The 56,784-nt window shown below is 63.8% G+C and carries 51 protein-coding genes and 1 riboswitch (2 of these 52 running past the window's edge); of the genes, 37 read left to right on the top strand and 14 right to left on the bottom strand.

All coding sequences use genetic code 11. The features are described from left to right. The 4 genes from HU766_RS01570 to HU766_RS01555 all read left to right on the top strand — a co-directional run. Positions 1-687 carry the final stretch of a PIG-L family deacetylase gene (locus tag HU766_RS01570; protein WP_186652953.1) on the top strand. 717 nt of this gene lie to the left of the window's left edge, so the window shows 687 of its 1,404 coding nt (coding positions 718-1,404); its start codon lies off the left edge, out of view; the stop codon is at positions 685-687. Positions 688-735: 48 nt separating this feature from the next. Next, positions 736-1,692, top strand: coding sequence for a glycosyltransferase (locus HU766_RS01565; RefSeq protein ID WP_186652798.1), 957 nt, complete (start codon positions 736-738; stop codon positions 1,690-1,692). A 65-nt stretch (positions 1,693-1,757) separates the two neighbouring features. Continuing rightward, the gene (locus HU766_RS01560) at positions 1,758-2,531 is read left to right on the top strand and encodes a hypothetical protein (protein WP_033701853.1); all 774 of its coding nucleotides are present in this window, start codon (positions 1,758-1,760) and stop codon (positions 2,529-2,531) included. 46 nt (positions 2,532-2,577) lie between these two features. Continuing rightward, positions 2,578-3,669 carry a glycosyltransferase gene (locus tag HU766_RS01555; RefSeq protein ID WP_186652796.1) on the top strand — a complete coding sequence of 364 codons (1,092 nt, stop codon included), beginning with the start codon at positions 2,578-2,580 and terminating at the stop codon, positions 3,667-3,669. A gap of 3 nt (positions 3,670-3,672) precedes the next feature. Here the strand turns inward: HU766_RS01555 and HU766_RS01550 are convergent, their stop codons facing one another. Continuing rightward, positions 3,673-4,278, bottom strand: coding sequence for a lipopolysaccharide kinase InaA family protein (locus tag HU766_RS01550; protein WP_033701851.1), 606 nt, complete (start codon positions 4,276-4,278; stop codon positions 3,673-3,675). 101 nt (positions 4,279-4,379) lie between these two features. On the opposite strand from HU766_RS01550, the gene HU766_RS01545 reads away from it, so the two are divergent. The 3 genes from HU766_RS01545 to hldE all read left to right on the top strand — a co-directional run bounded on the left by HU766_RS01545 (position 4,380) and on the right by hldE (position 8,931). Then, a complete protein-coding gene (locus tag HU766_RS01545) occupies positions 4,380-5,555 on the top strand; it encodes an O-antigen ligase family protein (RefSeq protein WP_033701850.1) in 1,176 nt (391 codons plus the stop codon). 15 nt (positions 5,556-5,570) lie between these two features. Then, positions 5,571-7,379, top strand: a complete 1,809-nt coding sequence (msbA, locus tag HU766_RS01540; protein WP_186652795.1) for a lipid A export permease/ATP-binding protein MsbA — start codon at positions 5,571-5,573, stop codon at positions 7,377-7,379. 130 nt (positions 7,380-7,509) lie between these two features. Beyond that, positions 7,510-8,931 carry a bifunctional D-glycero-beta-D-manno-heptose-7-phosphate kinase/D-glycero-beta-D-manno-heptose 1-phosphate adenylyltransferase HldE gene (hldE, locus tag HU766_RS01535; RefSeq protein WP_156311299.1) on the top strand — a complete coding sequence of 474 codons (1,422 nt, stop codon included), beginning with the start codon at positions 7,510-7,512 and terminating at the stop codon, positions 8,929-8,931. 30 nt (positions 8,932-8,961) lie between these two features. Here the strand turns inward: hldE and HU766_RS01530 are convergent, their stop codons facing one another. From HU766_RS01530 to HU766_RS01515, 4 genes are read right to left on the bottom strand one after another with little or no spacing between them, the layout of a single operon-like run. Then, positions 8,962-9,930, bottom strand: coding sequence for a hypothetical protein (locus HU766_RS01530; RefSeq protein ID WP_033701848.1), 969 nt, complete (start codon positions 9,928-9,930; stop codon positions 8,962-8,964). A gap of 37 nt (positions 9,931-9,967) precedes the next feature. Further along, positions 9,968-10,780 (bottom strand): aldo/keto reductase, encoded by an 813-nt coding sequence (locus HU766_RS01525; RefSeq protein ID WP_033701847.1) that lies wholly within the window; start codon positions 10,778-10,780, stop codon positions 9,968-9,970. Further along, positions 10,777-11,952, bottom strand: coding sequence for an FAD-dependent oxidoreductase (locus HU766_RS01520; protein ID WP_186652790.1), 1,176 nt, complete (start codon positions 11,950-11,952; stop codon positions 10,777-10,779). The genes HU766_RS01525 and HU766_RS01520 overlap by 4 nt, the downstream gene beginning before the upstream one ends. A 46-nt stretch (positions 11,953-11,998) precedes the next feature. After that, positions 11,999-12,331, bottom strand: a complete 333-nt coding sequence (locus HU766_RS01515; protein WP_033701845.1) for a multidrug efflux SMR transporter — start codon at positions 12,329-12,331, stop codon at positions 11,999-12,001. 85 nt (positions 12,332-12,416) lie between these two features. On the opposite strand from HU766_RS01515, the gene HU766_RS01510 reads away from it, so the two are divergent. Both HU766_RS01510 and waaA read left to right on the top strand, forming a co-directional pair. Beyond that, positions 12,417-13,307: a LysR family transcriptional regulator gene (locus tag HU766_RS01510; RefSeq protein WP_186652785.1), complete on the top strand. Its 891-nt coding sequence runs from the start codon at positions 12,417-12,419 to the stop codon at positions 13,305-13,307. 11 nt (positions 13,308-13,318) lie between these two features. After that, positions 13,319-14,590, top strand: a complete 1,272-nt coding sequence (gene waaA / locus HU766_RS01505) for a lipid IV(A) 3-deoxy-D-manno-octulosonic acid transferase (protein ID WP_186652783.1) — start codon at positions 13,319-13,321, stop codon at positions 14,588-14,590. Positions 14,591-14,641: 51 nt separating this feature from the next. Here the strand turns inward: waaA and HU766_RS01500 are convergent, their stop codons facing one another. Then, positions 14,642-16,075: a TolC family outer membrane protein gene (locus tag HU766_RS01500; RefSeq protein WP_186652780.1), complete on the bottom strand. Its 1,434-nt coding sequence runs from the start codon at positions 16,073-16,075 to the stop codon at positions 14,642-14,644. A 160-nt stretch (positions 16,076-16,235) separates the two neighbouring features. Further along, a riboswitch (TPP riboswitch) is annotated at positions 16,236-16,341 on the top strand. Positions 16,342-16,497: 156 nt separating this feature from the next. Here HU766_RS01500 and thiC point away from each other — a divergent pair. Both thiC and cytX read left to right on the top strand, forming a co-directional pair. After that, positions 16,498-18,378 (top strand): phosphomethylpyrimidine synthase ThiC, encoded by a 1,881-nt coding sequence (gene thiC, locus HU766_RS01495; RefSeq protein WP_186652778.1) that lies wholly within the window; start codon positions 16,498-16,500, stop codon positions 18,376-18,378. A gap of 176 nt (positions 18,379-18,554) precedes the next feature. Then, positions 18,555-19,838: a putative hydroxymethylpyrimidine transporter CytX gene (gene cytX, locus HU766_RS01490; protein WP_186652776.1), complete on the top strand. Its 1,284-nt coding sequence runs from the start codon at positions 18,555-18,557 to the stop codon at positions 19,836-19,838. On the opposite strand, the gene HU766_RS01485 is transcribed toward cytX, so the two are convergent. After that, entirely contained in the window at positions 19,807-20,553 is a 747-nt protein-coding gene (locus HU766_RS01485) for an RsiV family protein (protein WP_033701838.1), read from the bottom strand. The genes cytX and HU766_RS01485 overlap by 32 nt on opposite strands. 185 nt (positions 20,554-20,738) lie before the next feature. Between HU766_RS01485 and HU766_RS01480 the strand changes: the two genes are divergently transcribed. The 9 genes from HU766_RS01480 to HU766_RS01440 all read left to right on the top strand — a co-directional run bounded on the left by HU766_RS01480 (position 20,739) and on the right by HU766_RS01440 (position 30,055). Next, positions 20,739-21,356 (top strand): NUDIX domain-containing protein, encoded by a 618-nt coding sequence (locus HU766_RS01480; RefSeq protein WP_033701837.1) that lies wholly within the window; start codon positions 20,739-20,741, stop codon positions 21,354-21,356. Then, on the top strand, positions 21,347-21,799 hold the full coding sequence (locus tag HU766_RS01475) for a DUF1249 domain-containing protein (protein ID WP_027592506.1): 453 nt from the start codon (positions 21,347-21,349) through the stop codon (positions 21,797-21,799). The genes HU766_RS01480 and HU766_RS01475 overlap by 10 nt, the downstream gene beginning before the upstream one ends. 85 nt (positions 21,800-21,884) lie before the next feature. Continuing rightward, positions 21,885-22,691: a 3',5'-cyclic-AMP phosphodiesterase gene (cpdA, locus tag HU766_RS01470; protein ID WP_189673082.1), complete on the top strand. Its 807-nt coding sequence runs from the start codon at positions 21,885-21,887 to the stop codon at positions 22,689-22,691. 151 nt (positions 22,692-22,842) lie between these two features. Then, complete coding sequence (locus HU766_RS01465; RefSeq protein WP_186652774.1) at positions 22,843-23,451, top strand: YqiA/YcfP family alpha/beta fold hydrolase; 609 nt, start codon at positions 22,843-22,845, stop codon at positions 23,449-23,451. Between the two features lie 48 nt (positions 23,452-23,499). Beyond that, a complete protein-coding gene (parE, locus tag HU766_RS01460; RefSeq protein WP_033701834.1) occupies positions 23,500-25,404 on the top strand; it encodes a DNA topoisomerase IV subunit B in 1,905 nt (634 codons plus the stop codon). Then, positions 25,401-26,387, top strand: a complete 987-nt coding sequence (locus tag HU766_RS01455; protein ID WP_186652772.1) for an esterase-like activity of phytase family protein — start codon at positions 25,401-25,403, stop codon at positions 26,385-26,387. The genes parE and HU766_RS01455 overlap by 4 nt, the downstream gene beginning before the upstream one ends. Next, a complete protein-coding gene (locus tag HU766_RS01450; protein WP_186652769.1) occupies positions 26,384-26,902 on the top strand; it encodes a TIGR02281 family clan AA aspartic protease in 519 nt (172 codons plus the stop codon). Before HU766_RS01455 ends, HU766_RS01450 begins: the two co-directional genes overlap by 4 nt. 10 nt (positions 26,903-26,912) lie before the next feature. After that, positions 26,913-29,171 carry a DNA topoisomerase IV subunit A gene (gene parC, locus HU766_RS01445; RefSeq protein WP_033701831.1) on the top strand — a complete coding sequence of 753 codons (2,259 nt, stop codon included), beginning with the start codon at positions 26,913-26,915 and terminating at the stop codon, positions 29,169-29,171. A gap of 173 nt (positions 29,172-29,344) precedes the next feature. Further along, complete coding sequence (locus HU766_RS01440) at positions 29,345-30,055, top strand: ABC-type transport auxiliary lipoprotein family protein (RefSeq protein ID WP_033701830.1); 711 nt, start codon at positions 29,345-29,347, stop codon at positions 30,053-30,055. Between the two features lie 240 nt (positions 30,056-30,295). On the opposite strand, the gene HU766_RS01435 is transcribed toward HU766_RS01440, so the two are convergent. Continuing rightward, a complete protein-coding gene (locus HU766_RS01435; RefSeq protein ID WP_186652767.1) occupies positions 30,296-31,759 on the bottom strand; it encodes an AhpA/YtjB family protein in 1,464 nt (487 codons plus the stop codon). Between the two features lie 135 nt (positions 31,760-31,894). Between HU766_RS01435 and serB the strand changes: the two genes are divergently transcribed. Beyond that, positions 31,895-33,109: a phosphoserine phosphatase SerB gene (serB, locus tag HU766_RS01430; protein WP_033701828.1), complete on the top strand. Its 1,215-nt coding sequence runs from the start codon at positions 31,895-31,897 to the stop codon at positions 33,107-33,109. Between the two features lie 46 nt (positions 33,110-33,155). Here serB and asd read toward each other — a convergent pair whose 3' ends face one another. From asd to HU766_RS01415, 3 genes are read right to left on the bottom strand one after another with little or no spacing between them, the layout of a single operon-like run. Beyond that, positions 33,156-34,019, bottom strand: coding sequence for an archaetidylserine decarboxylase (gene asd, locus HU766_RS01425; RefSeq protein ID WP_186652765.1), 864 nt, complete (start codon positions 34,017-34,019; stop codon positions 33,156-33,158). Between the two features lie 9 nt (positions 34,020-34,028). After that, positions 34,029-34,838 carry a rhodanese-like domain-containing protein gene (locus HU766_RS01420; RefSeq protein ID WP_186652763.1) on the bottom strand — a complete coding sequence of 270 codons (810 nt, stop codon included), beginning with the start codon at positions 34,836-34,838 and terminating at the stop codon, positions 34,029-34,031. 44 nt (positions 34,839-34,882) lie between these two features. Further along, positions 34,883-36,418, bottom strand: coding sequence for an HDOD domain-containing protein (locus tag HU766_RS01415; RefSeq protein WP_186652761.1), 1,536 nt, complete (start codon positions 36,416-36,418; stop codon positions 34,883-34,885). Positions 36,419-36,548: 130 nt separating this feature from the next. On the opposite strand from HU766_RS01415, the gene motA reads away from it, so the two are divergent. Next, positions 36,549-37,400, top strand: coding sequence for a flagellar motor stator protein MotA (motA, locus tag HU766_RS01410; protein ID WP_033701822.1), 852 nt, complete (start codon positions 36,549-36,551; stop codon positions 37,398-37,400). 3 nt (positions 37,401-37,403) lie between these two features. Continuing rightward, positions 37,404-38,429, top strand: coding sequence for a flagellar motor protein MotB (motB, locus tag HU766_RS01405; RefSeq protein WP_186652759.1), 1,026 nt, complete (start codon positions 37,404-37,406; stop codon positions 38,427-38,429). A gap of 116 nt (positions 38,430-38,545) precedes the next feature. Here the strand turns inward: motB and HU766_RS01400 are convergent, their stop codons facing one another. Together HU766_RS01400 and rsgA are read right to left on the bottom strand one after the other, a co-directional pair. After that, complete coding sequence (locus HU766_RS01400; RefSeq protein WP_186652757.1) at positions 38,546-39,025, bottom strand: molecular chaperone Tir; 480 nt, start codon at positions 39,023-39,025, stop codon at positions 38,546-38,548. A 122-nt stretch (positions 39,026-39,147) separates the two neighbouring features. Next, positions 39,148-40,179, bottom strand: a complete 1,032-nt coding sequence (gene rsgA / locus HU766_RS01395) for a small ribosomal subunit biogenesis GTPase RsgA (protein WP_186652753.1) — start codon at positions 40,177-40,179, stop codon at positions 39,148-39,150. A gap of 141 nt (positions 40,180-40,320) precedes the next feature. Between rsgA and orn the strand changes: the two genes are divergently transcribed. Beyond that, complete coding sequence (gene orn / locus HU766_RS01390) at positions 40,321-40,863, top strand: oligoribonuclease (RefSeq protein WP_033701818.1); 543 nt, start codon at positions 40,321-40,323, stop codon at positions 40,861-40,863. 91 nt (positions 40,864-40,954) lie between these two features. After that, complete coding sequence (locus tag HU766_RS01385; protein WP_033701817.1) at positions 40,955-41,566, top strand: trimeric intracellular cation channel family protein; 612 nt, start codon at positions 40,955-40,957, stop codon at positions 41,564-41,566. Positions 41,567-41,590: 24 nt separating this feature from the next. Here the strand turns inward: HU766_RS01385 and queG are convergent, their stop codons facing one another. Then, complete coding sequence (queG, locus tag HU766_RS01380; protein WP_186652751.1) at positions 41,591-42,655, bottom strand: tRNA epoxyqueuosine(34) reductase QueG; 1,065 nt, start codon at positions 42,653-42,655, stop codon at positions 41,591-41,593. Between the two features lie 65 nt (positions 42,656-42,720). Here queG and HU766_RS01375 point away from each other — a divergent pair, with 65 nt between their 5' ends. From HU766_RS01375 to HU766_RS01320, 12 genes are all read left to right on the top strand, one after another. Beyond that, positions 42,721-43,581, top strand: coding sequence for an NAD(P)H-hydrate dehydratase (locus tag HU766_RS01375; RefSeq protein ID WP_186652748.1), 861 nt, complete (start codon positions 42,721-42,723; stop codon positions 43,579-43,581). After that, positions 43,569-44,033: a tRNA (adenosine(37)-N6)-threonylcarbamoyltransferase complex ATPase subunit type 1 TsaE gene (gene tsaE, locus HU766_RS01370; RefSeq protein WP_033701813.1), complete on the top strand. Its 465-nt coding sequence runs from the start codon at positions 43,569-43,571 to the stop codon at positions 44,031-44,033. The genes HU766_RS01375 and tsaE overlap by 13 nt, the downstream gene beginning before the upstream one ends. A 20-nt stretch (positions 44,034-44,053) precedes the next feature. Next, positions 44,054-45,487: an N-acetylmuramoyl-L-alanine amidase gene (locus HU766_RS01365; RefSeq protein ID WP_156311294.1), complete on the top strand. Its 1,434-nt coding sequence runs from the start codon at positions 44,054-44,056 to the stop codon at positions 45,485-45,487. After that, positions 45,484-47,382, top strand: a complete 1,899-nt coding sequence (mutL, locus tag HU766_RS01360; protein ID WP_186652746.1) for a DNA mismatch repair endonuclease MutL — start codon at positions 45,484-45,486, stop codon at positions 47,380-47,382. The genes HU766_RS01365 and mutL overlap by 4 nt, the downstream gene beginning before the upstream one ends. A gap of 1 nt (position 47,383) precedes the next feature. Further along, a complete protein-coding gene (miaA, locus tag HU766_RS01355; protein ID WP_186652744.1) occupies positions 47,384-48,355 on the top strand; it encodes a tRNA (adenosine(37)-N6)-dimethylallyltransferase MiaA in 972 nt (323 codons plus the stop codon). Between the two features lie 94 nt (positions 48,356-48,449). After that, positions 48,450-48,710, top strand: coding sequence for an RNA chaperone Hfq (gene hfq / locus HU766_RS01350; protein WP_003258160.1), 261 nt, complete (start codon positions 48,450-48,452; stop codon positions 48,708-48,710). A 12-nt stretch (positions 48,711-48,722) separates the two neighbouring features. Continuing rightward, complete coding sequence (hflX, locus tag HU766_RS01345; RefSeq protein ID WP_033701809.1) at positions 48,723-50,024, top strand: ribosome rescue GTPase HflX; 1,302 nt, start codon at positions 48,723-48,725, stop codon at positions 50,022-50,024. A 96-nt stretch (positions 50,025-50,120) separates the two neighbouring features. Then, positions 50,121-51,302, top strand: coding sequence for an FtsH protease activity modulator HflK (gene hflK, locus HU766_RS01340; RefSeq protein ID WP_186652742.1), 1,182 nt, complete (start codon positions 50,121-50,123; stop codon positions 51,300-51,302). Continuing rightward, positions 51,302-52,171 carry a protease modulator HflC gene (gene hflC, locus HU766_RS01335; protein ID WP_186652739.1) on the top strand — a complete coding sequence of 290 codons (870 nt, stop codon included), beginning with the start codon at positions 51,302-51,304 and terminating at the stop codon, positions 52,169-52,171. The genes hflK and hflC overlap by 1 nt, the downstream gene beginning before the upstream one ends. 301 nt (positions 52,172-52,472) lie before the next feature. Next, complete coding sequence (locus tag HU766_RS01330; RefSeq protein WP_033701805.1) at positions 52,473-53,660, top strand: ATP phosphoribosyltransferase regulatory subunit; 1,188 nt, start codon at positions 52,473-52,475, stop codon at positions 53,658-53,660. Positions 53,661-53,716: 56 nt separating this feature from the next. Beyond that, a complete protein-coding gene (locus tag HU766_RS01325) occupies positions 53,717-55,009 on the top strand; it encodes an adenylosuccinate synthase (protein WP_008095424.1) in 1,293 nt (430 codons plus the stop codon). A 179-nt stretch (positions 55,010-55,188) separates the two neighbouring features. Further along, positions 55,189-56,784, top strand: partial view of a methyl-accepting chemotaxis protein gene (locus HU766_RS01320; protein ID WP_186652738.1) — the 5' portion only. The gene runs 339 nt beyond the window's last position; 1,596 of the gene's 1,935 nt are visible here — the first part of the coding sequence; its start codon is at positions 55,189-55,191; its stop codon lies beyond the right edge, outside the window.

The raw sequence follows: 56,784 nt of genomic DNA, 5'->3' as shown, positions 1-56,784 counted from the left end.
TGGGACAGCATTGCCGTGCCGCGCTGGGCTGGCGTGCCGCAATCGCGCTGCGTGCAGTTGGGCTACTTCTGCCTGCAACTGCCCGCCATGCAGGCCGCGCCAGATGTACCGGCGGCTTCACGCGAAGCCGACATGGCTGATATCCGCCCGTTCCGCCAGTTCAATCCGTTCCCGCTGCCGGCCGACAATGACGGTGCGCCGACCTGGCACAACCTGCTGGCCGACCTGCGTGCGCTGTTGGCAATGGCCAAGCCCGAGGTGCTGGTCATGCCGCACCCGCAACTCGACCCGCACCCCGATCATGTCTGTGCCCAGGCGGCCGTGCTGGAAGCCCTGCAAGGCCTGGCGTGGCAGCCGCAAACGCTGCTGTGCTACGCCAACCACCTGCATGACAACGACCGCTGGCCGATGGGTGACAGCGGCGACGGTGTGGCCTTGCCACCACAACTGAGTGCCGAGCAGCCGTGGGCACCGTGCTCGCTGGTGCTGGACGTGCCGACCCAGCACGACAAAGCCATGGCCCTGGGCATGATGCACGACCTGCAGCCTCCCGCGCCGTTCAAACGCCGCCTGCGGCGGTTGTTGCAACGCTGGCTGGCCGGGCGCAGGCCGTCGCCCTATGGCGAAAACGAATTCTTCCGCAAGGCTGTGCGCCGGCATGAACTGTTCTGGCGCCGTGAGCTGTAAACAATGCCCATGGTTGACCGCGATGGCGCAGCGCGCCCAAGGAAAGCAATGAAAGTCTTATTTCTGGTGCAGAAGGAACAGCGGGCGATCCTCGACCGCCTGTACGATGGCGTCGCGGCCAACTGCGAATGTGACCTGCGCTGGCTGACCAGTGAAGACCAGCGTAACCTGCGCCGCTACTTCAAGCGTGAAGTGCAGTCGGAGCGTTACGACCGCATCGTGTTCTTCCTGCGCTTCAAGCAGGAAATCCGCCAAGTGGCGTTCATCCAGACGGTGCCAAACCTGGTCATCCTCGAACATGATGCCTACCAGAACTACATCCCCTGCAAGTACACCGGCAAGTTCAGCGCGCATTACCGCAAACTGCCGTGGGCGCGGGTGATCAGTTCGGGCTACATGGTCAGCGAGCGCCTGCGCCAGGAAGGCTTTGACGCGGTATTCGTGCCCAAGGGCTACGATGAGCAGCTGCTGACCGACCAGGGACGTGAGCGCGATATCGACCTGGCGTTCGTCGGCAGCACCAACAGCGTTGCCTACAGCGGGCGCAAGGCGCTGCTGGACGAGTTGGGGCGGGTCGAGAACCTGGTGGTGACCCGCACCAAGTCGGGCGAGGACTATTGCAACACGCTCAACCGTATTCGTTTCTTCGTCAGTGCCGATGTCGGCATGGGCGAGTACATGATCAAGAACTTCGAGGCCATGGCCTGTGGCTGTGTGTTGCTGGCGTTCGACCAGGGTGAGGAAGAAAACCGCGCCCTGGGCCTGCAGGACATGCACAACGTGGTGTTCTATGACAGCATCCCGACCCTCCAGGAAAAGCTGCGCAGTTTGCGCGCCGACCCTGCGCTGGCCCAGCGGATTGCTGAAAATGGCCGCCATCTGGCGGTTTCTCGTTTCAGTTTCGGTGAAGTTGGACGTAGCATCGTCGACCACATGCGCCCTGCGCTCAGGCCTCATCCGCCGTTGTCTGCCTGGCAGCGGCTACGTCTGAAACTGGGCATTTAATAAAGCACTTTCGTGCCTACGGAGCGGGTGCTGGAAGTCGATTGTCGCAATGCGGAGGGAGTCCGGTGCGCTTTTCAAATGAGAGTGATGTCACGCTGGTCGTGACCAGCTGTGGGCGGTTCGATCTGCTCAAAGACACCCTTGAGAGTTTCGATCGCTACAACACCGCGCCCATTCGCGAAGTCTTCATCACCGAAGATTCCGGTGACGATGCCGTGCATGGGGCAGTGCCAGAACACTGGAAACCGCATTGCAAGGTGTTCGTCAATCGGCCGAAGCTGGGCCAGCTGCCGTCGATCGACCTGGCTTACAGCCACGTCAAGACGCCTTACATCTTCCATTGCGAGGATGACTGGCATTTCTACCGGCAGGGCTTTGTCGAAGATTCCCGGGCGATCCTGGAGGTCAGCCCCAACCTGCTGCAGGTCTGGCTGCGCAGCCATGCCCATGACCTGTCCGTGCACAGCCCTTACATCCACCTGGGCGACCGTCAGGTGATCGCGGGCGTGCCTTGCTACCCACTGCTTTCCGAAAAAGCGGAGTGGCAAGCGTTTTCGCTCAACCCCGGCCTGCGTCGTTTGAGCGATTATCAGCGCTGTGCACCATTTGCCGCCTATGCTGGAGAAAAGGCGCTTTCCCGTCGTTATGCTGAGTTAAATCTGACAGCGGTCACCTTGGAGGGTGATGCAGTATTGCACACAGGATTTGGTAATCACGTGACCTTGCCCATAGAAGTGGAGCGCAAGGCCAAACGTCGTCAACGTGATCGGATAAAGCTGGCATTGACGCTGGTGGCAGGTGCCGTGATCGGCATGGGTATCACCATTTTTGTTCAATGAAGTCGCAGTCCCACCTGACTTTGAGCGGGAGAGGGGCGCTAACCCCATGAACATCGTCAATATGATGTGGGCAGGCGGTTCGCCGTACATGTCCATCCACAAGGTTCACCGACAGGTGCTGTCCCACGCCGGGCCCGATGCCAGGATCAGCAACTGGCTGCTGTTGGGCAGCGGGCTGTGCTGTGGGCTCGGCTCGACCCGGGAGTGGCACATGCCGCCGCGTGCGCTCAAGGGCCGGCACCTGTGGCGCCTGCTGCGGCCGTGGCTGCGCATGCGCCTGCGCAAGGCGCTGGCCGAGGCCCAGGCCGAGATCGTGCTGCTCGACGGTGTCGGCGTTGCAAGGCTGGTGCTGCCGCTGCTGCAGCAGATTCCCGAGGTGCGTGCCAAGGTACTGTTCCACGGCAAGACGCGCCTGACGGCGAGTGATATCCGCCTGTTGCGGGCATTGCCCGCCGAGCGCTTGAGCATCGCAGCGGTTTCGCACACGCTTGCCGAAGCCCTGGAGCATGACCTTGGGCGGCCGGTACAGACCCTGCGCATGGCGCTCGACCCTCGGGCCTTCGTCGAAACGCTGTTGAGCCGCGAGCAGGCCAGGCAGGCACTGGCGTTGCGGCCAGGCAACGGCCAGGTGCTCGGTGCGGTGGGGCGGCTGGTCGAAAGCAAGGGCTTTGAAATGCTGATCGAGGCGTTTGCCAAGGCCGTTGTCGACAAGCCCGATCTGCAGATGGCAATCATTGGTGAAGGCCCTCTGCATGCCGTGCTGCAAGCGCGCATCGACGAACTGGGCCTGGCCGGGCAGGTCCATCTGTGCGGCCATCGTGAAGACCTGCAGCGGCTGTACCGGGCATTTGACTGGCTACTGGTGCCTTCGCGTTCGGAGGGCCTGGGGCTGGTGGTGCAAGAGGCGGTGATGGCCGACGTGCCGGTGGTGTGCAGTGACCTGCTGGTGTTCCGTGAGCAGTTGCTGGACACCGGTGGCTACCTGCCCATTGCCGATGAGCATGCCTGGGCCGAGGCGATAGCGCGCTGCAGCCTGCCAGACGCCGCAGCCGTGGCCGCCCGACAACGCCAGGCACTGGCGCCGGAGCAGGCCTGGCAAGCCTTCCAGAATGGCTCGCAAAACCTGCTGCGAGGTTGACCCTCAGCGGGCCAGCAGGGCTGCCTCGAAGTCGGCGAGGGGGAACTGGTCACCCAGGTTCTCCCGCTCGATGTAGCGCACCATGTGCTGCACGTTGCGACGAATCATGCGGGCAGACAATGGCGGGCGCAGGAACCGCATGTCGGCCACATCAATCAACCCCAGGCGCTGATCGGGGGTGACCACGACATTGCCCAAGTGCAGTGAGCGGAAGTAGACACCCGCGCGGTGCAACTGGCGTATGAGTTCGATCAATCGCGGCAGATAGGTGTCCCAGCTGAAGTCGGCGTCGCGCGACATCTGCAGCAGGGTCCGCCCGGGCAGCGGGCGATACAGCACCGCGGTTCTGCCGGGCAAGTCGAGTTTGTGCTGGCTGATCACCTCGAGGGTGGGAATGCCCAATTGTGCCAGGCGCGCGGCGTTGTCGACGAAGCGCTGCGAGTAGGGGCGCAACAGGGCAGATGAAATCAATCGCTTACGGCGAAAAACCTTAAGGAAATTACCATCCTTGAGCAGGTAGACTTTGGCGCCATGGCTGTCTGCCTCTAGCACCTGTGCGCCTAGTGTCAGCTGATCGAAGTCGATCTGGGTGAGCCGGGAGCATTGCATGAATAGAGCCTTGTCGTCTGGCGAGCAAAATGACCGGCAATAATGCCGAAAATAATGCGGTAGCACCATGGATGGTGTCTTTGATTCATCGGGGGAAAAGGATGTTGTATGAAAAACGCTGGGCTCGGGCCTGGTTAGGTTTGGGTCTGGTCTGGTTCCTGGCGGCGATTGCATTGGCGCCCAGCAACAAGATCTACCAGCAAGGGCTGGTGTTGTTTTTGTGGTTACCGACGCTCGTGCTGGCGTGGTCTGCCCGGCAGGTGTTTGCCCAGGCCTGGCGGCGTCAGCCGGCATTGTGGGGCAGTATCTTGTTGCTGCTGGCCTGGAGCGGGTTGAGCCTGGCCTGGTCGCCGGCCGAAGAGCCGGGGCGTGAAATCAAGCGCCTGATCTACATTCTGGTCTTCCTGATGGCGTTCCCGTTGCTGGCCCAGCTGGGGCTGGCCCGGATCCGCCAGTTGTTGCTGCTGGGGAGTGGCCTTTTGGCCTTCGCCGCGCTGGTGTCGATCATCAACTTCTACGGGTTGCAGGGCAAATCGCTGCTGGCCCGGCTGGCAGGTATCGGTGAAATTTCACACCCCATCCTGGGTGCCTATGTGGTCGGGGCCGCCGCGCTGTTCCTGTTGTACGAGCCGCCGCAAAAGCGCGGCATGCAGTTGCTGTGGCTGGCGGCGCTGGCCTGCCTGGGCGCGTTTGCAGTGCTCAGCCAGAGCCGCGGGGCGATCCTGGCCCTGGTGATCACGGTGGTGATGGCGCCGCTGTGGTTCCGTGATCGTCACAGCCGGGTGTTCTCGATCCTGGCGGTCATCGCCACGGGCGCTGCGTTCTATGTGATGTACGACCTGATCGCCAAGCGCGGCTCGTCCTACCGGCCGGAGATTTTCCATGCGGTGGTGGACATGATTGCCGCCCATCCTTGGACAGGCCTGGGCCTGGGCGCTGGGTACGATGTGAGCGCAGTCGGCAAGCACTTCGACCATACCCACAACATGTTCACCCACGTTGCGGTGGAGATGGGCCTGCCCGGCATGCTGCTGTGGGTGACCGTGTGGCTGTACACCCTCGGTGAAATCGTCCGGGCCCGGGCCACACTGTTCGGCAAGGTACTCTTGTGCTTCTGGGTCTACTCGACCCTGGCCATGCAGTTCGATGCCGCCAGCCTGACCGGTACGCCGCGTGCGGAGTGGTTCATCAGCTGGTTGCCGGTCGGCCTGGCCATGTTGTTGCCCTGGGGGCGTGCCGAAAATGAAGCCTGTGGTAAAATTTCCGGTTCAACCTGAACAGCGAGCTCGATGATGGCCGAAACACCGCGAACCGCGGAGCACACCTCCAGCCTGAAGATCTACTTCCGGCTGTTGAGCTACGTGAAACCCTATGCCGGCATTTTCCTGTTGAGCATCGTCGGTTTCGTGATCTTCGCCTCGACCCAGCCAATGCTGGCCGGCATTCTCAAGTATTTCGTCGATGGCCTGAGCAATCCGCAAGCGGTGTTGTTCCCTACCGTGCCCTACCTGCGCGACCTGCAGTTGCTGCAGGCGGTGCCACTGCTGATCATCCTGATCGCGGCCTGGCAGGGGTTGGGCTCGTTCCTGGGCAACTACTTCCTGGCCAAGGTTTCGTTGTGCCTGGTGCATGACCTGCGGGTCGAGTTGTTCAACAAATTGCTGGTGCTGCCCAACCGCTACTTCGACAACCACAACTCGGGCCATCTGATCTCGCGCATCACCTTCAACGTGACCATGGTCACCGGTGCCGCGACCGATGCGATCAAGGTGGTGATCCGCGAGGGCCTGACGGTTGTCTTCCTGTTTGCCTACCTGCTGTGGATGAACTGGCACCTGACCCTGGTCATGGTTGCCATCCTGCCGGTGATCGCGGTGATGGTCAGCGTCGCCAGCAAGAAATTCCGCAAGCAGAGCAAGAAAATCCAGGTGGCCATGGGGGATGTGACCCACGTCGCCTCCGAGACCATCCAGGGTTATCGCGTGGTGCGCAGCTTTGGTGGCGAGGCCTACGAACAGCAGCGCTTTGGCCGCGCCAGCCAGAGCAACACCGACAAGCAGCTGCGCATGACCAAGACCGGCTCGCTGTACACGCCGATGCTGCAGCTGGTGATCTACAGCGCCATGGCCGCCTTGATGTTCCTGGTGCTGTACCTCCGTGGTGACTCCACCGCCGGTGACCTGGTGGCCTACATCACCGCAGCGGGCTTGTTGCCGAAACCGATTCGCCAGCTTTCCGAAGTCAGTTCGACCATCCAGAAAGGCCTGGCAGGCGCAGAAAGCATCTTCGAGCAGCTCGACGAAGAGCCTGAAGTGGACAGCGGCACCATCGAGAAGGCAAAGGTCGAAGGCCGTCTGGAAGTGCGTGATCTCAGCTTCACCTACCCAGGCACCGACCGTGAGGTGTTGAGCGACATCAGCTTCGTCGCCGAGCCGGGGCAGATGATCGCCCTGGTGGGCCGCTCTGGCAGTGGCAAGTCGACCCTGGCGGCATTGATTCCACGCTTCTATCACCACGACAAGGGGCAGATTCTGCTCGATGGCGTGGAGATCGAAAACTATCGCCTGCGCAACTTGCGTCGCCATGTTTCCCAGGTTACCCAGCACGTCACCTTGTTCAACGACACCGTCGCCAACAACATTGCCTACGGTGACCTGGCCGGTGCGCCGCGTGAACACATCGAGGCTGCTGCTGCAGATGCCTACGCCAAGGAGTTCGTCGACAAGCTGCCGAAGGGCTTCGACACCGAGGTCGGCGAGAACGGCGTGCTGCTCTCCGGCGGCCAGCGCCAACGCCTGGCCATTGCTCGGGCGCTGCTCAAGGACGCGCCGTTGTTGATTCTCGACGAGGCGACTTCGGCGCTGGATACCGAGTCCGAGCGGCACATCCAGGCGGCACTGGACCATGTGATGGAGGGCCGTACCACGTTGGTGATCGCCCACCGCCTGTCGACCATCGAAAAGGCCGACATGATCCTGGTCATGGACCAGGGCCGCCTGGTCGAGCGTGGCACCCATGCCGAGCTGCTTCAGGCTAATGGCCATTATGCCCGCCTGTATGCCATGGGCCTGGATGAGCCGGCCAAGGCCGATATCACCTGAACCTCTTTGATCGGGGCCGTGCCGGCCCCGATTGTCACCGGAATTTTCAAGGGCCCGATCTGGCCGTAAAGCCGTCGCTTGCCCTGTGCTAATATCCTGCCCCTGTTCATTATTTTCATATGGGTTGCCCATGAAGTTGTCCATGCCGCGTTTCGATCAAGCCCCGGTACTGGTGGTCGGCGATGTCATGCTCGACCGCTACTGGCATGGCGGTACTTCGCGTATCTCGCCTGAAGCGCCAGTCCCGGTGGTCAAGGTCGATCAGATCGAGGATCGCCCCGGCGGCGCGGCCAACGTTGCCTTGAACATCGCCGCCCTGGGTGCGCCGGCGTCGCTGATCGGTGTTACCGGCCAGGACGAGGCGGCCGACAGCCTGGCCAACAGCCTGCAAGCTGCGGGCGTGCGTTCGGTGTTCCAGCGCATCGCGCACCAGCCGACCATCGTCAAGCTGCGGGTCATGAGCCGCCACCAGCAGCTGTTGCGTATCGATTTCGAAGAACCGTTCGCCACCGACCCACTCTCTCTGGGTTCGGAGGTCGACAGCCTGCTCGATGGCGTCAAGGTGCTGGTGTTGTCCGACTATGGCAAAGGCGCGCTGAAGAACCACCAGAGCCTGATCCAGGCTGCACGCGCCAAGGGTATTCCGGTATTGGCCGACCCCAAGGGCAAGGATTTCTCCATTTACCGCGGCGCCAGCCTGATCACCCCGAACCTCAGCGAGTTCGAAACCATCGTTGGCCGTTGCGCCGATGAGGCAGAGCTGGTCGCCAAAGGCCTGCAGTTGCTGTTGGACCTGGACCTTGGCGCCTTGCTGGTGACCCGTGGCGAGCACGGCATGACCCTGTTGCGTACGGGCCACCCCGCACTGCACCTGCCGGCCCGCGCCCGCGAAGTGTTCGATGTCACCGGTGCCGGCGACACGGTGATCTCCACCCTCGCGGCAGCCATCGCGGCCGGTGAAGACCTGCCGCACGCGGTGGCCCTGGCCAATCTGGCGGCGGGTATCGTGGTCGGCAAGCTGGGTACCGCCGCCATCAGCGCCCCTGAGCTGCGCCGGGCGATCCAGCGCGAAGAGGGCTCCGAGCGCGGGGTGCTGGGCCTCGAGCAGTTGCTGCTGGCGATCGATGATGCGCGTGCGCACAACGAGAAGATCGTCTTCACCAACGGCTGCTTCGACATTCTGCATGCCGGCCATGTCACCTACCTGGAGCAGGCGCGTGCCCAGGGCGACCGGCTGATCGTCGCGGTCAACGACGATGCGTCGGTCAGCCGCCTCAAAGGCCCGGGCCGCCCGATCAACAGCGTCGACCGCCGCATGGCGGTGCTGGCAGGGCTGGGGGCGGTGGATTGGGTGATCAGCTTCCCCGAGGGTACGCCGGAAAACCTGCTGAGCCAGGTCAAGCCGGATGTGCTGGTCAAGGGCGGCGACTATGGCATCGACCAGGTGGTGGGTGCCGACATCGTCAAGGCCTATGGCGGCACCGTGAAGGTGCTGGGGCTCGTCGAGAACAGCTCGACCACGGCCATTGTCGAGAAGATCCGCAAAAACTGATGTAACTGGGGCCGCGTTGCGGCCCCAGTGTTACTTGTGCAACGAAGTCCGCGCCTTGGCCAGCAATGCCCGCGCCTTGTCGCCAAACCGCTGCAGATGTGAAGCCCGCCCAGGCTTGGCCTCCACCAACCCTTGCTGCTTCACCCAATCCCGCCAGCGAATCCGCTCATCCCTGACCACCCAACCTTCTTGCCGGGCAAAGCTCTCGGCCAGGTACAGCCCGCGTGTGCTCGCCGGCACCAGCTCGTCCTTTTTCAGCGTGTAGAGTTCGGCCAACGGTTGCCCGTCCTTCAAGGGCATCAGGTACAGGTCCGGCCGTTTGCGATTGAGCCGGGCCACCAACTGGTCGCCTTCCAGGCGCTCATCGACATGGAACAGGCTGAGCTTCTTGGCGTCCCTGGGCACCTGCAGGCGCATGTCATAGATGAGCTGCAACGAGGCGGTCGGCAAGTGCACATAGGCCCGTGGCCGTTCGAGCAGCATCAGGTTGGCGCAGTGCACCGGCCGTGCGGCACCAGACTCCGGCGTCAGCACAAACGGCAGCGCTTCGCGGTAGTGCAGAGCGGCGGCGTAGGGGGCCGGCAGCCAGGTGTCATTGAAACGCCCACCCAGCCAGCCTTCCGGGGTTTCCAGCAGGCATTCTTCGGCCACTTCCTGCACGGCGGTGTGCAGTGGCAAGTTGAGTTCTTGGGCGGGGACATAGCCAGAAATCAGCTTCAGCACCACGTCGCCGCGGTCCTGGCGCCGCTGACGCACCAATACCCAGTAGTCACGGTTTTGCCAGTGCAGGGTCAGGCGTACCGAGACACCCAGGTTGGCAAGCTCGGCCACGAAGCGCTGCGTGTCGGGCAGCTGGATGGCACGGCGCCGCTGTTGGGTCTGGGCGAAGTTCAGCGGCATGCCGATGCTTTGGTAAACCAGGCCTTCGGCGGTGGCCTCGACATGCAGCGGCAGTGTCTTGAAGTTGCTCGGGTTCTTGCGGATCAGCGTTCGCGGCACGAGGTTCCTCCTCCTGTCGGACGCCCGCGAGGGCGGCTCAATGCTGGCCCAGAATTCGGGCGACGGTGGCCACGTTATGGGCCAGGTGCAACGGATTGATGGTGCCGACGATAGCACTGCTGACGCCCGGGTGGGAAAACAGCAGCTCGAAGCTGGCCTGCACCGGGTCGACCCCAGGTGCCAGGCAGATGTGCCCGCTGGCCAGGGCCTTCTTCACCAGGATCGCCTTGCCGTGTTCGGCAGCGTAGTCCAGCACCGGGCGTTCTGCCTGCTCGTTCAGGTTATAGGTGACCATGGCGCAGTCGCCCTGTTCCAAGGCCTTGAGGCCACCTGCGACGGTCTTGCCCGACAGCCCGAAGCCAAGGATCTTGCCTTCTTGCTTAAGGGCCGCAAGTGTCTGGTAGACCTCCTGCTGCTCGAGGATCGCCAGGTCATTGCCGTCGGAATGCACCAGCACCAGCTCGATGTGGTCGGTTTCCAGGCGGCGCAGGCTGCGCTCCACAGAGCGGCGGGTGTGGGCGGCGCTGAAGTCGAAGTGCGAGCTGCCGTTGTCGAACTCTTCACCCACCTTGCTGACGATCACCCACGCATCACGCTGGCCGCGCAGCAGCGGGCCAAGGCGCTCTTCACTGCGGCCATAGGCCGGCGCGGTGTCGATCAGGTTGATGCCTAGTTCGCGGGCCTGGGCCAGCAGCATGCGGGCTTCGTCATCATCGGGGATGGTGAAGCCGGTGGGGTATTTCACGCCTTGGTCGCGGCCAAGCTTGACCGTGCCCAGGCCCAGGGGCGAGACCTTGAGGCCGGTACTGCCCAGGGGGCGATGGAAGTCGTGCAGGGTCGGCAGGCTCATGGCAGCAGTCGCTCCCAGGCAGGCACGCCCAGCGCAGGGCGCGGCAGGCCACTGAGGTCGGGCTGGGCGCCTGGGCGGATGCCGTCGCGTTCAAACATGGCGATTACCCGGTCGCTGAAGTCCGGTGCCAGCGCCAGCTTGGTCGGCCAGCCCACCAGCAGGCGTTGCTGGTCGGCGATAAAGGCGTTGTCCGGGCGCACCAGGCCCGACTGCGCGGGCTCGGCGCGATCCACGCGAAGGGTTGCCCAGCGGACCTGACCTTGGTCGACCCAGGGCAGCAGGTTGGCGATTTCCTTTTGCGCCGCGGCAATCTGCGCGGCCGGCTCGCGGGCCACGCCATCGGCCTCGGCCAGGTCGCCGCCGAGGTACCAGACCCACTGGCCATCGGCCGCCGGGTGGGTGGTAATGGTGACCCGTGGCTTGGGCCCGCCGCCCAGGCAGTGCGCATACAGCGGCTTGAGGTTCGGCCCCTTGGCCATGACCATGTGCAAGGGGCGGCGCTGCATGGCCGGCTGGCTCAGGCCTAGCGCATGCAACAGGTCTTCGGTGCCGGCGCCGGCGCTGAGCACGATACGCTGCGCGCGGATTTCACGGTCGTCCACGCGCAAACCCACCAGCTCATCGCCGTCACGCAGGGGTTCGATGCGCTCGCCGGCGAGCAGGCTGTCGCCGGCCAGTTCGGCCAGGTTGGCCAGCAGGCTGGGCACGTCGATGACCAGTTCCGCCAGGCGATAGACCTTGCCCTTGAAGGCGCGGTCCTGCAGGGCCGGCGGCAGTTGCTCGCCCTTGACCTGATCGACCCGGCCGCGCACGGCCTTGCTGGCGAAGAAACTGGTGAGGTTGCCGGCCAGGGTGCCGGGGGACCACAGGTAGTGTGCCTCGGACAGCAGGCGGGTGTTGCCCAGCGGCAGTTCGCCATTGCCCGCCAAAGCCTCGCGCCAGCGCCGCGGCATGTCGGCGATGGCTTCCGAGGCGCCGGTCAGGGCGCCGTGCAGGGCGTACTTGGTGCCGCCGTGGATGATGCCCTGAGACTTGATGGTCTGCTCGCCACCGAGGCTGGCGCGCTCCACCAGCACGGTCGAAAAGCCCTGACGGCGCAACCGGGCATTGAGCCAGAGGCCTGCGACCCCGGCGCCGACGATCAGTACGTCAGTGGAAATGGCGGTTGGCATGGCGGTACCTCGAAGACTGGGACAGCTGGCAAGTATACAGCCCGTATCAATGCCCGGCAGTCTTCGAGAACAGCTGAATCACCACCACCCCACCGACGATCATCGCCATGCCCAGCATTGCCGGTACATCCAGCTTCTGCCCATAGATCACCAGTGCTGCCACGCTGATCAGCACAATGCCCAGCCCCGACCAGATGGCATAGGCGATCCCCACCGGAATGCTGCGTACCACCAGGGTCAGCATCCAGAACGCGATGCCGTAGCCGACCACCATCAGCAGCAACGGCAGAGGCGTGCTGAACCCCTTCACCGCTTTCATGGAGGCAGTGGCGATGACTTCGGCGCAGATGGCGATGGCGAGGTAGGTGTAGGCGTTCATGGCGATTCTCCGGTGACTGGTCGGGCATTCTAGGCGTTGCCGGGATGGGGTAAAGTCATTACCTATCACCCATGGAGATAGGTTGATGGCCGAACAGTGGAACCTCGAGCAACTACGCACCTTCGTGCGCGTTGTTGAACTGCGCTCGTTCTCCGCCGTTGCCCGTGAACAGCGCAAGGCCCAGTCGGCGGTGAGCAACGCCATCGCCCTGCTGGAGGCGGACCTGGGCGTAACCCTGTTCGAACGCAGCAGCGGCCGCCAGCCCAAGCTGACCGAAAACGGCACCGCGCTGCTGGAGGACGCCCGTGAACTGCTGCGCCAATGTGAACGCCTGGACGGGCGCGCCTTGGCCCTGATGCGCGGGCAGGAAGCCCTGTTGCGGGTCGCCCAGGACGAGGCGATGCCTTATCAGCCCGTCATCGACAGCCTGGACGAGCTGGCCAGCCGCTACCCGTACCTGGAAGTGCAACTGGCCAGCGCCGCCCAGGGTGATGTGGCGCGTAAACTGGTGGAGCGGCGCGCCGACCTTGGCCTGTTTTTTCATCATGAAAGCATGCCGGCGTCGCTGGAGCGCCGTGCCCTGGGCAGTGTGGAAATGGTCACGGTGTGCGCGGTCGGCCATCCGCTCGCGCAGCAGGCGAGGGTGAGCCGCCAGCAGTTGGCACGCCACCGGCAGTTATTGATCACCCCGCAGCAGAGTGGCTACCCCGGCGGCGAAGCGATCAGCCCGCAGGTCTGGCGCGCCGACAGCTTCTACGCCATGGCTGAACTGCTGATGCGCGGCCTGGGGTGGGCCTGGCTGCCCCGGCATGTGGTGCAGTACCCCACCTACCAGGCGCAAATGGTCGAGCTTGCCAGCGAGTGGCGGCCGCCGGCGCTGGTCGTCGAGCTGGCCTGGCGCCGTGACGAGCCGTTGGGGCCGGCCGCGCAATGGCTGGCCGAGCGCTTTGCGGTGCACCTGCGCGCGATCGGGTAAACTTCGCCGCCATGAACAGAACTCTCTATACCTTGCTGTTTCACCTGGGCCTGCCACTGGTTGCGCTGCGCCTGTTCCTGCGGGCGCGCAAGGCACCGGCCTACGGCCAGCGCATCGGCGAGCGCTTCGCCTTCAACCTGCCGGCCATGCAGCGGGGCGGCATCTGGGTGCATGCCGTGTCGGTGGGTGAAAGCATCGCCGCTGCACCCATGGTGCGGGCGCTGCTCAAGGCCTACCCAGGCCTGCCGATCACGCTTACCTGCATGACGCCGACCGGTTCCGAACGCATTCGCGCCATGTTTGCCGATGAACCGCGCGTGCAGCATTGCTACCTGCCCTACGACCTGCCATGGGCCGCCGGGCGTTTTCTCGACCATGTGCAGCCGAAGCTGGGCATCATCATGGAAACCGAGTTGTGGCCTAACCACATCCACCAGTGTGCCAAGCGAGGCATCCCGGTGGCGCTGGCCAATGCCCGGTTGTCCGAGCGCTCCGCCCGTGGTTATGCGCGTTTCGCCAAGCTGACCCGGCCGATGCTCGCCGAGATGAGCCTGATCGCGGTGCAAACCGACACCGAAGCGCAGCGCTTTCGCAACTTGGGCGCGCTGCCTGCGTGTGTGCAGGTGACCGGTTCGATCAAGTTCGACCTGAAGGTCGATGACCAACTGCTGCCGCGCGCCAGGGCGCTGCGCGAGCAATGGGGCGCAAGCCAGCGCCCGGTGTGGATCGCCGCCAGCACCCATGAGGGTGAGGATGCCTTGATCCTGCAGGCCCATCGGGCGTTGCTGCAGGTGCACGGCGATGCCCTGCTGATCCTGGTGCCGCGCCACCCTGAGCGGTTCAACTCGGTGCATGCCCTGTGTGCCGAGCAGTTCGCCACCGTGCGCCGTTCAACCGATGCTGCAGTCGATGGCCAGACCCGCGTATTGCTCGGCGATACCATGGGCGAGTTGCTGTTCCTCTATGCGCTGGCCGACATCGCCTTCGTCGGCGGCAGCCTGGTTGCCACTGGCGGGCACAACCCGCTGGAACCGGCAGCGCTGGCATTGCCGGTGATCATGGGGCCACATGTGTTCAACTTCCTTGAAATCAGCGCGATGCTGAAGGCAGCTGGGGCGTTGCAGCAGGTCGAGGATGTCGAAGGGCTGGCCGAGGCGGTACGGCGGCTGATCGAATTGCCGCAGGATCGTCAGCGCATGGGCGAGGCGGGCAGGGCGGTGATGCAGGCCAATCAGGGGGCCTTGCAGCGGTTGCTGGATGGGCTGGGTGCACTTATTCGCTGATTCTGGTTCTGGCTTCCTCGCGGTTTTACCCGCGAAGAAGCCCTACGCATCTCAAGGCCTGCGTTCGAAGTTCTTCGCTGCAGCTGCCGCCAGGTCTGGTGGCAGGAAGTCCTTGTCCGGGTTGTAGTCCGGTTTCAGATACCGCCCCAGGTCCTGCAGGTCTTGCGGGCTCAGGGTGCCGGCCGCTTGCTTGAGGCTCAGGTTGTCGAGAATGTAGTCATAGCGGCTGTTGTTGTAGTCACGCACCGAGGTGTACAGCTGGCGTTGGGCGTCGAGCACGTCGACGATGTTGCGGGTACCGACCTGGTAGCCGATTTCGGTGGCTTCCAGCGCGCTCTGGTTGGAAATGATCGACTGCTTGCGCGCCTGCACCTGTTCCACATCGGTATTCACCGCACGGTGCAGGTTGCGCGTGTTCTCTACCACCTGGCGGCGCAGGCTTTCGCGCTGTTGCTCGCTCTGGCTCAGGCGCTGGTAGGCCTCGCGCACTTGCGAACTGGTCAGGCCGCCGCTGTAGATCGGAATATTCAGCTGCAGGCCGACGCTGGTCTGCTCGACGTCGCCGCTGTAACGCACGCCCAGCTGCGAAGGGTTGGTGAAGCCGAGGCTGTCGTTGTCACCCTTTTGGTACTTGGCCACCGCATCCAGGGTCGGGGCATGGCCGGCCTTGCGCTGGCGCAGGGTTTCTTCAGCGGCGCTGACGGCGTAGTTGGTCGCCAGCAGGTTGAGGTTCTGCCGCCCGGCGGTCTCGACCCAGGCTTTGGCATCGTTGGGCGTGGGCACCTGAATCGGCAGGGTGTGGACAACGCCCTGGATCGACGCGTATTCGCGGTTGGTCAGGGTCACCAGGGCTTCGAAGGCATCCTGTACCTGGCGCTCGGCGATGATCCGGTTGGCGCGGGCGGTGTCGTAGCTGGCCTGGGACTGCAAGACGTCGGTCTTGTCGGAAAGGCCCACGTCGAAACGCTCGTTGGACTGGTCGAGCTGGCGCTTGAAGGCTGATTCTTCAGCCTTGGTCGCGGCCAGGTTGTCCTGGGCGCGCAGCACCGCAAAATAGTTTTGCGCCGTCTGTAGAATGAGGTTCTGCTCGGTGGCCGACAGCTCAAGCGCTGCCTGCTCGTTGACCGCCTCGGCGGCCTGCAACTGGAACCAGCGGTCGGCACGGAACACCGGCTGCGCCAGGGTCGCACTCCAGGCGTTGCCGCTGCGGTTGGAAGTCATCGACGGTTCGTCGAGCTTGGTACGGGTGTTCAACATTTCGGCACCGGCCGACAAGTTCGGCAGCAGGCCGGCGCGGGCCTGCGGTACCACCTCGCGGCGGGCGCCATAATCGGCGCGGGCCGCTGCAAGGTCGGCGTTGTTGTCGACCGCCTCCTGGTAGACGCTGACCAGGTCGGTCTTCACCGTCATGGGCACATCCGCTGCCCAGACCACTCCGTTGGACGCACAAGACACGGCTATCGCCAGTGAGAGTTTGCGCAGCATAGAGGCAATCCTTGTACGAAATTTAATTACTGAACTGTTGAGTATCGAGCGATGGGCCAGTGTAGTGCCATGCGCCCCTGGCAACAATCGCTCAGTGCGCCTTTCATCATCCCCGCATTTACCCGCTTGGCTTTGCCGGCCACTCCAGTCTAGACTGCGCATGTTCTTGTCGGGGTGCCTTGTTGCAAAGGCTGAGATCGGAAGTTCCGGATCCCGTTGAACCTGATCAGGTTAGCGCCTGCGTAGGGAACAAGATTGCTCGCTTTCCCGGTGAGCCTCTTGTGCCAGGTCCGGGATTGTCGCCGCTGTAAAAAGCGCTAGGCACCCCCATGTCCGGCACTGCATCCATCTCTGGGTGCGTCCGCGTCTTTCAGGTTCTCCCCGACATTCCATCCGCTAGGAAGCTGTCTGGAGAGCCCGTGATGAGCAAACAAGAAAAAACGATCAACCTCAGCGAATCGGCACAAGTCGATCAGCAGTCCGTGCAACCGTTCCCCCGTTCGCGCAAGGTCTATGTCGAGGGCTCTCGCCCGGACATCCGCGTGCCCATGCGCGAAATCAGCCTGCACGACACCCCGACCGACTTCGGCGGCGAAACCAATGCCCCGGTGCTGGTCTACGACACTTCCGGCCCGTACACCGACCCTGACGTCATCATCGACGTGCGCAAGGGCCTGGCCGACGTCCGTTCGGCCTGGATCGACGCCCGCGGCGACACTGAGCGCCTGGGCGGCCTGACCTCGAACTTCGGCCAACAGCGCCTGAACGATGCAGAGCTGGCCAAGCTGCGCTTCAACCACGTGCGCAACCCGCGCCGCGCCAAGGCTGGCGTCAACGTCTCGCAGATGCACTACGCCCGCCAGGGCATCATCACCGCCGAGATGGAATACGTGGCCATCCGCGAGAACATGAAGCTGCAGGAAGCCCGCGCTGCCGGCCTGCTCGACCAGCAGCACGCCGGCCACAGCTTCGGCGCCAACATCCCGAAAGAAATCACCCCCGAATTCGTCCGCGAAGAAATCGCCCGCGGCCGCGCGATCATCCCGGCCAACATCAACCACACCGAGCTGGAACCGATGATCATCGGCCGCAACTTCCTGGTGAAGATCAACGGCAACATCGGCAACAGTGCGCTGGGGTCCTCGATCGAGGAAGAAGTGGCCAAGTTGACCTGGGGCATTCGCTGGGGCTCGGACACGGTCATGGACCTGTCCACCGGCAAGCACATTCACGAAACCCGCGAGTGGATCATCCGTAACTCGCCGGTGCCGATCGGTACCGTGCCGATCTACCAAGCCCTGGAAAAAGTCGGCGGCGTCGCCGAAGACCTGACCTGGGAGCTGGTCCGCGACACCCTGATCGAGCAGGCCGAGCAGGGCGTGGACTACTTCACCATCCATGCTGGCGTGCTGCTGCGGTATGTACCGCTGACCGCCAAGCGTGTCACCGGCATCGTCAGCCGGGGTGGCTCGATCATGGCCAAGTGGTGCCTGGCGCATCATCAGGAAAACTTCCTGTACACCCACTTCGACGAAATCTGCGAAATCATGAAGGCCTACGACGTCAGCTTCTCGCTGGGCGACGGCCTGCGCCCGGGCTCGATTGCCGACGCCAACGACGCTGCACAGTTCGGTGAGCTGGAAACCCTAGGCGAACTGACCAAGATCGCCTGGAAGCACGACGTGCAGTGCATGATCGAAGGCCCAGGCCACGTGCCGATGCAGTTGATCAAGGAGAACATGGACAAGCAGCTGGAATGCTGCGACGAGGCGCCGTTCTACACCCTCGGCCCGCTGACCACCGACATTGCGCCGGGTTACGACCACATCACCTCGGGTATCGGTGCGGCGATGATCGGCTGGTTCGGTTGCGCCATGCTCTGCTACGTGACGCCCAAGGAGCACCTGGGCCTGCCGAACAAGGACGACGTCAAGACCGGCATCATCACCTACAAGATCGCCGCCCATGCCGCCGACCTTGCCAAGGGCCACCCGGGCGCGCAGATTCGTGACAACGCCTTGTCCAAGGCGCGTTTCGAATTCCGTTGGGAAGACCAGTTCAACCTTGGCCTGGACCCAGACACCGCTCGTGCGTACCACGACGAAACCCTGCCCAAGGAGTCGGCCAAGGTCGCGCACTTCTGTTCGATGTGCGGGCCGAAGTTCTGCTCGATGAAGATCACCCAGGAAGTGCGTGAATACGCCGCCAAGATCGAAACCGTGGACGTGACGGTTGCAGATGGCATGCGTGAGCAGGCCGAGCGGTTCCGCCAGGAAGGCAGCCAGCTGTACAAAAAAGTCTGACTGCAAAACTGCCCTCTGTAGGAGCGGCCTTGCGTCGCGAAAAGGGGCGCGAAGCGGCCCCGGCACGATCAGCGGCGAAGCTGAAGCCGGGGGGGCGCTTCGCGCCCCTTTCGCGACGCAAGGCCGCTCCTACAGCGACCGTGTTCAACCTCCTTTAATGCCGAGTGTCTGCCAGCATGACCACCCCCAGCCAATTCTCCCCCGACCACCCGGTCCCCATCCCGCAACGCATCTTTGGCGCACGTGACCTGTTCGCGCTGTGGTTCTCCCTCGGCATCGGCCTGATGGTGCTGCAGGTCGGCGCCATGCTGGCCCCAGGCCTGGGCCTTGCCGGCGCGGTACTGGCCATCGCGCTGGGCACCGGTGTGGGTGTGCTGTTGCTGGGGGCTGCCGGGGTTATCGGCAGCGACACCGGCCTTTCTGCCATGGGCACCCTGCGCCTGAGCCTGGGCAGCCATGGCGCGCGTTTGCCGGCACTGCTCAACCTGTTGCAACTGGTCGGTTGGGGCGCCTTCGAAATCATCGTCATGCGCGATGCCGCCAGCCTGCTGGGCGCGAGGGCCTTCGGTGAAGACAGTGCCTGGAACAGCCCGGTGCTGTGGACCCTGTGCTTCGGTGCGCTGGCCACTGTGTTGGCCGTCAGCGGGCCACTGGCTTTCGTGCGCAAGGTGCTGCGCGCCTGGGGTATCTGGTTGTTGATGGGCGCTTGCCTGTGGCTGACCTGGAACCTGTTTGCCAAGGCCGACCTGGCTGAGCTGTGGGGCCGCGCCGGGGATGGCTCTATGTCGCTCGCGGTGGGTTTTGACATCGTCATCGCCATGCCGCTGTCCTGGTTGCCGTTGATCGCCGACTACTCGCGCTTCGCCCGCAATGGCAAGCATGTGTTCGGCGGCACGGTAGTTGGGTACTTTATCGGCAACACCTGGCTGATGAGCCTGGGCGTGGCCTACACCCTGGCCTTTGCCGCCAGTGGCGAAGTCAATGCCTTGCTGCTGGCTCTGGCTGGCGCCGGCATGGGTATTCCGCTGCTGCTCATTCTGCTGGACGAGTCGGAAAAGGCCTTCGCCGACATCCATTCGGCAGCGGTTTCAACCGGTGTGCTTTTGCCACTGAAGGTCGAGCACCTGGCGCTGGCCATCGGCGTGCTGTGCACCCTGATCGCCCTGCTGGCGCCGCTGGCCCAGTACGAAAACTTCCTGCTGTTGATCGGTTCGGTGTTCGCACCGCTGTTCGGCGTGGTGCTGATGGACCACTACGTGATCCGCCGCCGCCGCTTGCCGGCGCAGGTCGATGGCTTGCACTGGCAGGCGTTGCTGGCCTGGGCCGCGGGGGTGGCGGCTTATCATCTGATCGCCGCGCAAGCGCCGGACCTGGGGGCGACCCTGCCAGCGCTGGTGCTGGCAGGTGTGCTGCATGCGCTACTGAGCTTCAGCCGCGGCCGGGAAACAGCTCAGGCTTGATCACGCCGTTCAGGCGCGGGTAGGGGATCTTCAGCTCGACGTGGCCCATGGAGTAGGGCGCGATGGCATAGACCTCATACTTGACCACCACCGCGCCGTACGTCAGGGCGACGTGCGGCGACTTCTTGAAGGGCCAGGTCTTGATGAATTCGGCGTCCTTGTCCATGCCCACGCTGATCATCCACGCGCGGTGCGACTCTTCGACGGTTTTCCAGAAGGTCTCTTCCTGGCCTGGCACCAGCATGTCCTGCAGGGTCAGGACCTTGTCCAGCTTGCGCGAATAGTTGATGAAGCCACGCCCCGGCATGCCGTGGGCACCCCCGCTGTCCAGGTAGCTGGACAGTTCGATGATCACCAGTCCGTCATGCTGCTCGCGTACCTTGGCCTGCAGGTAGCTGCTGTTGCGCTTGTCGGCGCTGGCCAGGTACTGCTGCTCGTACGCCTGCAAGGTGGTTGGCGCGGCGCCGCGCTGGTTGTCTTCGGTCAGTTGCAGCAGGCGCTGTTCGACGATGCCATCGAGCTTGGGTAGGGCCGGGAAGTGAATGGTGTCGATGTTCACCAGGGGGCAGTCGCTTTCGCTGCAGCCGGGCTTGACGTGCTCCCAGGCGTCACGCTTGACCTCGAGCGGTGCCCGGTAATTAGGCGTGAACAGGCTCTGGCAGGCACCCAGGGCCAGTGCCAGCACGGCCACGGAAGTCAGTTTGACAAGTGTCATGATGATCCTTGCAGAACAGGGAAAAGTCGGCCTTTGACCGTCGGCGCGGCCTTCAGTTCGCCACTAAGCTAACAGACAGAAGGCGCGCTGTCCCGAGTGCGCGAACGGTTGCTGGAAACGGATGAAAGAGGCCGGCAGGCGGAGTAGGATGGCGCGAAGCGGTAAATGAGGTAACGAGGATTTCTATGTCAGACACGCTCAATTCAGTCCCCAAGGCGGTCGAGATCGTCAAGCGGGCCAACTGCTTCCAGGGCTTCTACAAGCTCGACAAGGTGCACCTGCGCCACGAACTGTTTGCCGGGGGCATGGGCCGCGAGATCAGCCGCGAACTGTTCGTGCGTCATGATGCGGTCTGTGTGCTGCCTTATGACCCGCTACGCGATGAAGTGGTGTTGATCGAGCAGTTTCGTGTCGGCGCCCTCGACAAGGTCGCCAACCCGTGGCTGATCGAGATGGTCGCCGGGCTGATCGACAAGGACGAGCAGCCTGAAGAGGTGGCACACCGCGAGGCAGAAGAAGAGGCCGGTTTGACCTTCAGCGCCTTGTGGCCGATGACCCGCTACTTCCCGTCGCCCGGTGGCAGTGACGAATACGTCCATCTGTTCCTTGGGCGTTGCACCAGCGAGGGCGCGGGCGGCCTGCATGGCCTGGAAGAAGAGGGCGAGGACATCCGCGTGCGCGTCTGGTCGTTCGAAGATGCCTTGCAGGCGGTACGTGACGGCCGTATCTGCAACGCTGCGACGATCATTGGCCTGCAATGGCTGGCGCTCAACAGAGACGAAGTTCGAGGTATGTGGAAGTGAACCTGCTGCGCGAGCGATATCGGGTCGACCTGGTCGGGCTGCAAGCAGCCTGCGAGGCCAACTACGCCCGCTTGATGCGCTTGTTGCCTGACATGCGCACCACCCAGAGCTCGCGTCGTATCGGCATGACCCAAGGCGATCAGATGCTCGGTGTGCTGGTACTCGATGTGGTGCTGGCCTGCCCGTATACCACCACGCTGCACGTGCGCCAGGAGCACAGCTTGCCGTGGCTGCCAGTGCCGCACCTGGAGGTTCAGGTGTACCACGATGCGCGCATGGCCGAGGTGGTCAGCGCCGAGCACGCGCGGCGCCTGCGCAGTATCTACCCGTACCCCAATGCAGGCATGCACCAGCCCGATGAAAAGGCGCAGCTCAACCTGTTCCTCGGCGAGTGGCTGAGCCACTGCCTGGCCTGTGGTCACGAATTGGCAAGCGTTCGCTGAAATGTGATGTGCGTCGGCTTCGGGTGTTTGCTCGCACCCGTTGCACAGCCATAATTCGTGCTGAATCCGTTCGAGGAGACGGCCGTTGCCGCACCTAGACCCAACCCGCCCCGTGCATGTGGTGCAACTCACCGATGCCCACCTGTTTGCCGACCCGGCCGGCACCCTGCTGGGTCTCAATACCCGGGACAGCCTGCGCCATGTGGTTGCCCAGGTGCAGCGCGAGCAACCGGCCATCGACCTGCTGCTGTGCACGGGGGACCTTTCCCAGGACGCCAGCGTGGCGTCGTATGAAGCGTTCCGCGAGTTGACCGCAGGGTTTGGCGTGGCGACGCGCTGGTTGCCGGGCAACCATGACGAAGCCAGGGTGATGGCCGACATCGCGCAGGGCACGGACCTGGTGCAAGCGGTTACCGATATCGGTGGCTGGCGCATCGTGATGCTCGATTCTGCGGTGGCCGGCGCGACCCATGGCCTGCTCGAAGAGGCTCAGCTGAGCCTGCTTGAGGGTGCATTGAAGACAGCGGGCGAGCGCCATTGCCTGGTGTGCCTCCATCATCAGCCGGTGGACATCGGCTGCGCCTGGATCGCCCCGATCGGCCTGCGCAATGCCCAGGCGCTGTTCGGCATCGTTGAACGTTATCCACAGGTGCGCGGGCTGCTTTGGGGGCATGTCCACCAGCCGTGGGATGAAATGCGCGAGGGGTTGCGCTTGCTGGCCACGCCGTCTACTTGCATTCAGTTCGCGGCGCACAGCGAGGACTTCAAGGTGAGCGAGGAACAGCCGGGCTATCGCTGGCTGCGTCTGCACGCCGACGGGCGGTTGGAGACTGGTGTAGAGCGGGCGCGGGACTTCGACGTGAAGCTGGACTTCGACAGCCCGGGGTATTGACGGCCTTGGGGCTGCTGCGCAGCGGCCCTTCAGGTTGCCGAAGAAATTGTTGCGAAAACCCCGCCGCTGCGTCAAAACCCGGCGAACGCGCTACACTGCGCGTCCCTGCGCCTGCCAGATTGGGCGCGAAGCCACAGATTCCGGGGGCAGCATGTCGGGTTCCATCCTCTATATCCATGGCTTCAACAGCTCGCCGCTGTCGAAGAAGGCGCGCCAGCTCGAGGCCGTCATGCAGCAGCTGGGGTTGTCCGAGCGATTGCGCGTACCGGCCTTGCACCATCACCCGCGCCAGGCCATTGCCCAACTGCAAGGCGCTATTGCCGAGTTGGGCGCGCCCCTGCTGGTCGGCAGTTCGCTCGGCGGCTACTATGCCACCTATCTGGCCGAGCGCCATGGCCTCAAGGCCCTGCTGATCAACCCGGCAGTGGCACCGCATCGGTTGTTCGATGGCTACCTCGGCACCCAGCGCAACCTTTACACCGATGAGGCCTGGGAGCTGACTCACGATCACGTGCAGGCCCTGGCCGAGCTGGAAGTGCCCGCCCCCGTGGATGCCAATCGCTATCAAGTGTGGTTGCAGACCGCCGATGAAACCCTGGACTATCGCCACGCCGAGCGCTATTACCGTGCTTGTGCCCTGCGTATCCAGGCCGGTGGCGACCACAGCTTCCAGGGCTTCGTCGAGCGCTTGCCGGCGATGCTGGCCTTCGCCGGTGTTGCCCCGAGTTTGTATGCGGCGCTCGACTTTTCTGTGCTCTGACTTTTGTACTCTGACCTTTTGCATTCACCTGACTGACGACGAGACCCCATGGCCAATCCCAGCGCTAGCGCCTATAACGCAGACGCCATCGAAGTCCTCTCGGGCCTTGATCCGGTCCGCAAGCGACCGGGCATGTACACCGATACCAGCCGACCGAACCACTTGGCCCAGGAGGTCATCGACAACAGCGTCGACGAAGCCCTGGCCGGTCACGCCCGTTCGGTGCAGGTCATCCTCCACGCCGACCACTCGCTGGAAGTCAGCGACGACGGCCGCGGCATGCCGGTGGACATTCACCCGGAAGAAGGCGTGTCCGGGGTCGAGCTGATCCTTACCAAGCTGCACGCGGGCGGCAAGTTCTCCAACAAGAACTACCAGTTCTCCGGCGGCCTGCACGGCGTCGGTATTTCGGTGGTCAACGCCCTGTCGACCCAGGTGCGCGTGCGCGTCAAGCGTGACGGCAACGAGTACCAGATGACCTTCGCCGATGGTTTCAAGGCCAGTGAACTGGAAGTGGTCGGCTCGGTCGGCAAGCGCAATACCGGCACCAGCGTGTACTTCAGCCCCGACCCGAAGTATTTCGATTCGCCTAAATTCTCCATCAGCCGCCTCAAGCATGTGCTCAAGGCCAAGGCCGTTCTGTGCCCGGGCCTGCTGGTCAGCTTCGAGGACAAGGGCAGCGGCGAGAAGGTCGAGTGGCACTACGAGGACGGCCTGCGTTCCTACCTGGTCGACTCGGTCAGCGAGTACCTGCGCCTGCCGGACGAGCCGTTCTGCGGCAGCCTGGCTGGCAACAAGGAAGCCGTGGACTGGGCCTTGCTGTGGCTGCCCGAGGGCGGTGACAGCGTTCAGGAAAGCTACGTCAACCTGATCCCCACCGCCCAGGGCGGCACCCACGTCAACGGCCTGCGCCAGGGCCTGCTGGACGCCATGCGCGAGTTCTGCGAATTCCGCAACCTGCTGCCGCGCGGCGTCAAGCTGGCGCCGGAAGACGTCTGGGAGCGCATCACCTTCGTGCTTTCGATGAAGATGCAGGAGCCGCAGTTCTCCGGGCAGACCAAAGAGCGCCTGTCGTCCCGTGAGGCGGCCGCGTTTGTTTCCGGTGTGGTCAAGGACGCCTTCAGCCTGTGGCTCAACGCCCACCCCGAGCTGGGCATGCAGTTGGCGGAACTGGCCATCAGCAACGCCGGCCGTCGCCTCAAGGCCAGCAAGAAGGTCGAACGCAAACGCATCACCCAGGGCCCGGCGCTGCCAGGCAAGCTGGCGGATTGCGCAGGCCAGGACCCGATGCGCGCCGAGCTGTTCCTGGTCGAGGGTGACTCGGCCGGTGGCTCGGCCAAGCAGGCGCGAGACAAAGAGTTCCAGGCGATCCTGCCGCTGCGCGGCAAGATCCTCAACACCTGGGAAGTGGACGGCGGTGAAGTCCTGGCCAGCCAGGAGGTGCACAACATTGCCGTGGCCATCGGCGTCGACCCCGGCGCCGCCGACCTGTCGCAACTGCGCTATGGCAAGATCTGCATCCTCGCCGACGCCGACTCCGACGGCTTGCACATCGCCACCTTGCTGTGCGCGCTGTTCGTTCAGCACTTCCGCCCCCTGGTGGAGGCCGGTCATGTCTACGTGGCCATGCCGCCGCTCTACCGCATCGACCTGGGCAAGGAAATCTACTACGCCCTCGACGAAGCCGAGCGTGATGGCATCCTCGACCGCCTGGTGGCCGAGAAGAAGCGCGGCAAGCCGCAAGTCACGCGCTTCAAAGGGCTGGGCGAGATGAACCCGCCACAGCTGCGCGAAACCACCATGGACCCGAATACCCGGCGCCTGGTGCAGCTGACCCTGGAAGACGTCGAGGCCACCTGCGAGCTGATGGACAAGCTGCTGGCCAAGAAGCGTGCCGGTGATCGCAAGAGCTGGCTGGAAACCAAAGGCAACCTGGCCGAGGTCATGGTTTGATTCGGCTGCTACTTGCCGCTTGCCTTGCACTGTTCGCCTTGCCGAGTTTGGCGGGCAACTGGCCGCAGTTGAAGATGGCCGCCGAGCACCCGATCGAGGGTATGCGCGGCGGCAATCTGTCTGGCCTGGCCCAGTGCCGAGGTGCGCTATGGGGCGTTTCCGACCGTGACGACGACCGCGTTTACCGCTTCGATCAACAAAATGCCGTGTGGCGTGCCCAGCCGCTGACCTTCACCCCGCCGCCGGTACCGGAGAGCGGTTTGCCGTGGGGGCTGAAGTCGCGCAACTGGGCGGCGTCCTATGTCCGCGGTGGTGAACTGGACTTCGAAGGCATCACCTGTGACCAGGCCGGTAACCTTTACCTGGTCAGTGAGGCCCACGCTGCTGTCTTGCAGGTCCCCGTCGAAGGCGAGCCGGACTGGTTGAAGATCGACCCGGCCATGGTACGACAGGCCCGGGCCAGCGGCATGCTGCTGAACTTCAATGCCTTGTTCGAAGGCTTGGCGATCAACCCGGCGGGCGACCGCATCTGGCTTGCCGCCGAGCGCGAGCGCCGGGGGCTGGTGGCGATCGAGCGCCAGCAATCGGTGTGGACGTGCGGGCGCAGCTGCGTGCTGCTGAGCGAGGCCGGGGTCGAGATGCAACCGCCGCAGATGCCCAACGCGCGCGCGCTGTCGCGTGACTTCGCCGACCTGGCCTGGTTCGAGGGCAAGCTGTTTACCCTTGAGCGTAACGCCTACCGCATCTGTCGCCGCGACGCCGACAGCGGCAAGGTCGAGCGTTGCTGGTCGTTTGCCGCCGATGCGCTGGTGGATGCTCGCCGCTATGATCAGCCGTTCGGCCTGGCAGAAGCCCTGGTGATCGACGCCAAAGGCGCCTGGATTGGCCTGGACAACAACAATGGCCGCCGCGCCGATGGCGAGGTGCGGCCGATTGTCTGGCGCTTCGAAGCGCCAGAGGGCGGTTGGAGCGCCAAACCATGAGCCAGGCACCGGGCAAGCGTGCCGGCAAGCTATTGATGATCGTCGCCTGGGCGGCGGCGCTGTTCCTTGCCACGCGCTTTTTCGGTCAATGGGAAGATAGCCAGCGTAATCCCAATACCCAGGTGCGCTCCGAGCACGGCGAAGGCTTTATCGAGGTGCGCCTGCTGAGCAATGGCCAAGGGCACTTCGTGGTGGATGGCGCGATCAATGGCCAGGCGGTGCATTTCATGCTCGACACCGGGGCCACCGACGTGGCGATCCCCGAGGCCCTGGCCAGCGAGCTGGACCTGGCGCGAGGCAGCCCGGTGCTGCTCAGCACCGCAAATGGCCGCACCGAAGGCTACCGCACCCGCTTGACCACCCTGCAATTGGGCGATATCCGCTTGCAGGGCGTGCGCGCAACCGTGGTGCCAGGCCTGGACGGCCAGACCGTGCTGCTGGGCATGAGCGCCCTGAAACAACTTGAATTTACCCAGCGCGGCGGCACCATGCTGTTGCGCCAGAACCTGAAATGACGAGGCCCGCATGAGCGACCCACTGGAACTCAGCCTCGACGGCGTCGAACGCCGCTCGCTGGCTGACTTCACCGAACAGGCCTACCTCAACTACTCCATGTACGTGATCATGGACCGGGCCCTGCCGCACATCGGCGACGGCCTGAAGCCGGTGCAGCGACGCATCATCTACGCCATGAGCGAGTTGGGGCTCGATGCCGATGCCAAGCACAAGAAGTCGGCGCGTACCGTCGGTGACGTGCTCGGCAAGTTCCACCCCCACGGCGACTCGGCCTGCTACGAAGCCATGGTGTTGATGGCGCAGCCGTTCAGCTACCGCTACACCCTGGTCGATGGCCAGGGCAACTGGGGTGCACCGGACGATCCGAAGTCGTTCGCTGCCATGCGTTACACCGAGGCGCGCCTGTCGCGCTACGCCGAAGTGTTGCTCAACGAAGTGGGCCAGGGCACCGTGGACTGGGTGCCGAACTTCGACGGCACCCTGCAGGAGCCCGCAGTACTGCCGGCGCGCCTGCCCAACATCCTGCTCAACGGCACCACCGGCATCGCCGTGGGCATGGCCACCGACGTGCCGCCGCACAACCTGCGTGAAGTGGCCAGTGCCTGCGTGCGCCTGCTGGACGAGCCCAAGGCTACCATCGAGCAGTTGTGCGAGCATATCCAGGGCCCGGACTACCCGACCGAAGCCGAAATCATCACGCCCCGCGCCGAGATCCTGAAGATCTACGAAAGCGGCCGCGGCTCGATCCGCATGCGTGCCGTTTATCGCGTCGAAGATGGCGACGTGGTGGTCACCGCACTGCCGCATCAGGTCTCCGGGGCCAAGGTGCTGGAGCAGATCGCCGCACAGATGCAGGCCAAGAAGCTGCCGATGGTGGCCGACCTGCGTGACGAGTCGGACCACGAGAACCCGTGCCGTATCGTCATCATCCCGCGCTCCAACCGGGTGGATGCCGACGAGCTGATGCAGCACCTGTTCGCCACCACCGACCTGGAAAGCAGCTACCGGGTCAACGTCAACATCATCGGCCTGGACGGCCGGCCGCAGTTGAAGAACCTGCGAGCGCTGTTGCTGGAGTGGCTGGAGTTTCGTACCAACACCGTCCGGCGCCGCCTGCAGCACCGCCTGGACAAGGTGCAGAGGCGCCTGCACCTGCTCGAAGGCTTGCTGACTGCCTTCCTCAACCTGGATGAAGTGATTCATATCATCCGCACCGAGGAGCATCCCAAGCAGGCGCTGATCGAGCGTTTCGAGCTGACCGAAATCCAGGCTGACTACATCCTCGAGACCCGCCTGCGACAGCTGGCGCGCCTTGAAGAGATGAAAATTCGCGGCGAGCAGGACGAGCTGCTCAAGGAGCAGGCCAAGCTGCAGGCCCTGCTCGGCAGCGACGCCAAGCTGCGCAAGCTGGTGCGCAGCGAGCTGATCAAGGACGCCGAAACCTACGGCGACGACCGCCGCTCGCCGATCGTCGAGCGTGCAGAAGCCAAGGCGCTGTCGGAAAACGAGCTGATGCCGACCGAGCCGGTCACCGTTGTGCTATCGGAAAAGGGCTGGGTGCGCTGCGCCAAGGGCCACGACATCGACGCCACCGGCCTTTCGTACAAAGCTGGCGATGGCTTCAAGGCCGCAGCCGCCGGGCGCTCCAACCAGTTTGCCGTATTGATCGACTCCACCGGCCGCAGTTACTCGGTGGCCGCGCATACCTTGCCGTCTGCGCGGGGGCAGGGCGAGCCGCTGACGGGCCGCCTGGCGCCGCCACCTGGGGCGACCTTCGAGTGCGTGCTGCTACCTGAGGACGATGCGCTGTATGTGGTGGCGTCGGATGCCGGTTACGGCTTCGTGGTCAAGGGCGAAGACCTGCAGGCCAAGAACAAGGCCGGCAAAGGCCTGCTCAGCCTGCCCAACGGCGCCAAGGTCATGACCCCGCGCCCGGTGGCCAACCGCGAGCAGGACTGGCTGGCGGCGGTCACCACCGAGGGCCGGCTGCTGGTGTTCAAGGTCAGCGACTTGCCACAGTTGGGCAAAGGCAAGGGCAACAAGATCATCGGCGTGCCCGGTGATCGGGTGGCCAGTCGTGAAGAATTTGTCACCGACCTTGCGGTAATCCCTGAAGGCGCAACCCTTGTATTGCAAGCCGGCAAGCGTACGCTATCGCTGAAAGCGGACGATCTGGAGCACTACAAGGGCGAACGGGGCCGGCGCGGCAGCAAGCTGCCACGCGGCTTCCAGCGCGTCGATGGGTTGCAGGTGGAAGGCCCGGCGTAAGCTGCTGAAATGTCTGGAACGGCAATTTCAAGGCCGTTCCGGGCAGAAATGCTGGAGTCGGACAGCTATTTCGCGGATGATATGGCCCTTGCGGTGCCGGCGTGGCCGTGTGCCCGATTGAATCTACATGAGTATCACTGCGGTCTGCCTGTGGCGACCGCCTGGATGGGATGATGAAACTTCTGCGCCTTCCATTTGCGCTGTTGATGACGGGCCTGCTGGGGCTGGGCGGATGCAGCATGCATCAGCCTGTGGCCTTGTACCAGCTCGACAGCGGTGATCCTGGCCAGCCGTCGCAAAGCGCGGGCATGGCCGTGGTGCTGGGCCCGGTATCGGTTGCCGATTACCTGCAACGCGAGACGTTCCTGCAGCGTCAGGCCGATGGCAGCCTGAGTTCGGCGACCGACGGTCGTTGGGCCGGCAGCCTCTCGTCGGACATTGACCAGTTGCTGGTTCGCCAGCTGGCCTGGCGCCTGGACAGTCAGCGCGTGGTGCTGGCCCCGGCGACCACCGGCTTCAGCCCGGACGTGCAAGTGTTGCTGTCGATTACCCGCCTCGACTCGGGCAAGGATCAGCCGGCGATCCTGGACGCCCAATGGCGCCTGCTCGACCGTCGTGGCCATGTGCGTGACAACCGCATCGTTCACCTTGAGCAGCAGCATGAGGGCAGCGAAGCGTCGCAGGTGCAGGCTCAAGGGCAACTGCTGCAAAAGCTGGCTGAACAGCTGAGCACGGCGGTCAAGCCGCTGGCCAATCAGCCAGCCATTGCCGAAGAGGCGCCGAAGAAGCCCGCTGCGCCGGTACAGGTCAAGAAGGCACCCGAGAAGTCCAAGATCCCGATGGCTTCGCCGATTCGTACCGATATGGAAGTCTATCGGTTCTGATGGTTCCGCCTGATACAAAAAAGCCCGCATCGATGCGGGCTTTTTTGTATCTGCTGCGCGGGCCTTTGTAGGAGCGGCCTTGCGTCGCGAAAGGGCTGCGCAGCGGCCCCCGATTTCAGCGTCGACGCAACTATTGCTGGGGCCGCTGCGCGCCCCTTTCGCGACGCAAGGCCGCTCCTACAAGGGCCGCTGCGCGGGCCTTTCCGACCGGTCCGGCGCCCCGGCAAGGCGGCCTTTGTGTCAGGCCCGGCGCTCGTGCATCCGCGCCAATTGCCGCTCCAGCATCGACGGATACGGCTCCATCAACCGCTCTACACAGCAAGCGCCTTCCGGGCTGGCAATCGGGCGGATCCGCGCGCGTTGACGGATCAGCGCGTCATCACTGATCTGGCGCTCTACCAGCAGCAGGTTACGGCTGTGCTGCGACAGCGCCAGGGCATCCTGGGCTTTTTCGGCCATCAGCAGGTCAACCAGCTCCAACCCTTGCAGGTCATTACCCAGCGCCAGGCCCAGCTGCAGTTGCAGGGTAATGCCGCTGTCGGCCACTTCGATCTGCAAGGCATGGCCCAGCGCACGCAGTAACTCGCCACAGCAGATCGCGTTGGTCAGGTAGTCCTCGCCACAGTCGCGGCTGTGGAACAGCACCAGGGTGCTGCCGTCGTTGAGCGTGTGGGTTTCACCCTCATACAGCGAAGCGGCCTGTTCCAGGCAGTCGCGGTAGCGCTCGAGCAATTCGGTCAGGCGCGTGCGCGGCAGGCGGCGCAGTTGCTCCTGGGAGCCGAGCTGAACGGCCAGTACGGCGCTGTTCTGCGGCTCGTCCGAATCGTATGGCACCGGCTTGGGCGCGCTTTCGTCGTTGTCCAGCAGCCCGGCAAAGGCATCGTCGTCCTCTTCGTCAGCCTGGGCGACAACCTTGGCGCGCGGCGCAATCTTAGGGGCCGGCGCGTGATCGTGCAGGTCGTCGAAGTCGTCTTCGTCGTCCTCTTCTTCCGGCTCTGGCTCAGGTGGCGGCGGCGGGGCCAGGCGAGTGTGCAACTGGCGGGCAATATCGCCGATCTCGTCCTGGCGGTCGGTGGCCGGCGTATAGGGCTGCGGGTCGCGCAGCCACACCCGCAACTGCAGCAGCGGTGTGGTGATATGGCGTGCCTGGCGCAGGCTCAGGCTCAGCGCCAGGGCCAGCAGGATGGCGGCGAGGATGCCCATGCTCTGCAGGCTGATCAGCATCGGCTGCTGGAACTGGCTCATGTCCAGGCTGATGCGCAGTTGCCCGGCCGTGACGTCCTGGAAGGTGATCTTGGTCTGGTACAGGCCTTCGGCTTCACCCAGCAGGCTATTGCGCGGACGCTGGCCAGCCTCGGCGAGGATGCGGTTGTCCACGCTGTAGATGGCCGCATGGGCCACCAGCGGGTTTTTCACCAGGTTGCCCAGCAGCACGTTGAGGCTGAGGATGTCGTTGGACACCAACAGCTCGGTGGCCGACGTGGCCGTCTGCGTGGTCAGGCTCTGGCCGAGCGCGTCGGCCTGCTCGTGCATGGCCTGCTTGAACTGCAGGCCCATCACACAGGCATAGATGACCAGTGCCAGTGCCACCAGGAATATGTTGGTGCAGGCGATGCGTAGCGCCAGAGGGACGCGACGTTGACTCAGGGCACGATAGATCATCAGGAAGAAGTTGTCTGGCTTGACGGGGGTGGGCCGGTTCACAGCGCTCGGCTCTTAATGGCATAAAAGTGTTGGGCAGTATAGCGACACCGGTTTTGTCGGCAAAGCATCGTTCGCGCCCGATGGTCACTGAAAATCGGTAGAATGCGCATTTTTCATCGAAGTCGGAGTCCGGTCTTGCGCGAAATCGTCCTGATCAACATCACAGGTGAAGACCGTCCAGGTCTCACTGCGGCCATCACTGGCGTCCTGCTGCAGGGCGGTGTGAGCATTCTCGACATCGGCCTGGCGGTCATGCACGGCACGTTGTCGTTCGGCATTCTGGTCGATATCCCGGACAACGAAGTGGCCACTCGCCTGCTGCAAAGCGTGCAGGCCAAGGCCCACGAACTGAATCTGCAGGCCCGTTACACGCCGATTTCCGAGGCGGATTACCAGCATTGGGCCGATGGCCACGGAGAGGCGCGTCATATCGTCACCCTGCTCAGCCGCAAGATCACCCCTGAGCAGTTGCAGCGCGTCAGTGCGGTCATCAGCCAGTACGGCCTGACCATCGAGCGCATCGAACGCTTGTCTGCCCGCGTGGGGCTGGATGCCGAGACCGAGAAGGGCAAGGCGGCCATCGAGATCTCCGTGCGCGGCGTGCCGAGCGATGCTCAGGCGTTGCGCGCAGACTTCTTCGCCCTGGCAGAAGCCTTGAGTGTCGACATCGCTTTCCAGAAGGACGACTTGTTCCGACGCAACCGCCGCCTGGCGGTATTCGACATGGACTCGACCCTGATCGAGGCCGAAGTCATCGACGAGCTGGCCAAGGCCGCTGGCGTGGGCGAGCAGGTGGCAGCGATCACCGAGCGGGCGATGCGTGGCGAGCTGGACTTCCGCGCCAGCTTCAAGGAGCGCATGGCGTTGCTCAAAGGCCTGGATGTAGGGGTGCTGGATGAGATCGGTGCGTCGCTGCGCCTGACCGAAGGTGCCGAGAACCTGTTCGCCGAGCTCAAGCGCCTGGGTTACAAGACTGCGATCCTGTCCGGTGGCTTCACGTACTTCGCCAAGCAGGTGCAGGCGCGCCTGGGTATCGACTATGTGTTCGCCAATGAGCTGGAAGTGGTCGACGGCAAGGTGACCGGCGTTGCCGTGGAGCCGATTGTCGATGCTCAGCGCAAGGCTGAACTGCTGCAGCAACTGGCCAGTGAAGAGGGCTTGCAACTGGACCAGACCATCGCCGTGGGGGATGGCGCCAACGACCTGCCAATGTTGTCGCTGGCCGGCCTGGGCGTGGCCTTCCGCGCCAAGCCGCTGGTGCGTCAATCGGCCAAGCAGGCGATTTCCACCCTGGGGCTGGATGGGGTGCTGTACCTGTTGGGCCTGCGCGACCGCGACGCGCGCGGTTGATCTGAACGACCGGGGCTGCCCAGCAGCCCCAGCTTCTACAAGGCGATCAAGCCTGCGCAGGCGCTGCCAACTGCTGGCCCATGCGCACTGCCGACCCCGCACCCAGGCTTTCAGCCCACTTCACCTGCTCTGGCCCGAACAGCACGATGGCGGTCGAGCCCAGTTTGAAGCGGCCCAGCTCGGCGCCTTTTTCCAGGTGGATCGGCGCACGGCTGGCTTCGTCGTAACGGAAGGTCTTCAACTCACGCTTGGGCGGCGTTACCAAGCCGGCCCAGACCGTCTCGATCGAAGCAACGATCATCGCACCTACCAGCACCACGGCCATCGGGCCGCGTTCGGTGTCGAACAGGCAGACGACGCGCTCGTTACGGGCAAACAGCTCAGGCACGTTTTCGGCCGTGGTCTGGTTCACCGAGAACAGGCGGCCCGGTACGTACACCATCTCGCGCAGGGTGCCGGCCAGCGGCATGTGCACGCGGTGGTAATCCTTCGGCGACAGGTAAATGGTGGCGAATTCGCCGCCCATGAACGGCGCGGCCAGGGCCGGGTCGCCACCCAGCAGCTCCAGGGCGCTGTAGCTGTGGCCCTTGGCCTGGAAGATGCGGCCGTGCTCGATCGGGCCAAGCTGGCTGACAGCACCGTCGGCTGGGCACAGGATGGCGCCGGGGGTTTCGTCGAGCGGACGGGCGCCGGGCTTCAAGGCACGGGTGAAGAACGCGTTGAAGTGTTCGTAAGCGCTCAAGTCCTCGACCAGGGCCTCGGACATGTTCACCTGGTAGCGCTTGGCAAACCAGGCGGTGAAGGCGTTTTTGAACCAGCGTGCACGGCACTCGGCAATGCAGCCGGCCAGCCGCGACAGCAGGTGGTGCGGCAGCAGGTACTGGCTGATGATGAACAAACGGGATTTCATGCAGGTTCCTTAAACTTCAACAGGCGTGTCCGGGTGGTTGCCCCATTCGCTCCACGAGCCAGCGTAAGCCTTGACGCGTGGGTAACCGAGGGCTTTGGCCACCAGGTAGGTGAAACCGGAGCGGCGGTGGCTCTGACAATGGGTGATCACTTCCTTGTCGGGCGTGATGCCCAGCTTTTGCAGGACTTCGGCGATGTCGTGGCGGATGCGCAGGTGGTCGTTGAGGTCCATGCCGGCCGTCCACTCGAAGTTGACCGCGCCGGGGATGTGGCCGCCTTTGGCCGCCAGCACCTTCTCGCCGCTGTACTCCAGCGGGCCGCGGGCGTCCCAGATGACCAGGTCATCGGCGCCCAGGCGGCTTTGCAGGTACTCGCGGGTGGCCGTTGGCTCACTGTGCACCTGCAGGCGCACGGTGGCATTGCCGCTGGCCGGCACGTCGGTGGAGAGCGTGTCCGCCGGCCAGGCCTGAATGCCGCCATTGAGGTAGTGGTAGGCCTTGTGGCCGATCACGTCGAGCAACCAGATGAAGCGCCCGGCCCAGCCGCCGCCTTCATCGTCATAGACCACGTAGACGGCATCGTCGCGATGACCGAGCTCGCTGAACAGTTTTTCCAGGTCGGCCAGTGCCGGCAGCAGGCCCGGCGCTGGTGGCAGGCCCAGCTGAGTGCGCTTGCCTTCGACGAAGCGGGCGCCGGGGATGTGCCCGCTGACATAACGGTTCGCGCTGCTCAAGTCGACCAGGATCAAGTGCGGCGAACCCAGGCGCGGCAAGAGATCCGCGGCTTCGATCACCAGGGGCAGGCCGGAAAAGTCAGTCATCCACGGTCTCCAGTGTGGAAAGAGGGGCGATTGTAGCGCAAGGCTCAGCCCTTGCGGTTGGCAAACACGGACAGCGCGCGCTCGATGCATTGCGCGGTTTTACCAAAGGCTTGCACGCTGATATCGGCCAGAGGGTTGCCGCCTTGGTCGGCCACCGCCAGCATCAGGACCTGGTCGTTGACTGCCAGCGAGCGCAGCAGCAGGTGCTCGCTCCGGAAGAGGGCGCGCAGCGGTGCTGGCAGCAGGGCCGAGAACTGGCCGTGGTTTTCCGGGGTCAGGCGCAATTGCCCGGCCTTGCTCATCAGTTTTTGCAGCAGCTTGCTTTGCGGCACTTGCAAGGCCATGGCAGCGGCTTCCTTGGGCAGGCCGGCGGTCTGCTGTACGCGCAGGTAGTCGGTCGCCTTGTCCAGGGTCAGCAGCATGATGCGCTGCATGCCGCAGGCCAGCAGGGCCTCGCGGGCCTGGGTGGCCAGGTGCACGGTATTGGTGAACGGGCTTGGTTGCGCCAGCAGGTCCTGGCACAGCGTGCGCCAGCGGTTCAGTTCTTCACTGCTGGGCGGCGGTGGCGCCAGCATGCCTGGGTGCGGGCGGCGTTGCTGCCAGGGCCAGATCAGCGCTTCGGCCGGGTGGAACAGTGCCTGGTGGGCATGGCGCCGGGCGCTGGCCGCCGCTTGTTGGTGAACCTGCTGCTGCACGTCATCCAGCGACGTCTGCAGGTACAGCGCAGTCAGCAACTGCCAGCGCAGCAGGTGCGGGTTGTCCCAGCCCACCTGCGCCGCCAGGGCCAGGCCGTTGGCCAGCAGCACGGTATTGGCCGGCTGGTTGAACCAGCGGCGCAGGCCGGGCTCCTCATCCAGGCGGTGTTGCTGGCTCAGCACGTCCTGATCGCGGGCAATGTTGAACACCTGCGCCAGTTGCTCGCGTTCATCCAGCAGCATGCGGTAGCCCTGGGTCACCCATTGCGGCAGGCGCCAGTACTCAGCCATGGTCTGGCACAGCGCCATGATGCGCACACCGAACAGTTCCTGCTCCACCTCGGCGGCTTTCTCACCCTTGTGGATAACCCGCAGCTCCCAGGTGTCGAGCAGCTTCGGGTAGGCCAGGGCCAGCGGCCAGAGTGGGGCGAGGAACAGCAGGCTGCCCCAGTGGATTTCTTGCCACAAGCGCGCCAGGCGGCTGGCGAACAGGCCGCTGGCCTGCTGCGAGGCGTGCTGGCTGATCAGCTGGAACTGGCCCAGTACCGGCGGGACCTCGTCGGCTGGCAGCGAGGGCAGGCGCTTGAGCAACTGCTCGATACGCGTCAGGCCCAGCCGGTTCAGGGCAATTTCCAGGCTCTCGGCGGGCTCGGCCTGGCTGGCGTTGGCCGGGTGATTGGCCTCACGCATGACCGAAAGCACCAGTGCCGGGCTATCCTGCATCAGTTCGGCGATATCGCGCAGGGAGCGGCGGCTGTCGTTTATGGCCGCCAATACCCGGTCGTAACTCTGTTTCGGCACAGGTATGCGAACACTCTCCAGCAGCTTTACCCAGGCCTCTAACGTACGTGGCGGCTGAGCGGGCACCTTGGTTTCAATTGGCATTTTGACATCAGTCCGAACTGGCTTTTCGCTTTGAGTGGCTATAGTCTGGCGCAGTTCTGCCGATAAGTAGAAGAAGAGTTTTAAAGCTCCCGTCTCTCACCCTGACCACGACAGCAAGTGCTTTGAACCTATGGCTAAAATTATCGGCATCATCGTCGTATTCGCGAGCGTGCTCGGCGGATACGTGCTCTCCCACGGCAAGATCGCGGCGCTGATCCAGCCGTTCGAAGTACTGATCATCGGCGGTGCGGCCTTCGGTGCATTCTTGCAGGCCAACCCTGGCCACATGACTATGCACGTCATCAAGAAGTCGATGAAGATGTTCGGCTCGCGCTTCACCCACGCCTATTACCTGGAGGTGCTGGGCCTGGTGTACGAGATCCTCAACAAGAGCCGTCGTGAAGGCATGATGGCCATCGAGAGTGATATCGAGGACGCCGCGGCCAGCCCCATCTTCGCCAAGTACCCCACCGTACTGGCTGATGAGCGCATGACCGCGTTCGTCTGCGACTACTTGCGCATCATGTCCACCGGCAACATGGCCCCGCACGAGCTCGAAGGCTTGTTCGACATGGAGCTGCTGAGCATGAAGGAAGAGCTCGAACACCCCTCCCATGCGGTGAACGGCATTGCCGACGGCATGCCGGGCTTCGGGATCGTTGCGGCGGTACTCGGCATCGTGGTGACCATGGCCTCGCTCGGCGAGGGCGACCAGGCGGCCATCGGCATGCACGTGGGTGCGGCACTGGTCGGTACCTTCTTCGGTATCCTGGCGGCCTATGGCTTCTTCGGCCCGTTGGCCAAGTGCCTGGAGCACGATGCCAAGGAAGAGATCAACCTGTACGAGTCGATCAAGGCCTCGCTGGTCGCGTCGGCCTCGGGCATGCCACCGTCCCTGGCTGTCGAGTTCGGTCGCAAGGTGCTTTACCCCAAGCATCGCCCAAGTTTTGCCGAGCTGGAACAAGCGGTTCGCGGTCGCTGAGTCATGGAGAACAATCAGCCGATAATCATCAAGCGCGTCAAGCGCTTCGGCGGCGGCCACCATGGCGGCGCCTGGAAAATCGCCTTTGCCGACTTCGCCACGGCGATGATGGCGTTTTTCCTGGTGCTCTGGCTGTTGTCCACAGCCACGCCTGAGCAGAAGATCGCCATTGCCGGCTATTTCAAGGACCCGATCGGCTTTTCCGAGAGTGGCACGCCCTACGTCATCGACCTGGGCGGTTCGCCCGAGATGGCACCGGAGAAGACTATCAACCCTGAAGTGAAGTCCGAACCGACGCCTGAATCCAGCGTTCAGCTGAGCAAGGACCAGGTCGAGACCATGGCCGAGCAGGTCGAACGCGAGCGCCTCGAGTTGTTGCTGCAGGAGCTGCAGAACAAGGTCGAGGAAAACCCGCAACTGCAGAAGTTCAAGGACCAGATTCTGTTCGAGATCACTCAGGACGGCTTGCGCATCCAGATCATGGATGCCGAGAACCGGCCGATGTTCGACATCGGCAGTGCGCGCTTGCAGCCGTATTTCGAGGACATCCTGCTGGCCATGGCCGACACCATCAAGGCGGTGCCGAACAAGATCAGCATCAGTGGCCACACTGATGCCAAGCCGTTTGCTGGCACCGGTGAGTTCGGCAACTGGGAACTGTCGGCCAACCGTGCCAACGCGGCGCGGCGCGCGCTGGTCGCTGGCGGCTATCCGGACGAGCAAGTGGCCCGGGTGGTGGGTTACGCCTCGTCGTCGTTGTTCGACCGCAAGGACCCGTTCAACCCGGTCAACCGGCGCATCGACATCATCGTGCTGACCAAGAAGGCCCAGCGCAACATCGAGGGTGAACAGGCCGCGCCCGAAGCACCGCCGGCCGAGCCCGCAGCACCTGCCGACACCGCCCCCGGCGCCTCGGCCCCGGCTGTGCCAGAGGCCGAGCAGGCACCGATGCAGCCGCGTGAGCTGCGCGAGAAGCTGAACATCTTCGAGGATGGGACGCTGAAGATGGACGACGCCAAAGAGCAATAGCCCCGCGCGCAGCCGCTCCGATAGAGAAACAGTTATCGCATTGATAGCTGTGCCTCTGTGGGGGCGGGCTTGCCCCGCGAACACCGGCGAAGCCGGTGCCAGCCATCACATGGCCGTCAAAACCCCCGGCGGATCTTGGCCTTGAGATCGGCATGAAAGAAATCGGCATTATCCCTGTCAGCACCCGACCCTCGCTCTGGCGGCAGTGACATAGCCCGCTCGAACGTGCGTTCGTCATGATAGGCCCGCACGAACAGGTCGATATGCGCCTGCTCACGCATGCACGGCCACCTGCCCAGGCATTCCGGTAACGGCGCTGGCCCTTTGCGATAGAAGCTGACCCGGCGGCAGGCCATTGCCGCAGCCCCCAGCAGCCAAGCAGTCCACCAATCTTCGGCAGTGTCGTCAGGCAGCACCCCGACCCAATGAGTAGCATCGCTCATCTGCTGGCAGAAACTGCCATGCAGGTCATCGCGGGTCTGCCCTTCGCTGTCAAGCTGCACCACTTGGGTGGCGATGCCTTCGAGCAGCAGGCGCTCATTGAGGATGAACGCATCGAGCCGCTCTTCGTGGCGGTAGCTGATAAGAACCGGCATGGCGGTTGCCCTCCCTGATAGAAGGCATGACCATCAGCGAAAGCAGTAGAAGGGGCAATAGATGACGGTAAAACCGGAGCGATCCTACATGCCCCGGTAATATTTCCTACAAAACAGGCTGATCAGTAGCTGTCTTCCGGCAGGCTGGCGATGATCGAGCGGTAGCTGTTCATGCGCTGCTGCTTGATACGGCCATCGTCCAGTGCCTGAAGCAGTGCGCAGCCTGGCTCGCGGTCATGTTTGCAATCGCGGAAGCGACAGGTGCCGAACAGGTCGCGAAACTCGATGAAACCGTCTTCCACGTCATCGCGGCTGACATGGCCCAGGCCAAATTCGCGAATGCCCGGCGAGTCGATCAGGTCGCCGCCGTTGGGGAAGTGGTACAGGCGCGCGGTAGTGGTGGTGTGCGTGCCCTGGCCCGACCACTCGGACAGGTCACCGACGCGGGTGTCGGCGGCAGGCAGCAGGCTGTTGACCAGGGACGACTTGCCCACGCCCGACTGGCCGACGAATACGCTGATGTGCCCGTCCAGCATCTGCTGCAGGCGTTGCATGCCATCACCCTGGTGGGCAGAAACCTCCAGCAAGGGGTAGCCGAGGTCGCGATAGACTTCGAGCAGCGCATGCAGGGCCGGGCCGTTCTCGTCGTTGATCAGGTCGGCCTTGTTCAGCAGCAGCAGCGGACGGATGCCGGCATGCTCGGCGGCTACCAGGTAGCGGTCGATCAGGTTCGGGTGTGGCTCGGGCGCTGGCGCGAAGACGATCACGATCAGGTCGACGTTGGCCGCCACCGGCTTGAGCTGGCCGTGGTTGTTCGGCCGGCACAGCTCGGTGCTGCGCGGCATCTGCGCGACGATCACGCCGATGCCTTGGTTACCTGCACGCCAGACCACACGGTCGCCTGTGACCAGTGCGGGCAGGTTGGCCCGCAGGTGGCAACGGAACACCTGGCCGGCCGTATCGCCGTCCTGGGCCTCGACCTCGACCTGCACACCAAAGTGGGCAATCACCAGGCCCAGTTGTTCTGGCCCCAGGTCGCCGCCCTCCAGTTCCTGCAGCGTGTGCTGCTCGCGTTTGGCGGCGCGAGCGGCGCGCTCGTTCTGGATTTTTTCGATACGCCAGTTTTGGCGACGATTGAGCTGGCGTTTGGCCATGAAGGTTCCGTGCTGGGACAGATTGAAAACGGCAGGCAGTTTAGCACGCCGGGCGCTCGACCATTGGGCTTACCTTTGCGCCGCGCATGCGCCGGCCGCCCCCGCTAGGCTACTATGACGGCCTATACGAGGAGCCCCTGCATGCACAACCCACAGAACCTGATCTGGATCGACCTGGAAATGACCGGCCTGGATCCGGACAGCGACGTCATCATCGAGATGGCCACGATTGTCACCGACAGCGATCTGAACACCCTGGCCGAAGGCCCGGTGATCGCCATTCACCACAGTGACGAAGTGCTGGCGCGCATGGACGAGTGGAACACCCGTACCCACGGCGGCTCGGGCCTGACCCAGCGTGTGCGCGAAAGCCGCGTCAGCATGGCCGAGGCCGAGGCGCAGACCATCGCCTTCCTCGAGCAGTGGGTGCCCAAAGGCAAGTCGCCCATCTGCGGCAACAGCATCTGCCAGGACCGCCGTTTCCTTTATCGCCATATGCGCAACCTGGAAAACTACTTCCATTACCGCAACCTCGACGTCTCGACCCTCAAGGAGCTGGCCGCACGCTGGGCGCCGAATGTTCGCGACAGCTTCAAGAAGGGCGGCACCCACCTGGCGCTGGACGATATCCGCGAGTCGATCGCCGAGTTGCGCCACTACCGCGAGCACTTCATCAAGGTGTGAGCTGAAAGGGCGCAGATATTGTGTCTGCGCCCTCTTTTGGTGCCTCGGGCAACTGGTTAGACTGCGCGCCTTTCTCGCACGGACTCGCACCATGTTGTTGATGCTCTACCTCATTGCCATCACCGCTGAAGCCATGACCGGTGCCTTGTCTGCCGGCCGCCGCGGCATGGACTGGTTTGGCGTGGTGCTGATTGCCTGCGTCACCGCCCTGGGCGGTGGCTCGGTGCGTGACGTGCTGCTTGGGCACTACCCGCTGACCTGGGTCAAGCACCCGGAGTACCTGGTACTGACCAGCTGTGCGGCACTGCTGACGATTTTCATCGCACCGATGATGCGCCGCCTGCGTTCATTGTTCCTGGTGCTCGATGCCCTGGGGTTGGTGGCGTTTACCTTGATCGGTTGCATGACGGCGCTGGAGATGGGGCAGGGCATGCTGGTGGCGTCGATCAGCGGGGTAATCACCGGGGTATTTGGTGGGATCTTGCGCGATATCTTCTGTAACGACATCCCGCTGGTGTTCCGCCGGGAGCTGTATGCCAGCGTGTCGTTTGCGGCGGCATGGTTCTATCTGGGCTGCGTGCACTTTCAGCTGCCGGCGGAGCAGGCGACGTTGCTGACCTTGTTTGGCGGGTTTCTGCTGCGTTTGCTGGCGATCAGGTTTCATTGGGAAATGCCCAAGTTTCATTACAACGACCAGCAGTGAGGGGCTTCGCCCGCCTGACCCCACCTACACCTGTCCGTGACGCTCCAGCGCCCACTCGACATGCTCACGCACCAGTGCCGACGGGTCATCCCGTCGGGCCTTCAAGGCCTCCAGCACCGGAATCGTCGAAGGGGCATTGCCCAACCCAACCGCCAGGTTTCGCAGCCAGCGTTCATACCCCGCCCGCCGCAATGGCCCGCCTTCGGTCTTGCGCAAAAAAGTCTTTTCATCCCACAGGAACATCTCGGCCAACTCGGCATTCTCCAGCCCATGCCGGGGTTGGAAGTCACTCTCCTGGGTGGGCCGGGCAAAGCGGTTCCACGGGCAGACGATCTGGCAGTCATCGCAGCCGAACACTCGGTTGCCCATCATCGAACGCAACTCGACGGGAATCGCACCCTTCAGCTCGATGGTCAGGTACGAGATGCAGCGCCTGGCATCCAGTACATAGGGGCCGACAAAGGCTTGGGTCGGGCAGATGTCCAGGCACGCCTGGCACCGCCCGCAGTGCTCGCTGGTATGTGCTTCGTCCACCGGCAGCGGCAGGTCGACGAACAGCTCGGCAAGGAAGAAGTAGCTACCGGCCTTGCGATTGAGCAGCAGGGTGTTCTTGCCGATCCAACCCAGCCCAGCTTGCTCGGCAATCGCCTTTTCCAGCACCGGGGCGCTGTCGACGAACGCCCGGTAACCGAACGGGCCAATGTCTTCCTGGATGCGATCGGCCAGGTGCTGCACGCGTTTGCGCACCAGTTTGTGGTAATCGCGGCCAAGGGCGTAGCGCGATACGTAGGCCTTTTCTGGCTGGGCCAGGCGTTGCGCCATCTGCGTGTCGCCTGGCAAGTAGTCCATGCGCAGCGACACCACCCGTACCGTGCCGGGGATCAACTGGTCAGGGTGGGCACGCTTGCCGTCGTGAGCGGCCAGGTACTCCATTTCGCCCTGGTAGCCAGCATCGAGCCAGCGTTGCAGGTGCTGTTCGTGCTCGCCAAGGTCCACACCGGCGATGCCGACGTGGGCAAAACCGAGTTCTCGGCCCCAATTCTTGATCGATTGGGCCAGTGCGGCGAGGTCAAGTGTGCAAGCGGACATGGATGGGCAAGGCAATACGGGCTCAGGTGCGTATAATTCTGCCAGACATTGGAGCCTTTGACCCCATGCCCCAGACCAAACACCCAGGTAGTGCCCCGCAACTGCTCAGCAGCGTGACCGTCGCGCACCTGCCGGCAAGGCAGGCGCATGCCCATAAAGGTGACTTCGGCCATGTGCTGGTGGTCGGTGGCGACCTCGGTACCGGCGGCGCGGTGCTGCTCAGTGCCGAGGCGGCGCTGCGCTGTGGCGCGGGCCTGGTCAGCGTGGCAACGCGGCCGGAACATGTCGGTGCGAGCCTGGCCCGCCTGCCAGAAACCATGTGCCTGGGCGTGAGTTCGGCCAATCAGTTGATGGGCGTGCTGGAGCGCGCCTCGGTGCTGGTGGTCGGCCCGGGGCTGGGGCAGGGCGCATGGGGCCGCAGCCTGCTGTCGGCAGTGGCCAATGCCGCGCGCCCGCAGGTGTGGGATGCCGATGCGTTGAACTTGCTGGCGCGCACGCCGCTGGCCCTGCCCAGTGGCAGCATCCTGACCCCGCACCCTGGGGAGGCGGCGCGGTTGCTGGGGATTTCCACCGAGGCCGTTCAGGCCGACCGACCGGGCGCTGCTCGCAAGCTCGCCCGCCGCTATGCCAGCGTCTGCGTGCTCAAGGGCGCCGGCACCCTGGTGGCCGACCCTGATGGGCAACTGGCGCGCTGTGACCGTGGCCACCCGGCCATGGCCGGTGCTGGTCTGGGCGACGTCCTCACCGGCGTGCTGGCGGCGTTGCTGGCTCAGGGCATGGCGGCCTGGCCGGCGGCCTGCCTGGGTGTCTGGCTGCATGCCTGTGCGGGCGAGCGCCTGGGCGTCAAGGGTAGAGGCTTGGCAGCCAGCGATCTGGCGCCGGTCATTCGTGAGTTGTTGGAGGAGCATTCTGCGTGTCTGGCTTAACCTTGTTTTTGGCCGATGAAGCGGCCATGGTCGCGTTTGGTGCGCGGCTTGCCGAAGTGACCGGCGGTCACGGCGTGATTTTTCTCGAAGGTGACCTGGGGGCTGGCAAGACCACGCTCTCGCGTGGCCTGATCCGCGGCCTGGGCCATACTGGTGCAGTCAAGAGCCCGACCTTCACCGTGGTCGAGCCTTACGAGATCGGAGACGTGCGCGCTTTCCATTTCGACCTGTATCGCCTGGTCGATCCGGAGGAGTTGGAGTACATGGGCATTCGTGACTACTTCGATGGCGATGCGTTGTGCCTGTTCGAGTGGCCGGAAAAGGGTGCGGGCGTTTTGCCAAAGCCTGACCTGACCATTACCATAAGCCCCCAAGCGCGCGGACGCTCGCTGAACCTTTCGCCGCAGGGGGCTCGCGGCGAGGCCTGGTGCGTGGCACTGGGCAAACACTAAAAACAGAAAGTGGGGTAGGTATGCGCATACGCGCACTGGTCGCCATCGTTGGTCTGCTGCTGACAACGGTGACCGTTGAGGCTCTGGCCGTCACACAAGTCAAGAGCGTGCGCCTGTGGCGCGCGCCGGACAACACGCGGCTGGTCTTCGACCTGTCTGGCCCCGTGCAGCACAGCGTCTTCACCCTCAGCGCACCTGATCGCCTGGTCATCGACATCAATGGCGCGACCCTGGCCGCGCCGTTGAACGTGGCCACGTCCAATACACCGATCAGCAGCGTGCGTTCGGCCCAGCGCACGCCTACCGACCTGCGCGTGGTGGTCGACCTGAAAAAGTCGGTCACACCCAAGAGCTTCACCCTCGCGCCCAATGCCCAGTACGGTAACCGCCTGGTGGTCGACCTGTACGACCAGGAGGCCGATGCCGTCGCCGCCAGCACGCCGACCCCACCGCCTGTGCCAGTACAAACGCCTGCGACCACGCCGGCCGTGCCGGTGAGCCCGGCCCAACCGGCCATCAAGCTGCCACCGGTGCCTAGTGGCAAGCGTGACATCGTGGTCGCCATCGATGCCGGTCACGGCGGTGAAGACCCGGGCGCCTCTGGCTCGCGCGGGCAGCACGAAAAAGACATCGTGCTGCAGATCGCCAAGGAACTGCAGCGCCAGATCAACAGCGAGAAGGGCTTCCGCGCCGAGCTGACCCGTACTGGTGACTATTTCATCCCGTTGCGCAAACGCACCGAAATCGCCCGCAAGAAGGGCGCCGACCTGTTCGTCTCGATCCACGCCGACGCCGCGCCATCCAGGGCCGCCTTCGGTGCGTCGGTATTTGCCTTGTCCGACCGTGGCGCCACGTCCGAGACCGCGCGCTGGCTGGCCGACACGGAAAACCGCTCCGACCTGATCGGCGGTGCCGGCAACGTCAGCCTCGACGACAAGGACCGCATGCTGGCTGGCGTGTTGCTCGACCTGTCGATGACCGCCACCCTCAGCTCCAGCCTCAATGTCGGGCAGAAGGTGCTGGGCAACATGGGCCGCGTCACTTCCCTGCACAAGCAGCGGGTGGAACAGGCGGGCTTCATGGTGTTGAAGTCGCCAGATATTCCGTCGATCCTCGTTGAAACAGGGTTTATCTCCAACGCTAACGAGGCGGCCAAACTGGCGACCCGCAGCCACCAGCAGGCCCTGGCGCGCTCGATCCACACCGGCGTGCGGCAGTTCTTCCAGCAGAACCCGCCGCCCGGCACCTACATTGCCTGGCTGCGTGACACCGGCAAGATCGCTGCCGGCCCACGTGAGCACACCGTGCGCCCTGGCGAAACCCTGGCCATGCTTGCGGTTCGCTATCAGGTCAGTGTGGCCAGCTTGCGCAGCACCAACAGCCTCAAGACCGATGAGCTGAAGGTCGGCCAGCGTCTCGATGTGCCAGCCACCACCCTGGCTTCGCAGCAATGAATGGTGGTTCGCGCATCCAGCTGCTAAGCCCGCGGCTGGCTAACCAGATTGCCGCCGGTGAGGTGGTCGAGCGCCCGGCTTCGGTGGCCAAGGAGCTGCTGGAGAACAGCCTCGACTCCGGTGCCCGGCGCATCGATGTCGAAGTCGAGCAGGGTGGGGTCAAGTTGCTGCGCGTGCGCGACGATGGCGGCGGAATCTCCGCCGACGACCTGCCGTTGGCCCTGGCCCGTCACGCCACCAGCAAGATCCGTGAGCTGGAAGACCTCGAAGGCGTGCTGAGCCTCGGTTTCAGGGGGGAGGCCCTGGCCTCGATCAGTTCGGTGGCGCGCCTGACCCTGACGTCACGCACGGCCAGTGCCGGCGAGGCCTGGCAGGTCGAGACCGAAGGCCGCGACATGACCCCGCGCGTGCAGCCTGCCGCGCACCCGGTCGGTACATCGGTCGAGGTGCGCGACCTGTTCTTCAACACCCCGGCGCGGCGCAAGTTCCTCAAGGCCGAGAAGACCGAATTCGACCACCTGCAGGAAGTCATCCGTCGCCTGGCCCTGGCCCGCTTCGATGTCGGCTTCCACCTGCGCCACAACGGCAAGAGCATCCTCAGCCTGCACGAGGCCCATGATGAAACCGCGCGTGCGCGGCGGGTCGGCGCCATTTGCGGGCCTGGCTTCATGGAGCAGGCGCTGCCCATCGATGTCGAGCGCAACGGCCTACGCCTGTGGGGCTGGGTAGGGCTGCCGACCTTCTCGCGTAGCCAGGCCGACCTGCAGTACTTCTTCGTCAACGGCCGGGCGGTGCGCGACAAGCTGGTGGCCCACGCTGTGCGCCAGGCGTACCGGGACGTGCTGTTCAACGGTCGGCACCCGACCTTCGTGCTGTTCCTGGAGCTTGAGCCAAACGGCGTCGACGTCAACGTGCACCCGACCAAGCACGAAGTGCGCTTTCGCGAAGGGCGTTCGGTGCACGACTTCCTTTACGGTACCTTGCACCGTGCCCTGGCCGACGTGCGGCCGGAAGACCAGTTGGCCGCGCCCGCCGCCGTTGCCGAAATCGTTCGCCCCAGTGGCCAACAGGCCGGTGAATTCGGGCCTCAGGGTGAGATGCGCCTGGCCTCGCCGGTGCTCGAACAGCCTCGGGCACCTCAGTTTTCGATTTCCAATGGTGGCAGTGGCGCGGGCTATCAGTCCCAGTACAGCCCGCGCCCGTCCCAGCCGTTGCCGGCAGCCGAGTCGCAAGCCGTCTATCGCGAGTTCTACAAGCCGCTGGCCGACGGCGCCGAGACGCCGTCGTCGCTGCCCGAAAGCCAGGGTGATATTCCACCGCTGGGCTACGCCCTGGCCCAGCTCAAGGGTATCTATATTCTGGCCGAGAACGCCGTGGGCCTGGTGCTGGTGGACATGCACGCTGCGCATGAGCGGATCATGTACGAGCGGCTCAAGGTGGCCATGGCCAGCGAAGGCTTGAGCGGTCAGCCACTGCTGGTGCCCGAATCGCTGGCGATGAGCCAGCGCGAAGCTGACTGCGCCGAGGAACACGCCCAGTGGTTCCAGCGCCTGGGCTTCGAGCTGCAGCGCCTGGGCCCCGAGACGTTGGCGATCCGGCAGATCCCGGCGTTGCTCAAGCAGGCCGAGGCCAACCGCCTGGTACAGGATGTGCTCGCCGACCTGATGGAATACGGCACCAGTGACCGCATTCAGGCGCACCTCAACGAATTGCTCGGCACCATGGCCTGCCACGGCGCCGTGCGCGCCAACCGGCGCCTGGCCATCCCCGAGATGAACGCACTGCTGCGCGACATGGAAAGCACCGAGCGCAGCGGCCAGTGCAATCATGGCCGCCCGACCTGGACCCAAATGGGCCTGGACGATCTGGACAAACTTTTCCTGCGCGGTCGATGACATGAGCGGCAAGCCCCCAGCAATATTCCTCATGGGCCCGACGGCGGCCGGCAAGACCGACCTGGCCATCGAGCTGACCAAGGCCCTGCCCTGCGAGCTGATCAGTGTCGATTCGGCGCTGGTCTACCGCGGGATGGACATCGGTACCGCCAAGCCTTCCAAAGAGCTGCTGGCGGCTCACCCACACCGTTTGATCGACATTCTCGACCCGGCCGAAAGCTACTCCGCCGCACATTTTTGCACCGATGCCTTGCAGGCCATGGCCGAAATCACTGCGCGCGGCAAGATCCCGCTGCTGGTCGGCGGTACCATGCTGTATTACAAAGCCTTGATCGATGGCCTGGCGGACATGCCGCCGGCCGACGCCAGCGTGCGTGCCGAGCTGGAAGCCCAGGCGCTTGAACTGGGCCTGGCCGAATTGCACCGTCAGCTGGCCGAAGTGGACCCGGAATCGGCGGCGCGCATCCATCCGAATGACCCGCAGCGGCTGATACGTGCGCTTGAGGTTTACCGGGTGAGTGGCGAGAGCATGACAGCTCATCGCCAGCGTCAATACGCGGAAAGTCGCGGCGCAGACGCAGGCGCTGACGGACATTTGCCCTATACTGTCGCGAGTTTGGCGATTGCTCCTACAGATCGTCACATTTTGCATCAGCGAATTGCGTTACGATTTTCGCAGATGCTGGAACAGGGCTTCATCGACGAGGTCCGATCGCTGCGAGCCAGAAGTGACTTGCACGCCGGGTTGCCGTCTATACGGGCAGTGGGGTACAGGCAGGCCTGGGACTACCTGGATGGCAGGCTAAGTGAGAATGAGATGCGAGAGCGCGGTATCATTGCCACTCGCCAGCTGGCCAAGCGACAGTTCACCTGGTTGCGCGGTTGGTCCGACGTCCACTGGCTCGACAGCCTGGCCTGCGACAATCTGTCCCGCACCTTGAAATACCTGGGAAGCGTCTCCATATTGAGCTGAGTCCCTGCTAATTGCCGTCTATTCTTGCGAAGGGGCGGCCTAATTTATCGATTTTCTTGATTTTCTATTATTTATCCTTACAGGAGTGCGGCATATGTCAAAAGGGCATTCGCTACAAGACCCTTACTTGAACACTTTGAGAAAAGAAAAGGTTCCGGTTTCCATCTACCTGGTCAACGGGATCAAGCTGCAGGGCTCGATCGAATCGTTTGACCAGTTCGTTGTGCTGCTGAAGAACACCGTCAGCCAGATGGTGTACAAGCACGCCATTTCGACTGTGGTGCCTGCGCGTCCGGTTCGCCTGCCAAGCCCGTCCGATTCCGAACACGGTGACAGCGAGCCAGGCAACGCCTGATAGGAGCCTGCATTGTTCTTTGAGCGCCACGGTGGTGGTGAGCGGGCGCTGCTCGTTCACTTGGAAGGACAGAACCCTGAGGCGCGCGAAGACCCGCAGGAGTTTCAGGAGTTGGCTTTGTCGGCCGGGGCGGACATCGTCTCGCTGGTGACCGTGTCACGGCATCAGCCTACGGCCAAATACCTGATTGGCAGCGGCAAGGTCGAAGAATTGCGCGACCGGGTCAAAGCCGATGAGGTCGACCTGGTGATTTTCAATCACACCCTTACGCCCAGCCAGGAGCGCAACCTCGAACGTGTCTTCGAGTGTCGCGTGCTTGATCGCACCGGGCTGATTCTCGATATCTTCGCCCAGCGGGCGCGTACCCATGAAGGCAAGCTGCAGGTCGAACTGGCCCAGCTCGAGCACATGAGCACGCGGCTGGTACGCGGCTGGACGCACCTTGAGCGGCAAAAAGGCGGTATCGGCCTGCGCGGTCCGGGTGAAACCCAGCTGGAAACCGACCGCCGCCTGCTGCGGGTGCGTCTGCGACAGATCAAGGCACGCCTTGAAAAAGTGCGTAGCCAGCGCGAACAGGCCCGTCGCGGCCGACGCCGCGCCGAGCTGCCGTCGGTCTCCCTGGTGGGTTATACCAACGCCGGCAAGTCCACTCTGTTCAACGCCCTGACTCAATCCGACGTCTACGCCGCCGACCAGCTCTTCGCCACCCTCGACCCGACCTTGCGCCGGCTCGAGCTGGATGACCTTGGGCCAATCGTGCTGGCCGACACTGTCGGCTTCATTCGCCACCTGCCGCACAAGCTGGTCGAGGCTTTTCGGGCTACGCTCGAAGAGTCGAGCAACTCCGACCTGCTGCTGCATGTGATCGATGCGCATGAGCCCGACCGCATGGAGCAGATCGAACAGGTTCTGGCGGTATTGGGCGAGATCGGCGCCGAAGGCTTGCCGATCCTTGAGGTGTATAACAAACTCGACCTGCTTGAAGATGTCGAGCCGCAGATCCAGCGCGATGCCGATGGCAAGCCGGAGCGGGTCTGGGTGTCGGCACGAGACGGGCGTGGCCTGGAGCTGGTTGGCCAGGCGATTGCCGAGTTGCTGGGGGATGATCTGTTTGTCGGCACCTTGTGCCTGGAGCAGCGTTTTGCCCGCTTGCGCGCGCAATTCTTTGCCTTGGGGGCGGTGCAGAGTGAAGAGCATGATGAAGAAGGGCGCAGCCTGCTGAGCGTGCGACTGCCCAGGGTCGAGTTGAATCGCCTGGTCAGCCGCGAAGGCATGGAGCCGCAAGTGTTTGTCGAGCAACACACTTTGCAATAAATGCTCGTCGAGGTCGCCGGGCAGCAGTGACAGGCATTCTGTAGCATTGGACGGCGCGCCGTGGGCGCGTCTTTGCTTTATCAGATGGAGAGCGCTATGGCTTGGAACGAGCCGGGTGGCAACTCGAACAATCAGGATCCCTGGGGCGGCCGCCGTGGTGGCGGTGGCGGCGGTGGTGACAAGAAAGGTCCGCCGGATCTGGACGAGGCCTTCCGCAAACTGCAGGACAGCCTGAACGGCATGTTCGGCAGCGGCAAGAAACGTGGCGGCGGTGACCGCAATGTCGGCAAGGGTGGCGGCTACGGCCTGCTGGGCATTGGCCTGGCGGTGCTGGCGGCTATCTGGCTGTACAGTGCCGTGTACGTGGTGGACGAGCAGGAGCAGGCCGTTGTGCTGCGCTTCGGCAAGTACTACGAGACGGTAGGTCCCGGCCTGAACATCTACTTCCCGCCGATCGATCGCAAGTACCTGGAAAACGTCACGCGTGAGCGTGCCTACACCAAGCAGGGGCAAATGCTGACCGAAGACGAGAACATCGTCGAGGTGCCGCTGACCGTCCAGTACAAGATCACCAACCTGCAGGACTTCGTGCTCAACGTCGACCAGCCAGAGGTGAGCCTGCAGCATGCGACCGACAGTGCCCTGCGCCACGTGGTGGGTTCCACCTCGATGGACCAGGTGCTGACCGAAGGCCGTGAGCAGATGGCCGTGGACATCCGCGAGCGCCTGCAGCGCTTCCTCGACAACTACCGCACCGGTATCACCGTCACCCAGGTCAACGTACAGAGCGCGGCAGCCCCGCGCGAAGTGCAGGAAGCCTTCGACGACGTGATCCGCGCCCGCGAAGATGAGCAGCGTGCCCGCAACCAGGCCGAGTCCTACGCCAATGGCGTGGTGCCGGAAGCCCGTGGTCAGGCCCAGCGCATCATCGAGGATGCCAACGGTTACCGCGACGAAGTGATTGCCCGCGCCAAGGGTGAGGCCGACCGCTTCACCAAGCTGGTTACCGAGTACCACAAGGCACCTGACGTGACCCGTCAGCGTCTGTACCTCGAAACCATGCAAGAGGTCTACAGCAATTCGAGCAAGGTCATGGTGGCAACCAAGGACGGGCAGAACAACCTGCTCTACCTGCCGCTGGACAAGATGGTCGAAGGCAGCCGCAACACGTCCGCACCGACCAGCAGCGTGCCTGCGTCGGTCAACGATGCGGCCGCGCGTGCGGCGCAGGACCTGCAACAGCAACAACAGCCGCTGCGCACTAGGGAGAGCCGCTGATGAGCAATAGATCGCTGATCGCCCTGATCGCCGCTGTGGTGCTGGCCGTCGTGGCCTGGAACTGCTTCTACATCGTGTCGCAGACCGAACGCGCCGTGCTGCTGCAATTCGGCCGTGTGGTCCAGGCGGATGTCCAGCCAGGCCTGCATGTGAAGATTCCTTATGTGAACCAGGTGCGCAAGTTCGACGCCCGTCTGATGACCCTTGATGCTCCGACCCAGCGGTTCCTGACCCTGGAGAAGAAAGCGGTCATGGTCGACGCCTACGCCAAGTGGCGCGTCAAGGATGCCGAGCGCTTCTACACCGCCACGTCCGGCCTCAAGCAGATCGCCGACGAGCGTCTGTCGCGTCGTCTGGAAAGCGGCCTGCGTGACCAGTTCGGTAAACGTACCCTGCACGAAGTGGTCTCCGGTGAGCGTGACGCGTTGATGGCTGACATCACCGCTTCGCTGAACCGCATGGCCAACAAGGAGCTGGGTATCGAGGTGGTCGACGTTCGCGTCAAGGCCATCGACCTGCCGAAGGAAGTCAACCGCAGCGTGTTCGACCGTATGAGCACCGAGCGTGAACGTGAGGCTCGCGAGCATCGCGCCAAAGGTAACGAGCTGGCCGAGGGTATCCGTGCGGATGCCGACCGTCAGCGCCGTGTACTGCTGGCCGAAGCCTACCGTGAAGCTGAAGAAACCCGCGGTGACGGTGACGCCCAGGCGGCCGCCATCTACGCCAAGGCCTACAGCCAGGACGCTGATTTCTATGCGTTCCACCGTAGCCTGCAGGCGTACCGCGAAAGCTTCTCCAGCAAGAGCGACGTGCTGGTCCTGGACCCGAAGAACGAGTTCTTCCGCTACCTGGACAAGAGCAAGCCTTGATGCTCTGAGCCCGTTTTCATTGGGGTAACGCCCCGCCTGGCAGCTAAAACACCAGGCGGGGTGCATCCTGAATGAAAAGGGGTGTATGATGAGGCAGCCGGGAAATTTCCCGGCTTTTTTGCGTCTGCAAGGTTGATTGGCACACGGCCAGTTGACGGTTTGGTCAGGTCGCAAGGCAATTCGAGGGTATTGGGTACGGTGGCTGCGCTGGGATCAGTGCTGCCCGCTGCTGTGCGCCGATACCTGCTTTACTGACGGCTCGCCACAGGCAGGCCGCCCGGACCAGAGGGGAAATGGCGTAATGGCAACGGTAGACCGCTGGCTGCTGCCAGATGGCATCGAGGAAGTACTGCCACCTGAGGCTGCGCGCATCGAGATCGCGCGTCGCCAGGTGTTGGACCTGTTCCAGAGTTGGGGCTACGAACTGGTTGTCACCCCGCATATCGAGTACCTGGAGTCGCTGCTTACCGGCGCCGGCCAGGACCTGGATCAGCGCACCTTTAAGGTGGTCGACCCGCAGTCCGGACGCCTGATGGGCTTCCGTGCCGACTTCACCCCGCAGGTGGCGCGTATCGACGCCCACACCCTGCGCCGTGAAGGCCCGAGCCGCCTGTGCTATGCCGGCAGCGTGCTGCACGCCCAGCCGCGTGCACTGTCGACCTCGCGCAGCCCGATCCAGCTGGGTGCCGAGCTGTACGGCGATGCCAGCCCCACCAGCGATGTCGAAGTCATCAGCCTGATGCTCGCCACGCTGCAACTGACTGACGTCGCGGATGTGCACATGGACCTTGGCCATGTCGGCATCTACCGCGGCCTGGCGCGTGCCGCCGGGCTGTCGGGTGCGGTCGAGCAGCAGCTGTTCGATGCGCTGCAGCGCAAGTCGGTCGATGAAGTGCAGGCACTGACTGCCGACCTGCCCAAAGACCTGGGCAACATGCTGCGTGCCCTGGTCGAGCTGTGCGGTGGCCGTGAAGTGCTGGCCGAAGCCCGCGTGCGCCTGGGCCGTGCCCCGGCCAGCGTGCTGGCGGCGCTGGACGACCTGCTGGCGATCGCCGATCGCCTGGCGTCGCGCTACCCGGACCTGCCGCTGTACTTCGACTTGGGCGAGCTGCGTGGCTACAACTACCACACCGGCGTGGTGTTCGCTGTGTTCGTGCCGGGCGAAGGTCAATCGATCGCTCAGGGCGGTCGCTATGACGACATCGGCGCCGATTTTGGCCGGGCACGCCCGGCCACCGGATTCTCCACGGATTTGAAGACCCTGGTCACACTGGGGCGAGCGGAGGTCGTATTGCCAACTGGCGGCATCTGGATGCCTGACAGTGGCGACGCGGCCCTCTGGCAGCAGGTCTGCCAGTTGCGCAACGAGGGCCAGCGTGTGGTCCAGGCTTTGCCTGGCCAGCCGTTGAGTGCTGCTCTCGAGGCGGATTGTGATCGGCAATTGATTCAGCAAGACGGGCGCTGGCAGGTTCTGCCGCTGACCCAGTGAGTTTCTGCGTCGGCAGTAGGCCGGCAACCAAGTTTGCGTGAATGAGGACCAATGTAATGGGTAAGAATGTCGTCGTCCTGGGCACCCAGTGGGGTGATGAGGGCAAAGGCAAGATCGTCGATCTGCTGACCGAACATGCTGCCGCCGTAGTGCGCTACCAGGGTGGCCACAACGCGGGCCACACCCTGGTGATCAACGGTGAAAAAACCGTTTTGCACCTGATTCCGTCCGGCATCCTGCGTGAAGGCGTTCAGTGCCTGATCGGCAACGGCGTGGTCGTTGCTCCAGATGCCCTGATGCGTGAAATCACCAAGCTGGAAGAGAAGGGCGTACCGGTGCGTGAGCGCCTGCGCATCAGCCCGGCTGCGCCGCTGATCCTGTCGTACCACGTGGCCCTGGACCAGGCCCGCGAGAAAGCCCGTGGCGAAGCCAAGATCGGCACCACCGGCCGTGGTATCGGCCCAGCGTACGAAGACAAGGTCGCACGCCGTGGCCTGCGCGTCGGTGACCTGTTCCACCGTGAGCGTTTCGCCGCCAAGCTCGGTGAGCTGCTGGATTACCACAACTTCCAGCTTGTGAACTATTACAAAGAGCCGGCCATCGACTTCCAGCAGACCCTGGACGAGTGCATGGCCTACGCCGAGCAGCTCAAGCCGATGATGCTCGACGTCACCGCCGAACTGCACAACCTGCGCCGCGCCGGTAAGGACATCATGTTCGAAGGCGCCCAGGGCTCGCTGCTGGACATCGACCACGGTACCTACCCGTACGTCACCAGCTCCAACACCACCGCTGGCGGTATCTCGACCGGCTCCGGCGTTGGCCCGATGTACCTGGACTACATCCTCGGTATCACCAAGGCCTACACCACCCGTGTCGGTTCCGGCCCGTTCCCGACCGAATTGTTCGACGAGACTGGCGCTACCCTGGCCAAGCGTGGTCATGAGTTCGGTTCGACCACCGGCCGTGCCCGTCGCTGCGGCTGGTTCGATGCCGTCATCCTGCGTCGCGCCATCGACGTCAACAGCATCTCGGGCATCTGCCTGACCAAGCTGGACGTACTGGACGGCCTGGAAACCATCAACATCTGCGTTGGCTACAAGAACGAGAACGGTGCTGTCATCGACGCGCCTTCCGATGCCGACAGCTACATCGGCCTGGAGCCGGTGTACGAAGAGATGCCAGGCTGGAGCGAGTCGACCCTGGGTGCCAAGACCCTGGAAGAGTTGCCAGAAGCTGCTCGCGCTTACATCAAGCGTATCGAGGAGCTGACCGGCGCGCCGATCGACATCATCTCCACCGGCCCGGACCGCAACGAGACCATCGTGCTGCGTCATCCGTTCGCCTGATCCGCTTTCCAGGCTGATCTGACGCCGCGACCCCGCAAGGGATCGCGGCGTTTTTGTTTGTAGGCCTGGGCTGCTAGACCTTGGCGCATATCCCTGCTGTTCCCGGCATAACCCTTGCTGTAAGAAGTTTCTGTAGATGCCATCAAAATAGTGGCGCCAGTAAACACGAGGGTTACACCGTGTCTGCCATCCTCTCACTGTTACGAAGCCGCCTTTTGCGGCCTGTGTTTGTTGCCCTTGGTATCGCCCTTTTGGTGCAGGTACTGGTGGCCGTTGCGCTGACCCGAAGCACCGTCACCGCCCTGGAGGCTGACCTTGGCGAGCGCCTGGGCACCGACAGCCGCAAGCTTGCCAGCGAGCTGGAGCAGGCCGGGCAGGAGGTGCGCTCGGGCCTCGACAGCCTCTCCAGCAGCACGCGTCAGCGCCTGAGCGCGGGGTTGTCCACGCGCCTGCAGAACGAACAGCAGCAACTGCGCACGACCCTGGAAAAGAACCTCAAGGATTCCGCCAACGACATGGCCGAGCTGCTGGCCTCGGTGGCGCCGCGGGCGATCTGGGACAACGACGTGCCGGTGCTCTCCGATTTCGCCCGGCGTGCCCAGCGCAACCCCAATGTGCTGTTCGTGGTCTACGACGACGCCCAGGGCCAGCACCTGACCCGCTACCTCAACCGGCAAAACCCGATCAACCAGGCGTTGATGGAGAAGGGGCAGGGCGAGCGGGCGCTGGACAAGGTCATCGAGGCGGCGCGCCGCGACCCGGCGGTGTATTTCGTCGAGGCGTCGATCAACCCGAATGGCGCGGAAATTGGCAAGGTGCTGATGGGGGTTTCCACTGCCGGCGTCGATCAGGAACTGGCGGCCCTTGACCAGCGTTTTGCTGCCTTGATCGCCAGTGGTGAGCAACTGGTGGGTGATAGCCTCAATGGCGCCGCCGCCGACAGTGGCAAGGCCCTGCGTGAACGCCTGGAAACGGCGCAGGGCAGTGCCACCGCCATGCAGGCCAATACCGCGCAGACCGTGCGCGAAGCCGCTGCCGAACTGCGTTGGCGCATTGGCCTGGGCCTGGTACTGGTGGGCCTTGGTGTGTTGCTGGTGGTGGCGGTGGTGCTGGGTCGCCGCGTGCTCAGCAAGCTGCGCCTGTTGATCGATGCCCTGAACGATCTGGCCGCTGGCGAAGGCGACCTGACCAAGCGCGTCAGCCTCGACAGCCGCGACGAGATTGGCGACATGGCTTCGGCGGTCAACCGCTTCGTCGACAAGCTGCAGCCCATTGTGCGTGAAGCCGGCGAGGTGGCGCAGCGTACCGGCGTCGAGATTGGTGCCATGGCCCAGCGCAATGCCGGCGCCGATGCCGCTGCTGCGCTGCAACGGGATGAAGTGGCTGCCAGCCTGCGTGATCTGTCGAGCATGGCCGATGAGGCGCAGGCCGAGAGCCACGCCATGCAGTCGGCCTTGCAGCAAGTAGTGGACATCCGCCAGGCGACGGATGAGAACAGCCGCACCTCGACCCAGCTCGCCGGTTTGATCGAGAGCTTGGCAGGGCAGGTGGAGACCGGCTCCCATGTGATCGAACGGCTGGCCAAGCAGAGTGAGCAGATCGAGGTGGTACTGACGGTGATCCACGGCATTGCCGAACAGACCAATCTGCTGGCGTTGAACGCGGCCATTGAAGCAGCGCGGGCCGGGGAGACCGGGCGTGGGTTTGCCGTGGTGGCCGATGAGGTGCGTGCGCTGGCCAGCAAGACGCAAAGCTCGACGGGGGATATCCAGGCG

Source organism: Pseudomonas sp. SWRI77 (assembly GCF_014269105.1).
Classification (GTDB): Bacteria; Pseudomonadota; Gammaproteobacteria; order Pseudomonadales; family Pseudomonadaceae; genus Aquipseudomonas; species Aquipseudomonas capeferrum.
The sequence above is the reverse complement of the archived record's forward strand: the minus strand, read 5'-3'. Positions and strand labels throughout refer to the sequence as shown.

What these genes read in the sequence shown, in the direction of transcription:
- HU766_RS01550 (WP_033701851.1), bottom strand. Translation starts at nt 4,278, where the DNA reads ATGCAATGCTCCCGGCTCACCCAGATCGACTTCGATCAGCTGACACTA.
- HU766_RS01365 (WP_156311294.1), top strand. Translation starts at nt 44,054, where the DNA reads ATGCGCATACGCGCACTGGTCGCCATCGTTGGTCTGCTGCTGACAACG.
- HU766_RS01515 (WP_033701845.1), bottom strand. Translation starts at nt 12,331, where the DNA reads ATGAACGCCTACACCTACCTCGCCATCGCCATCTGCGCCGAAGTCATC.
- hfq (WP_003258160.1), top strand. Translation starts at nt 48,450, where the DNA reads ATGTCAAAAGGGCATTCGCTACAAGACCCTTACTTGAACACTTTGAGA.
- motA (WP_033701822.1), top strand. Translation starts at nt 36,549, where the DNA reads ATGGCTAAAATTATCGGCATCATCGTCGTATTCGCGAGCGTGCTCGGC.
- waaA (WP_186652783.1), top strand. Translation starts at nt 13,319, where the DNA reads ATGAACAGAACTCTCTATACCTTGCTGTTTCACCTGGGCCTGCCACTG.
- hldE (WP_156311299.1), top strand. Translation starts at nt 7,510, where the DNA reads ATGAAGTTGTCCATGCCGCGTTTCGATCAAGCCCCGGTACTGGTGGTC.
- HU766_RS01525 (WP_033701847.1), bottom strand. Translation starts at nt 10,780, where the DNA reads ATGAGCCTGCCGACCCTGCACGACTTCCATCGCCCCCTGGGCAGTACC.
- asd (WP_186652765.1), bottom strand. Translation starts at nt 34,019, where the DNA reads ATGAAATCCCGTTTGTTCATCATCAGCCAGTACCTGCTGCCGCACCAC.
- cytX (WP_186652776.1), top strand. Translation starts at nt 18,555, where the DNA reads ATGACCACCCCCAGCCAATTCTCCCCCGACCACCCGGTCCCCATCCCG.
- motB (WP_186652759.1), top strand. Translation starts at nt 37,404, where the DNA reads ATGGAGAACAATCAGCCGATAATCATCAAGCGCGTCAAGCGCTTCGGC.
- queG (WP_186652751.1), bottom strand. Translation starts at nt 42,655, where the DNA reads ATGTCCGCTTGCACACTTGACCTCGCCGCACTGGCCCAATCGATCAAG.
- rsgA (WP_186652753.1), bottom strand. Translation starts at nt 40,179, where the DNA reads ATGGCCAAACGCCAGCTCAATCGTCGCCAAAACTGGCGTATCGAAAAA.
- HU766_RS01500 (WP_186652780.1), bottom strand. Translation starts at nt 16,075, where the DNA reads ATGCTGCGCAAACTCTCACTGGCGATAGCCGTGTCTTGTGCGTCCAAC.
- HU766_RS01400 (WP_186652757.1), bottom strand. Translation starts at nt 39,025, where the DNA reads ATGCCGGTTCTTATCAGCTACCGCCACGAAGAGCGGCTCGATGCGTTC.
- thiC (WP_186652778.1), top strand. Translation starts at nt 16,498, where the DNA reads ATGAGCAAACAAGAAAAAACGATCAACCTCAGCGAATCGGCACAAGTC.
- HU766_RS01450 (WP_186652769.1), top strand. Translation starts at nt 26,384, where the DNA reads ATGAGCCAGGCACCGGGCAAGCGTGCCGGCAAGCTATTGATGATCGTC.
- hflC (WP_186652739.1), top strand. Translation starts at nt 51,302, where the DNA reads ATGAGCAATAGATCGCTGATCGCCCTGATCGCCGCTGTGGTGCTGGCC.
- HU766_RS01440 (WP_033701830.1), top strand. Translation starts at nt 29,345, where the DNA reads ATGAAACTTCTGCGCCTTCCATTTGCGCTGTTGATGACGGGCCTGCTG.
- HU766_RS01385 (WP_033701817.1), top strand. Translation starts at nt 40,955, where the DNA reads ATGTTGTTGATGCTCTACCTCATTGCCATCACCGCTGAAGCCATGACC.
- HU766_RS01415 (WP_186652761.1), bottom strand. Translation starts at nt 36,418, where the DNA reads ATGCCAATTGAAACCAAGGTGCCCGCTCAGCCGCCACGTACGTTAGAG.
- HU766_RS01520 (WP_186652790.1), bottom strand. Translation starts at nt 11,952, where the DNA reads ATGCCAACCGCCATTTCCACTGACGTACTGATCGTCGGCGCCGGGGTC.
- HU766_RS01325 (WP_008095424.1), top strand. Translation starts at nt 53,717, where the DNA reads ATGGGTAAGAATGTCGTCGTCCTGGGCACCCAGTGGGGTGATGAGGGC.
- HU766_RS01420 (WP_186652763.1), bottom strand. Translation starts at nt 34,838, where the DNA reads ATGACTGACTTTTCCGGCCTGCCCCTGGTGATCGAAGCCGCGGATCTC.
- HU766_RS01480 (WP_033701837.1), top strand. Translation starts at nt 20,739, where the DNA reads ATGTCAGACACGCTCAATTCAGTCCCCAAGGCGGTCGAGATCGTCAAG.
- hflK (WP_186652742.1), top strand. Translation starts at nt 50,121, where the DNA reads ATGGCTTGGAACGAGCCGGGTGGCAACTCGAACAATCAGGATCCCTGG.
- msbA (WP_186652795.1), top strand. Translation starts at nt 5,571, where the DNA reads ATGGCCGAAACACCGCGAACCGCGGAGCACACCTCCAGCCTGAAGATC.
- miaA (WP_186652744.1), top strand. Translation starts at nt 47,384, where the DNA reads ATGAGCGGCAAGCCCCCAGCAATATTCCTCATGGGCCCGACGGCGGCC.
- parE (WP_033701834.1), top strand. Translation starts at nt 23,500, where the DNA reads ATGGCCAATCCCAGCGCTAGCGCCTATAACGCAGACGCCATCGAAGTC.
- HU766_RS01565 (WP_186652798.1), top strand. Translation starts at nt 736, where the DNA reads ATGAAAGTCTTATTTCTGGTGCAGAAGGAACAGCGGGCGATCCTCGAC.
- parC (WP_033701831.1), top strand. Translation starts at nt 26,913, where the DNA reads ATGAGCGACCCACTGGAACTCAGCCTCGACGGCGTCGAACGCCGCTCG.
- HU766_RS01485 (WP_033701838.1), bottom strand. Translation starts at nt 20,553, where the DNA reads ATGACACTTGTCAAACTGACTTCCGTGGCCGTGCTGGCACTGGCCCTG.
- HU766_RS01465 (WP_186652774.1), top strand. Translation starts at nt 22,843, where the DNA reads ATGTCGGGTTCCATCCTCTATATCCATGGCTTCAACAGCTCGCCGCTG.
- mutL (WP_186652746.1), top strand. Translation starts at nt 45,484, where the DNA reads ATGAATGGTGGTTCGCGCATCCAGCTGCTAAGCCCGCGGCTGGCTAAC.
- HU766_RS01545 (WP_033701850.1), top strand. Translation starts at nt 4,380, where the DNA reads ATGTTGTATGAAAAACGCTGGGCTCGGGCCTGGTTAGGTTTGGGTCTG.
- HU766_RS01375 (WP_186652748.1), top strand. Translation starts at nt 42,721, where the DNA reads ATGCCCCAGACCAAACACCCAGGTAGTGCCCCGCAACTGCTCAGCAGC.
- HU766_RS01555 (WP_186652796.1), top strand. Translation starts at nt 2,578, where the DNA reads ATGAACATCGTCAATATGATGTGGGCAGGCGGTTCGCCGTACATGTCC.
- HU766_RS01330 (WP_033701805.1), top strand. Translation starts at nt 52,473, where the DNA reads ATGGCAACGGTAGACCGCTGGCTGCTGCCAGATGGCATCGAGGAAGTA.
- orn (WP_033701818.1), top strand. Translation starts at nt 40,321, where the DNA reads ATGCACAACCCACAGAACCTGATCTGGATCGACCTGGAAATGACCGGC.
- HU766_RS01510 (WP_186652785.1), top strand. Translation starts at nt 12,417, where the DNA reads ATGGCCGAACAGTGGAACCTCGAGCAACTACGCACCTTCGTGCGCGTT.